Source organism: Kribbella sp. NPDC056345 (assembly GCF_042262745.1).
GTDB lineage: Bacteria > Actinomycetota > Actinomycetes > Propionibacteriales > Kribbellaceae > Kribbella.
In genome coordinates this window covers 92673-147768 of the sequence record NZ_JBHJQQ010000012.1, presented here as the reverse complement: position 1 = coordinate 147768, position 55096 = coordinate 92673, and the positions used below count along the sequence as shown (strand labels likewise).

Annotated in this window: 58 protein-coding genes and 1 riboswitch (1 of these 59 running past the window's edge); of the genes, 35 read left to right on the top strand and 23 right to left on the bottom strand. The window is 68.0% G+C overall.

All coding sequences use genetic code 11. The features are described from left to right. The 3 genes from ACFCV3_RS33710 to ACFCV3_RS33700 form a co-directional block, all read left to right on the top strand. Positions 1-119 carry the final stretch of a type IV secretion system protein gene (locus tag ACFCV3_RS33710; protein WP_376037043.1) on the top strand. 1480 nt of this gene lie to the left of the window's left edge, so only the last 119 of its 1599 coding nucleotides appear in the window; the start codon falls outside the window, past its left edge; its stop codon occupies positions 117-119. Between the two features lie 44 nt (positions 120-163). After that, positions 164-943 carry a metallophosphoesterase family protein gene (locus ACFCV3_RS33705; protein WP_376037040.1) on the top strand — a complete coding sequence of 260 codons (780 nt, stop codon included), beginning with the start codon at positions 164-166 and terminating at the stop codon, positions 941-943. Between the two features lie 76 nt (positions 944-1019). Continuing rightward, positions 1020-3236: a hypothetical protein gene (locus ACFCV3_RS33700; RefSeq protein ID WP_376037038.1), complete on the top strand. Its 2217-nt coding sequence runs from the start codon at positions 1020-1022 to the stop codon at positions 3234-3236. A 10-nt stretch (positions 3237-3246) separates the two neighbouring features. Here ACFCV3_RS33700 and ACFCV3_RS33695 read toward each other — a convergent pair whose 3' ends face one another. Further along, on the bottom strand, positions 3247-4107 hold the full coding sequence (locus ACFCV3_RS33695) for a haloalkane dehalogenase (RefSeq protein ID WP_376037036.1): 861 nt from the start codon (positions 4105-4107) through the stop codon (positions 3247-3249). 9 nt (positions 4108-4116) lie between these two features. Further along, positions 4117-5226 (bottom strand): aminoglycoside phosphotransferase family protein, encoded by a 1110-nt coding sequence (locus ACFCV3_RS33690; protein ID WP_376037034.1) that lies wholly within the window; start codon positions 5224-5226, stop codon positions 4117-4119. Here ACFCV3_RS33690 and ACFCV3_RS33685 point away from each other — a divergent pair. Then, positions 5198-7330 carry a hypothetical protein gene (locus ACFCV3_RS33685; protein WP_376037031.1) on the top strand — a complete coding sequence of 711 codons (2133 nt, stop codon included), beginning with the start codon at positions 5198-5200 and terminating at the stop codon, positions 7328-7330. The two genes, ACFCV3_RS33690 and ACFCV3_RS33685, sit on opposite strands and share 29 nt — an antisense overlap. Here ACFCV3_RS33685 and ACFCV3_RS33680 read toward each other — a convergent pair. Next, a complete protein-coding gene (locus ACFCV3_RS33680) occupies positions 7327-7968 on the bottom strand; it encodes a GNAT family N-acetyltransferase (RefSeq protein WP_376037028.1) in 642 nt (213 codons plus the stop codon). The two genes, ACFCV3_RS33685 and ACFCV3_RS33680, sit on opposite strands and share 4 nt — an antisense overlap. Positions 7969-8014: 46 nt before the next feature. On the opposite strand from ACFCV3_RS33680, the gene ACFCV3_RS33675 reads away from it, so the two are divergent. The 4 genes from ACFCV3_RS33675 (at position 8015) to ACFCV3_RS33660 (ending at position 12802) form a co-directional block, all read left to right on the top strand. After that, positions 8015-8941: a hydroxymethylglutaryl-CoA lyase gene (locus ACFCV3_RS33675; protein WP_376037026.1), complete on the top strand. Its 927-nt coding sequence runs from the start codon at positions 8015-8017 to the stop codon at positions 8939-8941. Between the two features lie 56 nt (positions 8942-8997). Beyond that, entirely contained in the window at positions 8998-9798 is an 801-nt protein-coding gene (locus ACFCV3_RS33670) for a helix-turn-helix domain-containing protein (protein ID WP_376037023.1), read from the top strand. Further along, positions 9795-12101 carry an NB-ARC domain-containing protein gene (locus tag ACFCV3_RS33665; RefSeq protein ID WP_376037175.1) on the top strand — a complete coding sequence of 769 codons (2307 nt, stop codon included), beginning with the start codon at positions 9795-9797 and terminating at the stop codon, positions 12099-12101. The genes ACFCV3_RS33670 and ACFCV3_RS33665 overlap by 4 nt, the downstream gene beginning before the upstream one ends. Before the next feature lie 101 nt (positions 12102-12202). Continuing rightward, on the top strand, positions 12203-12802 hold the full coding sequence (locus ACFCV3_RS33660; protein ID WP_376037020.1) for a hypothetical protein: 600 nt from the start codon (positions 12203-12205) through the stop codon (positions 12800-12802). 39 nt (positions 12803-12841) lie between these two features. On the opposite strand, the gene ACFCV3_RS33655 is transcribed toward ACFCV3_RS33660, so the two are convergent. Continuing rightward, on the bottom strand, positions 12842-13072 hold the full coding sequence (locus ACFCV3_RS33655; RefSeq protein ID WP_376037172.1) for a VOC family protein: 231 nt from the start codon (positions 13070-13072) through the stop codon (positions 12842-12844). On the opposite strand from ACFCV3_RS33655, the gene ACFCV3_RS33650 reads away from it, so the two are divergent. Beyond that, positions 13019-13144 carry a hypothetical protein gene (locus tag ACFCV3_RS33650; protein ID WP_376037018.1) on the top strand — a complete coding sequence of 42 codons (126 nt, stop codon included), beginning with the start codon at positions 13019-13021 and terminating at the stop codon, positions 13142-13144. The genes ACFCV3_RS33655 and ACFCV3_RS33650 overlap by 54 nt on opposite strands. Here the strand turns inward: ACFCV3_RS33650 and ACFCV3_RS33645 are convergent. After that, a complete protein-coding gene (locus ACFCV3_RS33645; RefSeq protein WP_376037015.1) occupies positions 13141-13836 on the bottom strand; it encodes an EcsC family protein in 696 nt (231 codons plus the stop codon). The two genes, ACFCV3_RS33650 and ACFCV3_RS33645, sit on opposite strands and share 4 nt — an antisense overlap. Positions 13837-13963: 127 nt before the next feature. Here ACFCV3_RS33645 and aat point away from each other — a divergent pair, with 127 nt between their 5' ends. Next, a complete protein-coding gene (gene aat, locus ACFCV3_RS33640; protein ID WP_376037012.1) occupies positions 13964-14629 on the top strand; it encodes a leucyl/phenylalanyl-tRNA--protein transferase in 666 nt (221 codons plus the stop codon). Here aat and ACFCV3_RS33635 read toward each other — a convergent pair. Next, on the bottom strand, positions 14622-15311 hold the full coding sequence (locus ACFCV3_RS33635; RefSeq protein ID WP_376037009.1) for a TetR/AcrR family transcriptional regulator: 690 nt from the start codon (positions 15309-15311) through the stop codon (positions 14622-14624). The genes aat and ACFCV3_RS33635 overlap by 8 nt on opposite strands. A gap of 118 nt (positions 15312-15429) precedes the next feature. Here ACFCV3_RS33635 and ACFCV3_RS33630 point away from each other — a divergent pair, with 118 nt between their 5' ends. Together ACFCV3_RS33630 and ACFCV3_RS33625 are read left to right on the top strand one after the other, a co-directional pair. Continuing rightward, positions 15430-15903: a nitroreductase family deazaflavin-dependent oxidoreductase gene (locus ACFCV3_RS33630; protein WP_376037006.1), complete on the top strand. Its 474-nt coding sequence runs from the start codon at positions 15430-15432 to the stop codon at positions 15901-15903. Between the two features lie 21 nt (positions 15904-15924). Next, positions 15925-17004 (top strand): adenosine deaminase, encoded by a 1080-nt coding sequence (locus ACFCV3_RS33625; RefSeq protein ID WP_376037004.1) that lies wholly within the window; start codon positions 15925-15927, stop codon positions 17002-17004. Here the strand turns inward: ACFCV3_RS33625 and ACFCV3_RS33620 are convergent. From ACFCV3_RS33620 to ACFCV3_RS33610, 3 genes are all read right to left on the bottom strand, one after another. Continuing rightward, positions 16990-17361 (bottom strand): zinc-binding dehydrogenase, encoded by a 372-nt coding sequence (locus ACFCV3_RS33620; RefSeq protein WP_376037170.1) that lies wholly within the window; start codon positions 17359-17361, stop codon positions 16990-16992. The genes ACFCV3_RS33625 and ACFCV3_RS33620 overlap by 15 nt on opposite strands. A 459-nt stretch (positions 17362-17820) precedes the next feature. Continuing rightward, positions 17821-18507 (bottom strand): SDR family NAD(P)-dependent oxidoreductase, encoded by a 687-nt coding sequence (locus ACFCV3_RS33615; protein ID WP_376037002.1) that lies wholly within the window; start codon positions 18505-18507, stop codon positions 17821-17823. A gap of 67 nt (positions 18508-18574) precedes the next feature. Beyond that, positions 18575-19198 (bottom strand): TetR/AcrR family transcriptional regulator, encoded by a 624-nt coding sequence (locus ACFCV3_RS33610; RefSeq protein ID WP_376037000.1) that lies wholly within the window; start codon positions 19196-19198, stop codon positions 18575-18577. A 74-nt stretch (positions 19199-19272) separates the two neighbouring features. Here ACFCV3_RS33610 and ACFCV3_RS33605 point away from each other — a divergent pair, with 74 nt between their 5' ends. Continuing rightward, positions 19273-19755 (top strand): SDR family NAD(P)-dependent oxidoreductase, encoded by a 483-nt coding sequence (locus ACFCV3_RS33605; RefSeq protein WP_376036998.1) that lies wholly within the window; start codon positions 19273-19275, stop codon positions 19753-19755. On the opposite strand, the gene ACFCV3_RS33600 is transcribed toward ACFCV3_RS33605, so the two are convergent. The 5 genes from ACFCV3_RS33600 to ACFCV3_RS33580 all read right to left on the bottom strand — a co-directional run bounded on the left by ACFCV3_RS33600 (position 19694) and on the right by ACFCV3_RS33580 (position 24497). Further along, positions 19694-20470 (bottom strand): ABC transporter permease, encoded by a 777-nt coding sequence (locus tag ACFCV3_RS33600; protein WP_376036996.1) that lies wholly within the window; start codon positions 20468-20470, stop codon positions 19694-19696. The two genes, ACFCV3_RS33605 and ACFCV3_RS33600, sit on opposite strands and share 62 nt — an antisense overlap. Beyond that, positions 20470-21435: an ATP-binding cassette domain-containing protein gene (locus ACFCV3_RS33595; protein WP_376036994.1), complete on the bottom strand. Its 966-nt coding sequence runs from the start codon at positions 21433-21435 to the stop codon at positions 20470-20472. Before ACFCV3_RS33595 ends, ACFCV3_RS33600 begins: the two co-directional genes overlap by 1 nt. Positions 21436-21583: 148 nt before the next feature. Then, on the bottom strand, positions 21584-22261 hold the full coding sequence (locus tag ACFCV3_RS33590; protein ID WP_376036992.1) for a PadR family transcriptional regulator: 678 nt from the start codon (positions 22259-22261) through the stop codon (positions 21584-21586). Positions 22262-22319: 58 nt separating this feature from the next. Next, complete coding sequence (locus tag ACFCV3_RS33585; protein WP_376036990.1) at positions 22320-23402, bottom strand: acyltransferase family protein; 1083 nt, start codon at positions 23400-23402, stop codon at positions 22320-22322. 141 nt (positions 23403-23543) lie between these two features. Further along, positions 23544-24497, bottom strand: coding sequence for a GlxA family transcriptional regulator (locus tag ACFCV3_RS33580; RefSeq protein ID WP_376036987.1), 954 nt, complete (start codon positions 24495-24497; stop codon positions 23544-23546). An 82-nt stretch (positions 24498-24579) separates the two neighbouring features. On the opposite strand from ACFCV3_RS33580, the gene ACFCV3_RS33575 reads away from it, so the two are divergent. The 3 genes from ACFCV3_RS33575 to ACFCV3_RS33565 all read left to right on the top strand — a co-directional run bounded on the left by ACFCV3_RS33575 (position 24580) and on the right by ACFCV3_RS33565 (position 26710). Further along, entirely contained in the window at positions 24580-24828 is a 249-nt protein-coding gene (locus ACFCV3_RS33575; protein ID WP_376036985.1) for a hypothetical protein, read from the top strand. 84 nt (positions 24829-24912) lie between these two features. Beyond that, positions 24913-25860, top strand: a complete 948-nt coding sequence (locus ACFCV3_RS33570) for a DUF6528 family protein (protein ID WP_376036982.1) — start codon at positions 24913-24915, stop codon at positions 25858-25860. 40 nt (positions 25861-25900) lie between these two features. After that, entirely contained in the window at positions 25901-26710 is an 810-nt protein-coding gene (locus ACFCV3_RS33565; RefSeq protein ID WP_376036979.1) for a class I SAM-dependent methyltransferase, read from the top strand. On the opposite strand, the gene ACFCV3_RS33560 is transcribed toward ACFCV3_RS33565, so the two are convergent. Next, complete coding sequence (locus ACFCV3_RS33560; protein ID WP_165952523.1) at positions 26711-26854, bottom strand: hypothetical protein; 144 nt, start codon at positions 26852-26854, stop codon at positions 26711-26713. Between the two features lie 103 nt (positions 26855-26957). Here ACFCV3_RS33560 and ACFCV3_RS33555 point away from each other — a divergent pair, with 103 nt between their 5' ends. Next, complete coding sequence (locus ACFCV3_RS33555) at positions 26958-27815, top strand: Fpg/Nei family DNA glycosylase (protein WP_376036976.1); 858 nt, start codon at positions 26958-26960, stop codon at positions 27813-27815. 63 nt (positions 27816-27878) lie between these two features. Here the strand turns inward: ACFCV3_RS33555 and ACFCV3_RS33550 are convergent, their stop codons facing one another. After that, a complete protein-coding gene (locus ACFCV3_RS33550) occupies positions 27879-28829 on the bottom strand; it encodes a trypsin-like serine peptidase (RefSeq protein ID WP_376036974.1) in 951 nt (316 codons plus the stop codon). 141 nt (positions 28830-28970) lie between these two features. Between ACFCV3_RS33550 and ACFCV3_RS33545 the strand changes: the two genes are divergently transcribed. The 4 genes from ACFCV3_RS33545 (at position 28971) to ACFCV3_RS33530 (ending at position 34123) form a co-directional block, all read left to right on the top strand. Then, entirely contained in the window at positions 28971-29294 is a 324-nt protein-coding gene (locus ACFCV3_RS33545; protein WP_376036971.1) for a rhodanese-like domain-containing protein, read from the top strand. An 84-nt stretch (positions 29295-29378) separates the two neighbouring features. After that, positions 29379-32681: a phosphodiester glycosidase family protein gene (locus ACFCV3_RS33540; protein WP_376036968.1), complete on the top strand. Its 3303-nt coding sequence runs from the start codon at positions 29379-29381 to the stop codon at positions 32679-32681. 33 nt (positions 32682-32714) lie between these two features. Further along, positions 32715-33200: a hypothetical protein gene (locus ACFCV3_RS33535; protein WP_376036966.1), complete on the top strand. Its 486-nt coding sequence runs from the start codon at positions 32715-32717 to the stop codon at positions 33198-33200. Next, entirely contained in the window at positions 33197-34123 is a 927-nt protein-coding gene (locus ACFCV3_RS33530; RefSeq protein WP_376036964.1) for an LD-carboxypeptidase, read from the top strand. Before ACFCV3_RS33535 ends, ACFCV3_RS33530 begins: the two co-directional genes overlap by 4 nt. On the opposite strand, the gene ACFCV3_RS33525 is transcribed toward ACFCV3_RS33530, so the two are convergent. The 3 genes from ACFCV3_RS33525 to ACFCV3_RS33515 all read right to left on the bottom strand — a co-directional run bounded on the left by ACFCV3_RS33525 (position 34086) and on the right by ACFCV3_RS33515 (position 39483). Beyond that, on the bottom strand, positions 34086-35879 hold the full coding sequence (locus ACFCV3_RS33525) for a S9 family peptidase (RefSeq protein ID WP_376036961.1): 1794 nt from the start codon (positions 35877-35879) through the stop codon (positions 34086-34088). The genes ACFCV3_RS33530 and ACFCV3_RS33525 overlap by 38 nt on opposite strands. Before the next feature lie 65 nt (positions 35880-35944). Further along, a complete protein-coding gene (locus ACFCV3_RS33520; RefSeq protein WP_376036958.1) occupies positions 35945-37723 on the bottom strand; it encodes an ABC transporter ATP-binding protein in 1779 nt (592 codons plus the stop codon). Beyond that, positions 37720-39483 carry an ABC transporter transmembrane domain-containing protein gene (locus ACFCV3_RS33515; protein WP_376036956.1) on the bottom strand — a complete coding sequence of 588 codons (1764 nt, stop codon included), beginning with the start codon at positions 39481-39483 and terminating at the stop codon, positions 37720-37722. Before ACFCV3_RS33515 ends, ACFCV3_RS33520 begins: the two co-directional genes overlap by 4 nt. A 138-nt stretch (positions 39484-39621) precedes the next feature. On the opposite strand from ACFCV3_RS33515, the gene ACFCV3_RS33510 reads away from it, so the two are divergent. Beyond that, positions 39622-41031 carry an MFS transporter gene (locus tag ACFCV3_RS33510; protein WP_376036953.1) on the top strand — a complete coding sequence of 470 codons (1410 nt, stop codon included), beginning with the start codon at positions 39622-39624 and terminating at the stop codon, positions 41029-41031. On the opposite strand, the gene ACFCV3_RS33505 is transcribed toward ACFCV3_RS33510, so the two are convergent. Next, on the bottom strand, positions 41018-42040 hold the full coding sequence (locus ACFCV3_RS33505; RefSeq protein WP_376036951.1) for a GTP pyrophosphokinase family protein: 1023 nt from the start codon (positions 42038-42040) through the stop codon (positions 41018-41020). The genes ACFCV3_RS33510 and ACFCV3_RS33505 overlap by 14 nt on opposite strands. A 52-nt stretch (positions 42041-42092) precedes the next feature. Between ACFCV3_RS33505 and ACFCV3_RS33500 the strand changes: the two genes are divergently transcribed. The 7 genes from ACFCV3_RS33500 (at position 42093) to ACFCV3_RS33470 (ending at position 48577) form a co-directional block, all read left to right on the top strand. After that, the gene (locus ACFCV3_RS33500; RefSeq protein WP_376036949.1) at positions 42093-42671 is read left to right on the top strand and encodes a class I SAM-dependent methyltransferase; all 579 of its coding nucleotides are present in this window, start codon (positions 42093-42095) and stop codon (positions 42669-42671) included. Positions 42672-42779: 108 nt separating this feature from the next. Continuing rightward, on the top strand, positions 42780-43973 hold the full coding sequence (locus tag ACFCV3_RS33495) for an ATP-binding protein (RefSeq protein WP_376036947.1): 1194 nt from the start codon (positions 42780-42782) through the stop codon (positions 43971-43973). 128 nt (positions 43974-44101) lie between these two features. Then, positions 44102-44881: a DUF3152 domain-containing protein gene (locus ACFCV3_RS33490; protein WP_376036944.1), complete on the top strand. Its 780-nt coding sequence runs from the start codon at positions 44102-44104 to the stop codon at positions 44879-44881. 42 nt (positions 44882-44923) lie between these two features. Further along, entirely contained in the window at positions 44924-45730 is an 807-nt protein-coding gene (locus ACFCV3_RS33485; RefSeq protein WP_376036943.1) for a hypothetical protein, read from the top strand. Further along, a complete protein-coding gene (locus ACFCV3_RS33480) occupies positions 45727-46389 on the top strand; it encodes an alpha/beta fold hydrolase (RefSeq protein WP_376036941.1) in 663 nt (220 codons plus the stop codon). Before ACFCV3_RS33485 ends, ACFCV3_RS33480 begins: the two co-directional genes overlap by 4 nt. A 21-nt stretch (positions 46390-46410) precedes the next feature. Beyond that, positions 46411-46533, top strand: a riboswitch (TPP riboswitch). Next, positions 46521-47855 (top strand): purine-cytosine permease family protein, encoded by a 1335-nt coding sequence (locus ACFCV3_RS33475; protein ID WP_376036939.1) that lies wholly within the window; start codon positions 46521-46523, stop codon positions 47853-47855. Its footprint overlaps the riboswitch before it by 13 nt. A gap of 50 nt (positions 47856-47905) precedes the next feature. Further along, positions 47906-48577 (top strand): class I SAM-dependent methyltransferase, encoded by a 672-nt coding sequence (locus tag ACFCV3_RS33470; RefSeq protein WP_376036937.1) that lies wholly within the window; start codon positions 47906-47908, stop codon positions 48575-48577. Between the two features lie 90 nt (positions 48578-48667). On the opposite strand, the gene ACFCV3_RS33465 is transcribed toward ACFCV3_RS33470, so the two are convergent. Next, positions 48668-49246, bottom strand: a complete 579-nt coding sequence (locus ACFCV3_RS33465) for a methylated-DNA--[protein]-cysteine S-methyltransferase (protein WP_376036935.1) — start codon at positions 49244-49246, stop codon at positions 48668-48670. After that, positions 49243-49725 carry an RNA polymerase sigma factor gene (locus ACFCV3_RS33460; RefSeq protein ID WP_376036933.1) on the bottom strand — a complete coding sequence of 161 codons (483 nt, stop codon included), beginning with the start codon at positions 49723-49725 and terminating at the stop codon, positions 49243-49245. The genes ACFCV3_RS33465 and ACFCV3_RS33460 overlap by 4 nt, the downstream gene beginning before the upstream one ends. Positions 49726-49979: 254 nt before the next feature. Here ACFCV3_RS33460 and ACFCV3_RS33455 point away from each other — a divergent pair, with 254 nt between their 5' ends. Genes ACFCV3_RS33455 through ACFCV3_RS33435 form a run of 5 tightly spaced genes read left to right on the top strand, consistent with a single transcriptional unit; the run spans position 49980 to position 54384 of the window. Continuing rightward, positions 49980-50534 (top strand): flavin reductase family protein, encoded by a 555-nt coding sequence (locus ACFCV3_RS33455; RefSeq protein ID WP_376036931.1) that lies wholly within the window; start codon positions 49980-49982, stop codon positions 50532-50534. Then, positions 50527-51570: an ABC transporter substrate-binding protein gene (locus ACFCV3_RS33450; protein WP_376036929.1), complete on the top strand. Its 1044-nt coding sequence runs from the start codon at positions 50527-50529 to the stop codon at positions 51568-51570. Before ACFCV3_RS33455 ends, ACFCV3_RS33450 begins: the two co-directional genes overlap by 8 nt. Continuing rightward, a complete protein-coding gene (locus tag ACFCV3_RS33445; RefSeq protein WP_376036927.1) occupies positions 51567-52403 on the top strand; it encodes an ABC transporter permease in 837 nt (278 codons plus the stop codon). Before ACFCV3_RS33450 ends, ACFCV3_RS33445 begins: the two co-directional genes overlap by 4 nt. Then, positions 52379-53050: an ABC transporter ATP-binding protein gene (locus ACFCV3_RS33440; protein ID WP_376036924.1), complete on the top strand. Its 672-nt coding sequence runs from the start codon at positions 52379-52381 to the stop codon at positions 53048-53050. Before ACFCV3_RS33445 ends, ACFCV3_RS33440 begins: the two co-directional genes overlap by 25 nt. Further along, positions 53047-54384, top strand: a complete 1338-nt coding sequence (locus ACFCV3_RS33435; protein ID WP_376036922.1) for an LLM class flavin-dependent oxidoreductase — start codon at positions 53047-53049, stop codon at positions 54382-54384. Before ACFCV3_RS33440 ends, ACFCV3_RS33435 begins: the two co-directional genes overlap by 4 nt. Here ACFCV3_RS33435 and ACFCV3_RS33430 read toward each other — a convergent pair. Then, the gene (locus tag ACFCV3_RS33430; RefSeq protein WP_376036920.1) at positions 54381-54626 is read right to left on the bottom strand and encodes a zinc-binding dehydrogenase; all 246 of its coding nucleotides are present in this window, start codon (positions 54624-54626) and stop codon (positions 54381-54383) included. The two genes, ACFCV3_RS33435 and ACFCV3_RS33430, sit on opposite strands and share 4 nt — an antisense overlap. Before the next feature lie 177 nt (positions 54627-54803). On the opposite strand from ACFCV3_RS33430, the gene ACFCV3_RS33425 reads away from it, so the two are divergent. Next, the coding region (locus ACFCV3_RS33425; protein WP_376036917.1) for a hypothetical protein at positions 54804-55096 on the top strand (293 nt) is incomplete at its 3' end.

The window sequence follows — 55096 nt, the reverse complement described above, 5'->3', positions numbered from 1 at the left end:
GCTCGTGGGGCGGGGGCCCGTCCGGAGCATCCGGTGGCTCGTCCGCCCGCTCCTCCCGGACCTGCGCGACCAGCGGCGCCGGTTCCTCCGAGTACGACGGTCCCTCGGGTGGCTGGTGACAAACAGGTTGCCCTGGATGAGGCGGCCTTGAACGATGGCGGACATGCAGCTCGAGCGGATCGCCCTCATCTCGGACGTCCACGGAAATCTCACCGCACTCGACGCCGTCCTCGCGGATATCGAGGCTCGCGGTATCACCCGGATCTTCAACCTCGGTGACTACGTCGGCAAAGGCCCGCGCGGCCAGGCGGTGGTCGACCGCTGCCGCGAGGTCTGCGAGGTCAACATCCTCGGTAACTGGGACGACTTCCTCCCCGACCCCGACCGCGAGTACCCGGCCGGCGGCAGCATGCTCTGGTGGCGGCAGGAGCTCCGCCCAGACCAGCACACCTGGCTGCGCAACCTCCCCTTCTGCCACGACTTCCAACTCAGCGGCCGCCAGATCCGCCTGTTCCACGCCTCCGCAACCACGGTGCATCACCGGGTCTACTTCGATCACGACGAAGCGGCGTACCGCAGCATGTTCGAGAACACCCCCGCCACCGGCGACGGTCCCCTGCCGACGGTCGTGGCCTACGGCGACACCCACGACGCCTACTACGAATGCGACCTAGGCCGCACCCTCATCAACGTCGGCTCGGTCGGCAACAGCCTCCACGACCCGACCCCCGTCTACACAATCCTCGAAGGCGTCGAGAATTCCGCCGTCCCCGCCCCGTTCTCCATCCAATTCGTCCGCGTCCCGTACGACGCCCACGCCGAACTCGCCATCGCCCACGAACTAGGCGCCCCCGAACTCGACGGCTACGAGTCCGAGATCATCCACGGCATCTACCGAGGCACCTTCTACGCCGGCGAAACCCCCACCTACCACCGAGACTGACCTGGTCGAGGCCGCTGTATCCCTTGTCTGTAAGACCGATTTGCCCCGTTATCGTTTCGTGACTATAGTCGAACACATGTTCGAGGAAGCGCTGTCCCTGCTCTCGACGGCCGACCTGCTGGAGTCGGCCGCCGAGGAGCGTGCGGCCGAGCAGCGATCGGCTGCACGCTCCCTCGTTCATGCTGTCGTGTACGCCGACCGCTTCCATCCCGATGTGTGCCCGGGGCGTCGTGCGGGTCACGGCCGAGAGCGTGCCGTGGTGCTGGGTGGCGACGGCTGTCCGCCGGTGCTGGAGTTCTGCATCTCCGAGTACGGAGCGGTGGTCGGGGTCTCGCCAGGAGTAGCCCGGGACTATCTCGCGAACTCATTAGCGTTGCGGCACCGGTTCCCATTCGTCTGGGCCCGAGTACTAGGCGAAGAAGTCACGGCATGGAAGGCACGCAACCTCGCCCGCGACTGCGAGAAACTGTCCCTGGAAGCCGCGCTGTACGTCGATCAGCGCGTCGCGCACCTGCTGGACACGATCTCGCCGACCCGGCTGGCCAAGATCATCAAGGCCGCCAAGATGCACGCCGACCCCGCCCAGGCGAAAGCCGAGGCCGACGAGAAAACCCGCGAACGCGGTGTCTGGGTCGGACGATCCGACGAGCACGGCACCAAAACCTGCGTGATCAAAGCCGCCTCAGCCGCGGTCCTGCGGCACAAGGCAAAGATCGACCAGATCGCCGACGCCCTCCTGGCCCAAGGCGACAAGCGCAGCATCCACGCCCGCCGCGCCGAAGCCGTAGGCATCATGCCCGACACCGCCTTCACCAACGAACTCCTCGCCCAAGCCCAACAACACCACCAAACCACCCCCACCCCGAACCCCACTCCCGCCCCGGATTCCACTCCCACCCCGGATTCCACTCCCACCCCGGATTCCGCTCCCGCACCGGACCCGACTCCCGCACCGGACCCGACTCCCGCACCGGACCCGACTCCCGCAGCGGGCGAGACTCCCGCACCCGGAGAGACTCCTGCGTCGGATCCCGTCCCAGTGTCTGCCGTCGGCTCAAGCCCCATGTCTGCTGCCGGGCCATCACCCGCACCCGCACCCGCGCCTGCACCCGCACCCGCGCCTGCACCCGCACCCGCGCCTGCACCTGTACCTGCGTCTGCGACCGCTCCCGCGCCTGCACCTGCGCCTGCGTCTGCGAGCGCTCCTGCGCCTGCGTCTGCGACCGCACGCGCGTCTGCGATCGCGTCCGCTCCGGCGCCTGTGACCGCCTCTGCTCCCGCGTCTGCTGCCGGGCCCGCACCCGCACCTGCGACCGCACGCGCGTCTGCGACCGCCTCTGCTCCGGCGCCTGATTCCGCCCCCGCGCGTGCCACCACATCTGACCCGGCAGTCCTACCCTGCAATGTTGCTACAGGCAACCGTCTGCCAGCTGACCGGGCACATGGTGTGAGCGTAGGTCCCGGTCTCGACGGCACCGCCGGTGTGGATGGCGAGCCCGGCCCGGACAACGAATCCCGCCCGGATGATGAGCCAGGCCCGGATGATGAGCCCGGCCCCGATGACGAGGCCGACCGCGAGGCACCCCACCCAGGCGAAAGCGATCTCCCCGACCCTCTCGACCACTACGACAGTTCGGCAGTCGAGCCGCTCGACGTATCCAACGGCAGTATGTCCGACGAGGGCGAGTCCGTGACCCCGGATGAACTGCACGCTCTCGCAGCCCGGTTGGCTGAGATCAAGCGTGATGCCCACGCTCGCCCGCCAGCTGAACGGCCCACCCCGGCACGCGCAGGCAAGACCGAGATCTACGTACATCTCACCGACCACACCCTCGCCACCGGCACCGGAGTCCTGCGCGTAGAAGACATCGGCCCGCTACTGGCTGCCCAGATCACCGAACTCGTCGGCCACGGACCCTACGTGGTCAAGCCCGTCATCGACCTCAACAAAACCGTCAGCTCCGACGCCTACGAAACCACCAACCAGATCCGCGAACACATCAAGCTCACCCACCCCACCGAGCTCTTCCCCTACGGCACCCGCGAAACCAGCCAGAGCATCGACCTCGACCACATCAAGCCCTACGACCCCCTCGGCCCACCCGGCCAAACGAACACCCAGAACCTCATACCACTCAGCCGATTCGGCCACCGGGTGAAGACCCACGCCCACGGATGGAAGGTCCGCCGGATCGACGCCAAGACCATCGAGTGGACAACGCCCCACGGCTTCGTACTCCACGTCAACCCCACCGGCACCCACCGAATCTCGAAGGACCCGCCGGACCGGTGATCAGACGCTCTCAGGAGTCAGGCCGGCCGAGCCAGTCGCTGAGCGCCGCGGCGATCTCGGCCGGGCGATCTTCGGGGAGGAAGTGCGTGCCTGGTCCGACGTCGACGATGGTCAGCGCGCGCCCGTGCTCACGGCACCAGGCGACCTCGGCGGGGCCGATCACCGCGCCAGGATCCGCATGGAGCAGGAGCTTCGGGAGGTTCGGGTCGGCCAGCACGGCCTGGTTGGCGGTGACGATCGCGGCCACGTCGGCGGGTGTGCCCTCGATCGGGATCTCTTGTGGCCATCGCCAGACCGGTAGCCGGGCGGCAGGATCACGGTACGGCGCGCGGTAGGCATCCAGCTCGTCCTGGCTCAACGTGCGGAGAATCCCGGCAGGGAGAACTTTCTCGACGAAGAAGTTCTCCTGGATGATCGCCTGCTCGCCGACACCCGGGGTTCGCAATCTCTGGAACAGCTCCCGGCCGCCTTCGTCCATGTCGCTCCACCGGGCGATGGGGCGCAGGTGTCCTTCCAGGACCGCGACCTTTCGAACCCGATCGGGGAAGCGTCGCGCGAGGTCCAAGGCGATCACGGCGCCCCAGTCGTGCCCGACCACGGTGAGGTCGGACAGCCCCAAGGCTTCGATGAAGGCCTCGACGAAACCCAGATGGTCGACGAGCCGGTAGTCGAGGTCGGGCTTGCCTGAACCGCCCATGCCGATCAGGTCGAGCGCAATGCACCGCCAGCCCGCTCGTGCCACTTCACCGATGACGTTTCGCCACAGGTACGACGAAGTGGGGTTGCCATGCAGGAACAGCACCGGATCACCGGTGCCCACCTCGACGTAGTGCAGCCAGCTTCCCTGGACCTCTACCGTGGCGGACCTCACCGTTGAACCCTATTCGCTGGAAGGCTCACGAGCCATGTAACGCAGGCGATCGATCGTGCCGGGCAGGTCGCTCAGTCGGGCGCTGATAAAAGTCTCGATCGTCGCGCGATCGCCCATCCAGCGAGCAGGCGCGGACTCCCCGAGCGAGACCCGGATCTGCTCACCCAGAACCTGGACGTGATGTCTGGCGACCCCGAGAAACAGGTCGGCTCCGGCCCATCCGAGTTCGCCGCCGGCAGCGACGTACGCGGCAAGGATTCTCCTGACCTGCAAGGTCTCTCCGCCTCCGAACAGGTAGGCCGCCCGCCCGGCCTCGAGCGCAGCACTGTCGGTCCGGACGCTGTCCCAATCCACCAGGACAGGACCGGACGTGGACCTGACGATGTTGTGGTCCTTGAAATCGCCATGAGTCCGCACAACATCCGGCGCAATCTCCGAGACCTCCGCGATGCGGTCACCGACTGCGAGGATCGCCGGCAGGCGGTCCTTGAGCAGCCCAGCCCACGCGACGTCACGCTCCCGAGCCGTCGCGAGCCAACCCTTCCAGACCTCAGCTGGCGGGACCGCCGCCCGCCACCACTCAGGCAAACCGAGCTGGCCGATCGGCTCCACCTGATGGACCCGCAGCATCGTCCGGCCAAGCCAGGGCGAGAGGTCGAGGGCAGCGTGTGACGGATCGTGCTCGATCCATCGGTACGTGCGAAACCACCGGTCAGCAAGGCGGATCGCCCAACCGAGGGCTGGTTCGACGGGCGTGATCGGGGATGGCATGTCCACGCCCGCCGCGAGTGCACGGCGTTCGAACGCCATCGCCACTGTCTGCTGCTCGCCCAAGTCCTGGAGGTAGCCCTTGACGAAGTAGCTTCCGCTCGACGTCCGGAGCCGCCAGGCATCGGAATCGCCACGCCTGACATGAACGAGCTGCCCGTCCGCCGCACCCAGGCCGAACGCGTGCGCAATCTCCTCCGGTGCCGGTATAGACAGCTTTCCTCCCAGGTCCGACTTACCACCGCTATCTATTCCGGGCAACAACTGTTCGAGTGAGGTTTCATCGGTTCTTCCTACGGAACCGGCGTGCTCGAATGCGAACATGACGGACGATTCCAGCGCAACGCCCACGCCGACGATCGACCGCCGCGGAATCCTGAAGCTCGCCGCCGCGGCCGGTCTCCTGCCTTTCCTGCCCGCCACCACAGCCCTCGCCAAGACGACGCAGACGGTTGCCGCACCGTGCTCGCAGCTGCCGATCATCTCCGGGCCGGAGTTCCCGATCGGCGCGTTCTGGCCGCCGTCGATGCAAGACAGGTTCAACACCCTGGAGCGGTTCCAGGAGGTGAAGGACGCCGGATTCAACTGGACCTTCGTCGGCCAGGGCCCTGATGACGCGGAGCTGCCGAAGACGCACACCACGCTGGGCTTCACCGACCAGGTCGGGCTGAAGGCCGTGGTCGTCTGTTGGCCCGACAAGGCCATGGCGCGGCGCAACGAATTCACCCGGCATCCGTCCTTCGCCGGCTTCCGGTTGGAGGATGAGCCGCAACCGGACAAGTTCCCGGTGCTCGCGGCCGCTTCGGCTGAGCTGCGTGCGGCGGCCCCGAACATGCTGCTGAACATCAACCTGCTCCCCGACGTCGTGCCGGGAGGCTGGCGGAACTACATTCAGGAGTTCACCAGCACCGTCAAGCCGCACGTCCTGTCGTACGACCGCTACCCGTTGAACGACGACGGCACCAACTTCCCCGGCTACTGTGCCGAGTGGCAGGAGTTCCGGGCGACCGGCCTGGGCGCCGGCGTACCGACCTGGATCTACATCCTGTCGGTCAAGCACCTGCACTACCGGACGACGTCGGCCGCGGATCTTGCGTGGCAGATCAACGTCAGCCTGGCCTACGGGTGCAAGGGCATCCAGTACTTCTGCTACTCGTCACCAACTGCCGAACACGGACCCTACGGCCCGGCGCTGATCGACCAGGAAGGCAGGCGGTCTCCGCTCTACGACTCCGCCAAGGCGTTCCACGCCAATTGGCTCGCTCCTGCCGGCGCCGAGCTGCTGCCGCTCGTGTCGGAGCGGGTGGTGCACGCGAACGGATCGCGCCCGCCCGCCACGCAGCCGTTCACCCCGGACACGTGGCTGACCAACACCTCCGGTAGTCCGGTCGTCCTCGGCACGTTCCGCAGTAAGGACCGCAAGTCGCGGACCAGGTGGGTGCTGGTGACGAACTGGTCCCACACGGCGAACTCGCAGGCTGTCATCAACGTGAACACCGCGGTTGTGTCGACCGTCTCGCGGTTCGACCCTGCGACCAAGACCTACAAGGCTCAGTCGAGCCCGGCGTCGATCTCGGTCTCACTCCCCCCGGGCGCGGCCGCGCTCTACCGGCTGGACGCGCCCGGCACTTTCCTCGACCCGAAGGTGCAGCTCGTCCTGGCTTCGGACAGCGAGGTGCACCACGGGATCCAGCAAGCTGACGACAGCTGGGTCGGTCCGGACGCGTTGAACGGCCCGGCCCGCCTGGTGGCGGCGTCCGAGTTCAACGGTGCGTTGAACGTGATGGAGATGACCGGTGACGTCATCTACCACCGGGTGCGGGGCGTGGACGGCAGCTGGAGCACCCGGAACGTCTTCGGTGAGCTCAGAGGCGTGTCGTCGATGGGCGCCGCGGTAGTGCTCGGCTGCCTGCAGGTCGCCTTCGCGGCGGGCGGGGTCGTCTACCACTTGATGCAGTTCCCGGACGGCCGTTGGGACGGTCCGAACCGGCTCGGCGACGAAGCCCGCCTGGTGGGCGTCACCGAGTTCCACGGCACTCTCCACATGATGCAGGTCGATGGTGCCGGGCGGGTCTATCACCGGGTGCGGAACGGCAACGGAAGCTGGAGCTCACGCAATCACTTCACCACCATGAACGGCATCACGGCGGTGGCCGTCACTGTGGTCGGCGCGGAGATGATGGTGGTGATCGCTGCGGAAGGCCAGCTGTACTACGCGATCCAGCACACCGACGGCAGTTGGCAAATGCCGACGCAGACCGGCGACCCGGCTGATCAGGTCGCGGCGTCCTCGGTCGGCGGCGAGCTCCAGATCTCGGCGACCTCCGGCGGTCAGGTTTACACCCGGCGCCGGCGCGCCGACGGCACGCTGACTCCCCGGGTCGCTCTGCCGACGTCGCTCACGAATGTCACGACCATCGCCTCCGCCGGCCGCTCAGTGGAGCACTGCCCCTAGAGGAGCAAGATCTCCGACCCGACAATGCGGTAGCCCGCCGCGAGGAACGCGCGGAAGGATGCCGCATTGCCCGGGGTTACCTGAGCCCAGATGTGCGCATCGGTCGGGATGAGGGCGCGAGCGGCCTGGGCGAGCCGGCGGCCGCGCCCTTGACCCCGGGCCGACTCGGGGACCTCGACCGAACACTCGGTACGGCGGGCGATCCCGCTCCCGATGGTCATCACGCTTCCGGACGAATCGCCGTACACGCGGACGTCCTCGCGGAACTCGAGTGCGCGGAGCACCCGCGGGTGGTCGTGGCCGGTGAACTCCTCGAGACCGGCCACCGCGGCGGCGCGTTCGGCGGGGTCGGTGATAGCCGGGGCGAGCAGCATCGCGTCGACACAGTGCGCCTGGCGGCCGGACAGCTCGGCGAGCGCGGTCAGGAACGGCGGTGTGGTCGGCGCGACCATGTCGCCTGGCGGGAGCTGCTCGGCGACCCACGCCTCGTCCACGTCCGCGGCGATCACGATGTGCCCGGTGAACGCCAGCACGCACCACTCGCGGGCGGACGGCGCTGAGACAACCGTCACGCCCAGATCCGAGACCGGGAAGACGCCGCCTTCGACGCCGCGCAGAATGTCGGCCAGAGTTGTCATCACGAGCCATTGTGGTGGAGAACCACCGAACGCACGGAGGCGACACATGCGGACACCGCAACTGGTGCAGGCCGAGGGACTGCCCGATCAGGTCACGATCTACGAGGTCGGACCGCGGGACGGACTGCAGAACGAGTCCGCGATCGTCGACGTCAAGGTCAAGGCCGAGTTCATCCGGCGGCTGATCGAGGCCGGTCTGCGGACCGTGGAGACGACCAGTTTCGTGTCCCCGAAGTGGGTCCCCCAGCTCGCCGACGCAACGGAGCTGCTCGACCAGCTCGACCTCCCCGACGACGTCCGCGCCCCGGTCCTGGTGCCGAACGAGCGCGGCCTGGATCGTGCCCTCGCGTCCGGTGTGCGCGAGATCGCGATCTTCGCCAGCGCCACCGAGACCTTCGCGGCGAAGAACCTGAACTCGACGGTCGACGAACAGTTCGCGATGTTCACGCCGACCGTCGAGCGGGCGCTGGCCGCGGGATTGAGCGTCCGTGGCTACGTGTCGATGTGTTACGGCGATCCGTGGGAGGGCGACGTACCGATCGACCAGGTTGTGGCGGTCGGCGCCCGGCTGGTCGACCTCGGCTGCCACGAGCTCTCCCTCGGCGACACGATCGGTGTCGCGACCCCGGGCCACGTGACCGCCCTGATCTCGGCCTTCACCCAGGCCGGCGTCGGCACCGACAAACTCGCCGTCCACTTCCACGACACCTACGGCCAAGCGCTGGCCAACACCCTGACCGCCCTCCGTGAAGGCGTCACCACCGTCGACAGCTCGGCCGGCGGCCTCGGCGGCTGCCCGTACGCCGAGTCCGCTACCGGCAACCTCGCCACCGAGGACCTGCTCTGGCAGCTCAACGGTCTCGGCATCAGCACCGGCGTCGACCTGCCCAAGCTCGTCGAGACCAGCGTCTGGATGGCCGAACAACTCGGCAAGCCTTCGCCGAGCCGCGTCGTACAGGCTCTCGCCGGCTGACCCGTCACTCCGGGTAGCATTCCGGTGCCCCTTCGGGCAACGGATTCGGGGGCGGGATGGATTCCTCGTTCGGCGAGTTGTTGCGCCGGTTCCGCGGCGCGGCCCAGCTGACGCAGGCGAGCCTGGCCGAGCGGTCCGGCGTGGGAGTTGAAACGATTCGCAGCCTCGAGTCCGGCCGGCGGAAGTCGCCGCGTGGGGACACCCTGCAGTCGCTGGCCGATGCGCTCGGTCTGACCGGAGAGGACCGCGCCGGGTTCGTTGCGGCCGCAGCGGGACCGAACCGGGAAGCCGTGCCCCACGAACTCCCGGCGGATGTCCAGGACTTCACCGGCCGCGGCGATGAGGTACGTCGGTTGGTCGGGCTCCTGGCCGCGCCCGGGACGATCGTGATCAGTGGCCCAGCCGGCTCGGGCAAGACGGCCTTAGCAGTGCACGCGGCGCGGCGGGTCACGTTTCCGGCCGGCGAGATCTTCGTGAACCGCCCTTGTACGGCGGCTTCGATCCGGGTCCCCGAGGGTGGGCTCGTCGTGCTCGACAACGTCGAATCACCAGAACAGGTGCCCAGGGCAACGAATGGGGCGGTCGTCATCACCAGTAGGAAGCCGCTTCCCGCAGCGGAGAACTGTGTCGAGCTGGGCGGTCTCCCGGCTGCGGACGCGGTGCGGCTGCTGCACCGGATCGTGGGCCCCGATCGATGGCAGCAGGACCTGACGGCGACCCTCGAGGTTGTCGAGCTGTGCGGTGGGATGCCGACCGCCCTGCGGCGAGCGGCCGCGCGGATGATCGGTCGGCCGTCCTGGTCACCCGCGGATCTCCGCGGCTGGCTCCTGGCCGGCCGAGCGGCGAGTACGACGTGAGCGGCGTACCGGAACTGTTACGCCGGTACCGAGCCGAGGCCGGACTCACGCAGGAGCAGCTCGCCGAACGCGCCGGACTCAGCGTGGAGGCGATCCGCACACTGGAGATCGGGCGGCGCCGCTACCCCCGCGCGCTCACCGTGAGCAGTCTGGCCAACGCTTTGCAGCTCGCCGACGACGACCGGGATCTGCTCGAGCAAGCTGCTCGCCGCCCTACCGAGACCCCGGACCGCCTGCCGACAGGTGTCACGGACTTCGTCGGCCGGACAGAGCCGGTGCGGACGTTGACCGAGCTCCTGCGGCGGACCGGTCAGCCTGCGCACGCGACGAGTGTCGTGATCTCCGCGGTGACCGGCATGGGTGGGGTCGGTAAGACCACGCTCGCGGTGCACGTCGGCCACCTCGTCGAGGACGAGTTCCCCGATGGCCGCATCTACCTGAACCTGCGGGGCGAGACCGAGCCGATCCCGCCGCTGCAGGCCCTCGCCGCCCTGCTCCGGACCCTCGGCGTACCGGCGCAGGAGATCCCGGACGACCTCGCTGTGGCGACAGCTCGCTACCGGACCGCGATCGCGGGTCGCCGGGTCCTCGTCGTACTCGACGACGCGGCCACTGCGGACCAGGTCGCTCCACTGATCCCCGGTACGTCGGGATCTGCCGCGGTGATCACCAGTCGTCGGCTGCTCGACGAGCTGGCCGGTGCGCTGCATCTGAGGCTCGATGTGCTGTCCGACGACGAGGCGCTGCAGCTGCTCGGCGAGGTCATCGGTGCGGCTCTCGTCGCGGCCGAACCCGAGGCGGCGCTGACTGTCGTCCATGCCTGCGGCAACCTGCCGCTGGCGCTCCGCATCGCCGGCACCCGCCTGTCAGCCGGTCGGCCGCTCCAGGAGCTCGCGGACCGGCTGGCTGATGTGAGCACCCGGCTCGGCGAGCTCGCCGACGGGGAGACCGGTGTCCGGGCGTCGATTGTGTTGTCGATCGACGACCTGCGGTCGGTGGCAGCCGATCGGGACGCGGCGGACGCGTTCGGCGTACTGGCTCTGCTCGATCCGGGCGAGTTCCCGCTGCGGGTCGCAGCCGCGGCGCTGGGACGGACGCTCGACGACACGGAGGAGCTGCTCGACCGGCTGGTCGACGTGCATCTGCTGGAGGCCCCGACGCTGCACCGCTACCGGCTGCACGACCTGGTCCGGGCTGTGGGTCGTGAAGGTGCGAGCGCACAGGATCAGCGGCTCGTCGGGGAGCGGGTGCTCCGCTGCTACCTCGCGATGCTCTGGCGGGCCGACGAGTTGGCGGGCGAGGCGCCGATGAGCGCGGCCTGGCGGGACGCTGCCTGGGCCCAGGAGGCCCGTGATCTGACCGAGCTCGAGGAGGTCCTCGATTGGTTGGACGCCGACCGGACCACGCTGGTCGAGCTGGTACGGCGGGCAGTCCGGGGTACTGCGGAGGATCGGCAGCTCGCCGTCCGGATCGCCGTCGGGATGAACGTCTTCGGGCCGGCTCGGCAGCGGTGGCTGGAGTGGCGCGATGTGAACCGGGCGGCCGCCGAGGTGGTCGAGCTGGGGACGGATCCGGTCAGCGCGGCACTCGTCCGTTTCGACCTGGGTCTGGCACTCGGCGAGCTCGACGACTTCTCTGCGGCTGCGGACCAGTTGGCACTGGCGACGGACGCCGCGCGGTTGATCGGGCAGCCGCGGTTCCTGACCAGCTCGCTGGTGAACCTCGCCCACATGCTCGAGCAGGCCGATCGCACGCCGGAGGGCTTTCGGTCTGTCCATGAGGCGCTCGAGCTGATCGCACGGGAACCCGAGGCCGCCGACCTCGGCGCGTGGGCACAGCTGACGCTCGGCATGCTGTACGGACGCAATGGGGAGCCCGAGCGACAGCTGGAGCCGTTCGAGCGGGCGATCGCGCTCGTGCAGGACGACGTGCATGTGCTGTGCAGGATGCGCATCAGCGCCGGCTCGTCGTTGCGAGAGTGCGGGCAAGCGGCTGCCGCGATCCCGGTGCTGCTGGCGGCGGTCGACGGTATCCGCGAGCACGACAGGTGGGGCGTCCTGGCCGAGGCGTTGTGTGAACTGGGCGCCGCCTATGGCGATCTCGGCCGCCACACGGACGCGTTGGCGGTCTACCTCGAGAGCTTGGACATAGCGGTGAGCCGGGAGCTATGGCACCGCGAGGCGCACGTCCGGACCGGGCTCGGGCACACGTACCTCGCTCTGGGCCGGAGCGCCGAGGGGCGGAAACAGCTGACGCTGGCCGAAGAGGTCTACGCCGCTCACGGAACGACACCGCCCGCCTGACGGCGGTGGTGTACCACTTTGTCCCTGTTCGGTCCCAGGAGCTCACGCCAGTCTGTTGCACGGCGCTCATAGTGGGTGCCGGAAATGGACAGAGGTGACTCATGAAGGTTCGTAGGGGGATCCGGATCGCGACGGTCCTGGCCTTGGCAGCACCGGCCCTGGTCGCGATCGCACCGGGTACAGCGTCGGCCTATCCGCAGGTCTGCAAGGCCGGTACGAAGTGGGCGACGGTCAGTGGGACCAAGGTCTCCAACGCGCCCACCCACATGGAAGGCATCTCGCTGGCGCCAGGCGTCGGTTTCAACCGGCAGGTCGCCCTCAGGGTCGACCGGACCTATAGCGCCGGCGTCGATATCTACACCGAGGCGTCGGCGAAGGCCGGCGTGGTCATCGCCAAGGCGAGCGTCACCGTCGGTGCGAAGCTGATGGCCGGTGGATCGCGGACCACCTCGAAGACAGTGACCGACACCTGGACGATCGCGGCGCCGAACAGGCAGCGCAGATACATCCTGTGGTCCGGCACCCGGGTCTACGGCGGCCAGTACTCGTACCACGTCTGCAAGCCCGGCGGACGCTCGTACACCACCGAGAACGGCAAGTGGCGCTCGTTCCGGACGCAGTGGCAGGGCTCCTCGCTGTGCGGCGCGGCGTACAAGCGAGGAACCATGGAGTACAACGCCGCCGTACTGGGCGGCTGCTGAGCTCATGGTGACACCGGCGGCGGCCTGGGACTGGTGAGCTCAGCGTGATTCCGGCGGGCCGCTCGGCGTCCGCCACGTGGTCAGACAGAACGGGTGTCCGGCCGGATCGAGGAACACCCGGAACGTCTCCGGTGCCGGCTGTACGGCGGTTGCTGTTGCGCCGGCCTCGATCACCCGCGCCTGCTCGGCGTCCAGATCCGCGGCCATGAAGTCGAGGTGGCATTGCTGTGGGACGCGCGGATCCGGCCAGGTCGGGGCTCGGTAGTTCAGGTCGCGCTGGAAGCCGAGGCTGAACGCGTCGAACCGCAGCTCGACGAACGCCTCGGTGACTACGGGGGCTAAGGCTCGATCGGGCGGCGGATGCGGCGGATGAGGCTCTTGTCGGCGTACTGACCGATTCGGTACGTCGACCAGCCGTCGACTCCTCCTCCGACCACGCCGCCGAGGAGTGGGACTCGGCGGGTGACGGTGATGGCCATTCGTTTGCCGCTGACCCGGGCGATCAGTTCGGCGACGACCTCGGTCGCGACCTGGCGGTCCAGCTCGGGGTCGAAGACGGGTGCGGTGGCGATCGCGAGCGGTGACGTGACCAGGCTCGACTTCTTCAGGCGGTCGGTGACACCGTCCTCGCCGAGCAGGCAGGTGATGACCGCCGTCCGGACGCGGGGGTCGTCGAGGTCGTAGCCGCGCAGGTGGGCGATCGCGGCGACCATCCGGGCCTGCACGATGGCCAGGCCGGTCATGTTCGCCGGGAGAGCGACCGGGAGCGTGACCAGACCGCCGATGCTGGTGACGAAGCCCTGTACGCCGGCCAGGCGGATGTGCTGGTCGACCACGGCATCGATGGCGAGCTGGACGTCGCCGCCGACCTTCGCGAGTTTGTTCTCCGCGACCCGCTCGGCACTCGGGAAGCGCTGGTACCCGTCGATGGCGAACTCGAGGATCTGGCGCAGTATGCCCGCCGCTGCTTGGGGCGCGAACCGCTGGGCGGCGGGCGCGAGACTACTGGCGACGAACCTGGCTACTCCGGCCACGGGTGCTCCTTTCCGCCCATGCGTCGGAGACCCGGGCGTAGTTCAACTCTACGTGGCTGGTGTCCGATCACCACTCGGGAGAAACCCTCGGTGTCCCCTGGAATGTGCCGTGGTCCAGGATGTGGGTGTGCCTGTCGAGCCTGCTGCGTCCGTGTGGGACTTCCCGCCGGTGTCGGTCGCCGGTGACAGTGACGTCGTGGCCGGTGGGGCGGATCTGCATCCGGGGACGATCCTGGCGGCGTACCGGCAGGGGTTGTTCCCGATGCCGGACCACCGCGCTTCGGTGCTGTGGTGGTCGCCGGTCGACCGCGGCGTGATCGAGGTGGCCGGGTATCGGCCGACGCGGACGGTACGGCGGGCCCGGGGCAAGTTCGAGATCCGGGTCAACACGGCGTTCGACCAGGTGATCCGGGCGTGCGCGGACCCGCGCCGGCCGGGGGCGTGGATCGATCAGGACATCATCGCGTCGTACACCGAACTGCATCGGCTCGGCTGGGTGCACTCGGTCGAGGCCTGGGACGGCGACGAACTCGCGGGCGGTCTGTACGGCGTCGCGATCGGCGGACTGTTCGCCGGGGAGTCGATGTTCCACCACAAGACCGACGGTTCGAAGGCCGCGGTGGCCGGGCTGATCGAGCTGCTGGACGACGAGTACGCAGCCGAGCGGGTGTTCGACATCCAGTGGGTGACCGACCATCTCGCGACGATGGGTGCGATCTCGATCCCGCGTGAGGACTACGTGCAGCGAGTACGGCGGGCGCTGCCGCTGCCCCTCCCGAAGGCGTTCAGCTGATCCCGACGTACTCGGCCATCTGCCGGCTGGTCTCGAGGAAGAAGTCGTCGGCCGGGTCCATCGATCCGACCAGCTGACCGAACAACTCGAAGCTGATCATCCCGAAGAGCTGGGTCCACGCGATCACCAGCCGCAGCAACATCGGCCGCGGTACGCCGGGTGCCAGCGGGGCGATCACGTCGACCTGCTCGGCCAGCCGGCCGGTGGGTTCGGGGGCATCGAGCTCCGGCAGCCAACCCTCCTCACGGGCCTGCGTGAGGATGCGCAACAGGACCACCGGCACCCGGGCCGCGGGCTGCACGGTGGTCTGCGGGGCCTGGTAGCCGGTGATCGGGGATCCGTAGATCAGCGCGTACTCATGCGGGTTGGCACGGGCCCAGTCGCGGACGGCGGCGTACACGGCGACCCAGGCCTCACGGGGGTGCGGGTACTCCTTCCGGGCTGCGGCCTCGGCGGCCTCGCCGAGGGCGTCGTACGCGTCGATGATGAGCGCGGTGAGCAGGTCGTCCCGGCTCGGGAAGTAGCGGTAGAGCGCCGACGACACCATGCCGAGCTCGCGGGAGATCGCCCGCAGGGACAGACTCTCGGCCCCGCTGGTCTCCAGTTGCCGCCGCGCGGCCGCCTTGATCTCGCCGGTCAGCTCGGCCCGGGCCCGCTCACGGGCGGTTCGTGGAGCGCTCATGGCCCCTAGTTTGCCACACAACCGAGAGCAGTGCTCTTGACAATGATCACTGCTCACGTGTTCACTGATCACAACAGAGAGCACTGCTCTCGCAAACCGCTCAGAAGGAGTGCCCGCGATGCCGGAGTACAAGCAGACCTACGACCACCAGCGCGTCTTCACCGGCGGCGCCGGCAGCATGCGCGTCTTCAACCGGATCGTCGCCCGGCTCACCAAGCTCGGTCTCAGCCTGATGGGCAGCCGCGTCCTCTCCGTCCGCGGCCGCAAGTCCGGCGAGTGGCGCAGTACCCCCGTCAACCTCCTGGTCCTCGACGGCCAGCGCTACCTGGTAGCCCCCCGCGGCCACACCCAATGGGTCCGCAACCTCCGCGCCACTCCCGAAGCCCGCCTCCAGCTGGGCCGCACCACCGAAACCTTCCACGCCGAAGAGCTCGCCGACGCCGACAAGACCGAGATCCTCCGCCTCTACCTGCAGAAGTGGTCCTGGGAAGTAGGAGCCTTCTTCGAAGGCGACGTCACCAAGGACTCCCCCGACGAGGTCCTCCAGCACGTGGCCCCCGGCGTCCCCGCCTTCCGCATCAACCCCACCTGATACCGGTGGCAAGATGGGTGGATGATCACGCCTGAGCAGTTGAGTGCGGCGCCGAAGGTGCTGCTGCATGACCATCTCGATGGTGGGTTGCGGCCGGGGACTGTGGTGGAGCTGGCGAAGGATGTCGGGCACAAGCTTCCTCGGGAGGATGCGGGGGAGCTGGGCGCGTGGTTCGTGGAGTCGGCGGACTCGGGGTCGCTGGAGCGGTACTTGGAGACGTTTGATCACACGGTCGCGGTGATGCAGACGGCTGAGGCGATCAAGCGGGTGGCCAGTGAATGTGTGCAGGATCTGGCGGCGGACGGGGTGGTGTATGCGGAGGTGCGATATGCGCCGGAGCAGCATCTGACCAAGGGGTTGTCGCTGGAGCAGGTGGTGGATGCCGTGCGGGAGGGGTTCGAGCACGGGATGGCGGTGGCGGAGCGGCCGATCGTGGCGCGGCAGTTGCTGACGGCGATGCGGCATCAGGCGCGGTCGATGGAGATCGCGGAGTTGTCGGTCGCGTACCGGGATGCGGGCGTGGTGGGGTTCGACATCGCCGGCGCGGAGGCGGGGTATCCGCCCACCCGGCACCTGGATGCGTTCGAGTACCTGCAACGGGAGAACGCGCACTTCACCATCCACGCGGGTGAGGCGTTCGGGCTGCCGTCGATCTGGCAGGCGATCCAGTGGTGTGGGGCGGACCGGTTGGGGCACGGGGTGCGGATCATCGACGACATCAGCCACGACCCGGCCGGCGAGAAGGTCGAGCTGGGGCGGCTGGCGGCGTACGTGCGGGATCGGCGGATTCCGCTGGAGATGTGCCCGAGCTCGAACCTGCAGACCGGTGCGGCCGAGTCGATGGCCGAGCACCCGATCGGGTTGCTGACCAAGCTGCGCTTCCGGGTCACGGTCAACACCGACAACCGGTTGATGTCCGGTACGTCGATGAGCCGCGAGCTGGCGTTGCTGGCGGAGGCCTTCGGCTACGGGCTGGCGGACTTCCGGTGGTTCGCGATCAATGCGATGAAGTCCGCCTTCATCCCGTTCGACGAGCGGCTCGCGATCATCGACGGGATCATCAAGCCCTGGTACGCCGAAGCCCTCTCAGCCCAAGCGTAGTAAGACCTTCCCGGCCGTCGACGCGGCTGCTGCCAGAGCGGCCGCGGCGTCGGCGAGGTCGAACTCGGCCGCGATCAGCGGTGTCACGTCCAGCCCACCGGCCAGCAGCGCGACAGCCTCGGTGATCTCGTCGACGAACCGGTACGAACCGGTCCAGGTGATCTCCCGGCTGACCAGATCGCCAAGCACAGCAGGCGTCGGCGTGATCGGCAGATTCCCAACCTGTACGACGGTTCCGCCGCGAGCCGTCGCCCGCAGCACACCACCGAGCGCCGCCGAAACCCCGGAAGCCTCGACCACCAACGGGATATCGGCCGGCAACCCAACCCGAGCATCGAACACCTCGTCCGCACCCAGCGCCGTTCACAAAGACGGTCTGGCCGTGCACACCCGGCAGCCGATCGACTGCGTGCAACGCAACAGCCAGTGGTTCGGCCAGCGCAGCAATCCGAGTGGACAGACCATCAGGCAACGCCCGCAGCTGATCCACCCGCACCACCCGGTACGTCGAGAACCCGCCGTCCTCGTGTGGGTCGAATGCCGCCGAGCCGAAATACCGAACCTCCCGATGCAGGTTCGTCCGCCCGGCGACGAGTGCGGGCAGTGGCTCCGCCGACGGCGACGCAGGGTGCACCGTGACGGCATCGCCCACGGCATGCCCCGACGTACCGGATGAGCCGTCCCGGGCGTACGAGATGTCACTCCCGCACACCCCGCCCCACTCCATCGCGACGACGACTTCATCACGTCCAGGCGACGGATCCGGCCGCGACTCGACGCGAACGTCACCTGGCCCGTGGACGACGACGGCCTGCATCAGGCGAGACCACCGCCGACCGGGATCGTCGCGCCGGTCAGGTAGCTGAACTCGTCCCCCGCCAACCCGAGTACAGCGGCCGCAGCCACAGCAGCCGGAACGGCCCCGGCCAGGATCGTGTTCACACGCACACCTTGTACGGCGTACTCGGCCGCCGCGGTCCGGACCAGATCCTGCGCGGCCGCCGAGTTGCTGATGATGTGCCCGCCTCCGCTCGCGATCAGATGCGGTAGCTCGTACTTCATCGACAGGAACTGCCCACGCGCATTGGTGGCCAGCCCGTCCTCCCAGTCCGCGACCGACCCCACCTGGACACCGGCGTTGTTGAACGCGATGTCGAGGCGCCCGTACTGGCGGACAGCAGTGTCGACGAAGTTCTGCACCGAGGCCGGTTCGCGGACGTCAGCCTCCAGGTACGTCGCTTCGCCGCGAGCAGCTCGGATGGTTCGCTCGACCTCGCGGCCCAGCGTGGTTCGCCGCCCGCTGAAGGCGACCCGGGCACCGGCGGCGGCGAAGGCCCGAGCGGCGGCCTCGCCGATGCCTGAGGTCCCGCCGGTGATCAGCACGACCTTCCCGGCGAATCTGCCCGCTGGGCGGCGGGCGGCGGTGGATGTTCCACTGGCGGCGATACCGGCGGCGGTGGCGACAGCACCGCCGAGGACGGCCCGGCGACTCGCTCTGCTCATGCGCATTCTCCTCAAAGCAACAGTCAGTTGCTTCAAGCGTGCCGGAAAGACGCGCTCCGCGCGCCGGCTAGCGCGGTGTAATTCCGGGGACCACGACGTCATGCACGGTACTGAAGGCCTGTTCGAGCGGGATCTCGACCTCGCCGAGTCCCCAGCGGTAGAGGATGCCGGTGTAGCTGTCGAAGAGCACGTTGCCGATCGCGTACGGATCCAGGTCGGCACGGATCTCACCGCGTTCCTGGCCGAGGGCGATCGCGCGGCCGAAGAGGAGGCCGGTGGCGTGCGAGCCGGAGGTGGCCATCACGCCGGACTGGAGCATCGCGCGCATCATCGCCTGGTTCATGCCCCGGTTCGCCTCGTAGGAGTGGGCGGCCGCCTGGACCACAGTCTGGATGGCGTCGAGCACGGTCCGGTCGCCGGACTCCAGGAGCTGCTCGAGCCCCTCGCGGACGCTCTTCCGCCGCTTCAGGATGAGCTCGAGCAGGAAGTCTTCCTTGCGCGGGAAGTGGTTGAACGCCGTGGCCCGGGCGACGTCGGCGCGTTCGGCGATCTCGTCGATGGTCGCGGCCCGGTAGCCCTTCTCCTCGAAGGCGGCCAGCGCGGCGTCCAGCAGTCGCTGCCGCAGCGCCGCCTTGCTCCGCTCCCGGCGGCCGAGCGGCACGGCATCGACTGTGGCCGAGTCAGAGTCCATGGGCAGACTATGGCATCAACTTGGACTAGAGTCTGACTTAGGGTGGGCTATCACGACCGAGGGGGAGCACGGGTATGGCGAAGGTCTGGCTGGTGACCGGGGCGGACGGCGCGCTGGGACGCTCGATCGTGGCTGCGGCCGCCGCGTCCGGGGCTGTCGTCGTGGCAGCGGCTCGGCAGCCGGAGTCCGTCTACGACCTGGTCGGCGCCTTCCCCCGGCAGGTCGAGGCGCTGGGGTTCTCGCCGGAGCGAGCCGAGCACGCCGTGGCGGGCATTCTCGGCTACCATCAGCGCCTCGATGTTCTCGTTAACACCACCAGCGATCGTGCGATCGAGGACGCCGTCCTGACCCACTTCAGTGCCCAGCGGTCCGGGGCGATCGTCCGCCCGGACGCCTCGGCCGAGCCCTGGGCAGCGGCCGACGCGATCGTCGCCGCCCACACCGAAGCTGGTTCTCGACCCAAGGGGTTGCAGCCCTTTGGGTCGAGGACCGTAGTTAAACCGACCGCTGGTAAGTGCGGAAGGCGCGAGTCGACAGCCACGCGACGATCAGCGTGAACGCCGCGAGGTAGCCGCCGTGACGCAGCACCGACGCCCAGTCCGGGTCGGCGGCCAGCGCCTGCCGGGCGGCGATCGCGGCCCAGTCGACCGGGTTGAAACGGGCGGCGACGGAGACCCAGTGCGGTGCCACCTGCGGGTCGATCATGATCGACGACAGGAACGTCAGCGGTAGCGATACGAACTGCGAGATCCCGATCAGCGCCTCCTGCTGCCGGGTCAGCAGCGCGACGGCATTCGAGAGTGATCCGAACGCGATCCCGACCAGCATCGACGCCACCGCCGTGACCGCGTAGCCGGCTGGACCACCGTCGTACCGGGCTCCGGCCGCCATCCCGATCACGAACACGAGCACGGTCTGGATCAGCGTATTGGTCGCGTTGCTGATCAGCTGCCCGGCCATCAGCCCGCCCCGGCTCACCGGTGAGGCGAGCAGCCGGTCCATCACACCGCGTTCCATGTCCGCGATGAACGTCGTACCGCTCCAGCCGCTCGACATCAGCGCGGTCATCATCACGATGCCCGGTGTCAGGAAGGCGATGTAGGACGTGTCGCCGAACCCGGGGATCTTCACGACACCCTGGAAGACCTGCCCGAACAGCAGCAACCAGATCGCCGGCTGGACCAAGGTGAAGATGATCAGCGCCGGTTGCCGGTACGACGCGCGCAGCCAGCGACCGGTGATGAATCGGGTGTGCGCAACTGCAGTAGTCATCACGCCGCCTCCTCAGCTGCCTGGAACGAACGACCGGTGTAATTCAGGTACACGTCGTCCAGCGACGGCCGCGAGACTGTCACCGCGGAGACCGGAATCGCCTTGTCCTCAAGGATTCCCAGTACGGCGGGGACTGCGGTCGCGCCGTGGTCGACGCGAGCACGCAACACCTTGCCCTCGACAACTATCTCGGTGATGCCGGGGAGTTGGCCCAGTAAGGTGCGGACTGTCCCGTCGGCATCGGCCTCGACGAGTTCGACGTGCACCGAGTCGCCGCGCAGCTCGGACTTGAGTCCTTCCGGGGTGCCTTCGGCAACGATCTTGCCGTGGTCGACGATCGCGAGCCGATCGGCCAGCCGGTCGGCCTCCTCGAGGTAGTGCGTGGTGAGCAGCACGGTCAGACCCTCGGAGCCGGCCAGTCGCCCGACCTCGGTCCACAGGTCCGCGCGGGCTTCCGGATCGAGACCGGTGGTCGGCTCGTCGAGGAACAACACCTGCGGCCGATGGACCAGGCCGAGCGCGACATCCAGCTTGCGCTGCATGCCGCCGGAGTACGTCTTGACCTGGCGGCCACCGAACTCGGTCAGGCCGAACCGCTCGAGCAGTTCGGTGGCCCGTCGTACGGCGTCCGTCCGGGACAGACCGTAGATCCGGCCGCCCAGCACCAGGTTCTCGATCCCGGTCGCCATCGGGTCCGAGCTGGATTTCTGCGGCACGTAGCCGATCGCGTGCCGGACCTGGTCCTGCTCGCGGATCACGTCGTACCCGGCGACCCGGGCGGTCCCGGAGTCGGCGCGGGACAGGGTGGTGAGGATCTTGACGGTGGTCGACTTGCCGGCGCCGTTCGGACCGAGCAGGCCGAGTACGACGCCTTCGCCGACGCTGAAGGTCAGCCCGTCGAGTGCGCGGTGATCACGGGGATACGTCTTGACCAGCTCGACTGCTTCCAGGGCATGCGTAGCCATGGGGTGACTCCCTTGTGTGATGGGGAGTCGGTCCAGGTCTGGCTATCCTGATGGTTGTGCCCTTGGATAACCGGTCTTCGGACCGACTCTGAGGAAACTGCGGCCCTGACCCTTGGCGTTGCCGCGCCGTGGGTCGGGGCCGTTCTTACTAGTACTTCATCCAGTCGAACTCCTGACCGAAGTACTTGATCGGGTCCTTGAGCTGCTCGGCCGGAGCGATGCCTAGCTCGACGGAGTTCTTCCAGGCCTGGCGCAGGAACGGCAGGCCGCTCACTGCATCGGCCCGGATCTCTTCGGCGAGCTGATGGACGTACGCCGACTCCGCCTGCAGCAGGGCCAGCCGGAACTCCGACTCGACCCAGAAGATGCGCGGGAAGTTTGTCGACGCCATCTGCTCGTGGGCCGCGGTGATCTGTGCGATCTCCGCGTCGACTGCCACCAGGCGTTGCTCGAGCAGCTCGACCACCCGGTCCGGATGCAGGCCTGGCAGGTAGGCCAGCCCGGCCTCCAGTGGGTGGAACTCGCGCGCCGGTGAGCCGAGCAGCTCGGTCAGCCAGTCCTTGAACTCGGCTTCCCCGGCCGCCGTCAGCCGGTAGACCGTCCGCTCCGGGCGGTTGCCGTCCCGGATGGTCTCCTGCGCCTCGATGAAACCGTGCTTCTCCAAGGCGCCGACGACGGAGTACAGCGAGCCGTAGTTGAGCTTGATGCTGGAGTCCTTGCCGCGGCTCCGGAGCGTCGTCGAGATCTCGTACGGGTGCATCGGTCGCTCGGACAGGCTGCCGAGCACGGCGAAGGCGAGCGGGTTCGCCACCTTGCGTTTCGCCATGACTCACTCCTCGATCTCGACTATCCGAGATCGAGTATTAGCTCACGGGTATCCGATGTCAAGTAGTCAGCCAGGCCACCGCGCGGACCCCGAGGCGCCGTACCGGCTTGAAGGTGGTCAACAGCCGGTACGCCGGTTGTTCGACGTACCGGGTGAGCAGCCAGGCGAGCAGGATCGCCGCAGCGACCGCGCCGGCGATCTGGCCGACCCGACCGACGCCCAGGGTCATCAGGTGCCAGGAGACCAGGTAGCCGAGCTCCTGGTTGAGCAGGTAGATGCCGAACGAGATCCTCGCCAGAAACTCGATCGGTCGCCGGACCGGCTCGAAGACAGTCCAGTCCGGGCCGCGGGCGGCTCCTGCGACGACCACCAGCAGGACGCCCATGCCGAGCGAGGACGGCAGGTCGTCGGTCTGCGCGTGGTGCGCGAACACGGTCGCGACGAGCAGTGCGCCCAGGTGCACGAAGCCGATCCGATGTTTCGACCAGAGCCAGATGGCGATACCGATGGCGAACAACTGCAGTCGGTGGATGCCCAGGCCGTTCCAGATCTGGATCACCCAGAGCGGGCTGTTCGCGATCCGGTCGTTCCACTGCAGGATCACCGGCGCCAGGATCATCACCCAGAGCAGCACGGTGATCCGGTGACCGGTCGCGGCGCCCCGCGGCCAGAGGATCGCAGCGGCGGTGAACGCCATCAGCTGCAGGGGCAGCGTCCAGTACGAACCGTCGATCATCCGCACGGTCGGATCGAACGAACTGGTCAGCGTGAGATTGCCCCACAGGTCATGGGGAGTCGGCAGCGTCCACTTGCTCGGGCCGAACAGCACCAGTGCGGTGTAGGTGATGACGACGGCGGCCAGGTACGGCGGTACCACCCGCGCGTAGCGCCGCCACAGCCAGCGGAGGGTGGATCCGTCCTTCCGGACCGTGACGCAGACGAAGTACGCGCTGATCACCAGCAGGATGCTGGCGCCGACCTGGAAGGGATGCGGGGTGAGGGGTGTGCCGAGCTCCGGATGGAGAAAGGGACCCATGTAGGTGGTGTGGGTGAAGATGACGGCCAGGACGGCGAGGACGCGGACAACATCCCAGCTCAGACGGCGCGCCGACGGGACCCGGGGCGGGTGGGGCGTGGACACAGAAGCTCCAGCTTGGCTCGACTCGCCGAATCAGTTTCGGCCGTGTCCCCCCGAGTACCCGTTATCCCCCCGTGATACTTCCATGATCCTAGTGGGACCCGCGGGGGTGGTTGCAAATCGTGTGCTCTGGATCACTTTCGGTTACGCAGTGGTGCGGAACGTGCGCCGATAGTCCTGGGGCGGGACGCCGACGACGCGGCGGAAGTGGTGCCGGAGCAGCGCGGCCGTGCCGAATCCGGACTCGGCGGCGATCTGCTCGATACCCATCCGGGTCTGCTCGAGCAGAGTCCGGGCGCGCAGGACCCGCTGGGTGGTGACCCATTTCAGCGGAGTGGTCCCGGTCTCGGCGACGAAGCGGCGGGCGAAGGTGCGCTCCGACATCTGAGCCTGGCGGGCCAAGGCCGGGACGGTGTGATCCTCGGTCAGGTTGTCGACCATCCAGTCCAGCACCGGCTGCAGGCTCTCGCCGGACGACTCGGGGACGGGGACCTCGACGTACTGGCGCTGGCCGCCATCGCGCTGCGGCGGGACGACCATCCGGCGGGCGATCCGAGTCGCCACTGCGCTGCCGAGCTCGCGCCGTACCAGATGTAGGCAGGCGTCGATCCCGGCCGCGGTACCGGCGCTGGTGATGATGTTGCCGTCGTCGACGAAGAGCACGTCTGCATCCAGCTTGGCCAGCGGGAACTGGTCTTCGAACTTCTTCACATAGCGCCAGTGCGTGGTGCACCGCCGGTCGTCGAGCAGCCCGGCCGCGCCGAGCACAAAGGCGCCCGAGCAGACCGTCAGCAGGATCGCTCCGCGGGCCTCGGCCCGCCGCAGCGCGTCGAGGATGCGCTCGTCGTACGCGTGCCGCCAGGTCGTCGCCGGCAGTGCGATCAGGTCGGCGTCCTCCAGCCCCTCCAGCCCGTACGGCGCGACGACCGCCGAGTGGCTGCTGGTGGACATCGGCACCCCCGGCCGCGCCGAGCAGACCTTGAAGTCGAACGGCGGCACTCCGTCGTCGGTGCGGTCGATCCCGAACACCTCGGAGACCACGCCGAACTCGAACAGGGCCACGTCTTCCATCAGGACGACGGCGATCTTTCGCAGCATCCAGCCAGTATGGCAGGAATTTGATGAACACTGTCAATAGTGCCAATTGTGGCGGGATCTCGCTGGTAGCATGATTACTGCCATGAACGGAATCGTGGTGATCGCAGTACTCGTACTGGCCCTGATCGCGGCACTCGAGGTGAGCCACCGGCGGCACTCCGCCGACCTGGCCGGCTCGGCCGACGACCGTGACCTGGCCCGGACCAAGCTCGACCTGCTCGCCCTCGGCGGGTCGGCCAAGCCCTTCACCCACAAGCCCGCCGCCACCCCGGCCGCCGTACGCCGGATTCATGTGGCTCGTCTCACCCACCCCGGACGTCACGCAGCGTGAAATTGGTCTACCCGTGAACCAATCGTCGGGTTGGCTGATCTAAGCACCTCAAGATCACGCTCTCGACGATTAGGAGACACGTTGATGCAGCGCAGGACGTTCCTGCAAGGGCTGGCGGCGGCAGCAGTAGCCGCGCCGGCGGCGACACTGCTCGGGCAGCAGGAGGCGGTGGCGGCGCCGAACTACTACGTCGCCACCACCGAGCAGACCAAGAACAAGGTGCTCGTCTTTCCCAAGAACAAAGCGTTCACCGATGCGAACGTGCACTGGAGTTTCAGCCCGGGCGGCGGCGCCTGGGCGAACCTGAGCGACGTGAAGATCCGCGCCACCGAGGCGCAGGGCTGGATCGCCTTGGTGGCCGCGTCCGGCGGCAAGGCGGGCATCGTCGACATCGGCAGCGAGAAGCACACCGAAGGCAACGACCTGAAGTGGAGCGCGACGCCGGGTGGCAACCCACATGCGATCGAGCGGGTACCGGGGAACGGCTCGGTCATCGTGGCGAGCTCCGATGGCAAACTCACGCTGTACGCACCGACCAGCGTCGGCAACCTGGGCAGTCTGAAGCAGGTACAGACAGTCAACTACGCCGGTGCGCACGGAGTGCTCTGGGACCCGACGTTCAAGCTGCTCTGGGTGGTCGGTAAGAACCGGTTCAGCCACTATGCGGTGATGGGCAGCGGCCGGAACACGCGGCTCAAGTACGGCGCCCACTTCAGCCTCGGCAGCGGGAACCTCGGGCACGACCTCCAGCCTGACTTCACCAACAAGCACAAGATGCTGATGACGGCGACCAAGGGCGTCTACGAGCTCCTCACCGACGGCGGGACCTTCCGCAGCAGCAAGATCTCCTCGGAGACCAAGGTGAAGTCGTACGTGAAGCACTCCTCGGGCGAAGTCGTGTCGATCCGCGGCGACGGCACCCAGCCACGCGACTGGGCCAACAAGACGGTCCGCTTCTCCCAGTCGGCGGATCGCTCGCGGTCGGGTGCACAGTTCTACAAGGCCCGCATCTGGACCACTGCGTTCGAATAAACCGATCGAACCCACCGCCCGGCTGTGTCACAGTCGGGCGGTGACCGATTACCGCGAGATCAACCGAGCCAGCTGGGACGAGCGAGTCCCGGCCCACGCAGCAGCCACTAGCTATCACGTGGCCGACTTCGCGGCGGACCCGTCGTACCTGAGCGAAGTCGTCCGCTTCGACCTGCCGCGGCTGGGGGACATCTCCGGCCTGCGTGGTGTCCATCTGCAGTGCCACATCGGTACGGACACCGTGTCGCTCGCGCGGCTCGGGGCTCGGATGAGCGGCCTGGACTTCTCGCCGCCGGCTGTCGCGCAGGCGCAGTCCTTCGCGGAGAGCCTGGGGCTCGAGACCGACTTCCACGTCGGGGACGTGTACGACGCGGTGGAGATTCTCGGCGCGGCGGCGTACGACTTGGTCTACACCGGGATCGGCGCGCTCTGCTGGCTGCCGGACATCAATCGGTGGGCGCAGACCGTGGCCGGCCTGCTCAAGCCGGGCGGGCGGCTGTTCGTTCGTGAGGGGCACCCGATGTTGTGGGCGCTCGACGACAAGGCGGCGCTGAAGTACACCTACTTCGAACGCGAAGAACCCCTGGTCTTCGACGAGGGCGGCACGTACGCCGACACCGACGCCGTGTTCAGCGCGAACCTCACCCACGAATGGAACCACGGGCTCGGCGAGATCATCACCGCCGTACAGAGCGCGGGGCTGGTGTTCGGCTCATTGACAGAGCACGACAGTGCGCCCTGGGACCCGATGCCCGGGCTGATGACTCAAGATGGTGCCGGTGAGTGGCGACTCACCGACAACCCCGAGCGTCTGGCTGCGACCTACACCCTGCAGGCCAACAAGCCGTGATCAGTGCGAACGGCGCTGCTGGATCTTCTGGAACGCCTGCTTGATCTTCTGCTGGTTCTGCGGCTTGCTCAGCTCACGCTGCGCAACCTGAACCACCTTGGCGACCACAGCGCCCTTCAGCAAGTTCTTCACCAAGCCTCCCATGGGGGCCTCCTTCGTTGAATTGCTTCCGACAGTAGTCGCCTGCACAACCCGTTCCCATCGGTGATAACCCGAAACTGTCCCTGGTATCGGGCACACTGGGAGGGTGCCTGAGTTGCCGGAGGTCGAGTCGCTGGCGGTGTTCCTGCGGGAGCGCGCCGTCGGGCGGGCGTTCGTGCGCGCGGACATCACCGCGATCAGCGCCCTGAAGACGTACGATCCGCCGGTCTCGGCGCTGGTCGGGCTGCTGATCGACGACGTCCAGCGGCACGGGAAGTTCCTCGACTTCTCGGCGCAGGGTGTGCACCTGATCATCCACCTGGCCCGCGCGGGCTGGCTGCGCTGGCGTGACGAGCAGTCCACCACGCTGGTCCGCCCCGGCAAGGGGCCGATCGCGCTGCGGACGGCGTTCGACGACGGGTCAGGGTTCGACCTGACCGAGGCCGGGACGCAGAAGAAGCTCGCGGTGTACGTCGTGCGTGATCCGGCCGAGGTGCCCGGGATCGCGCGGCTCGGGCCGGAGCCGTTCTCGCTGTCCATCGAGGAGTTCGGCGCGATCCTGAAGAAGGCCGGCCGCGTGCAGCTCAAGGGCGTCCTCCGCAACCAGTCGGTGATCGCCGGCATCGGCAACGCCTACTCCGACGAGATCCTGCACGTCGCGAAGATGAGCCCGTTCAAACCGGCTTCGAATCTGACCGACGACGAGCTCCAGACCTTGTACGACGCCATGCGCTCAACCCTCCAGGACGCGGTCGACCGTTCCGCCGGCCTCGCCGTACAGGACCTGAAGTCGGAGAAGAAGTCCGGCCTGAGGGTGCATGGGCGGACCGGCCAGAAGTGCCCGGTCTGCGGTGATGTCGTCCGCGAGGTGAGCTTCGCCGATTCGTCCTTGCAGTACTGCGCAACCTGCCAGACCGGCGGCAAGCCGCTGGCCGATCGCCGGCTGTCCAAACTCCTCAAGTAACCCGTTCATCAGGGGACACGAAGGCCCCGCCCGGGCGTTGGTTCGGGCGGGGCCTTCGGGGGGTCAGGTGGTCATCAGGTCGAACATGGTCTTGACGTCACCGGAGTTCGGGGTGGCCAGCAGGAGGGGGGTTCCGCTGGTGGTTCTGCGGGAGGTTTCGGCGAAGACGTAGCCCAGGTTGGCGTTGATGCGGTCCTTGAGCCAGGGGCCGCCGCTGGCGCCGCCGTTCATCGAGCAGGGGAGGGCGGCGTCGGTCGAGCCCCAGGCGTAGGTGTTGCCGTCGCAGTAGTACGGGACCTGACCGTTGTACGGCGGCTCGGCCGGCCAGCCCCAGATCCGGGTGTTGGCCTGGGCGCGACCGTTGCCCCAGACGAGGCCGTTGCCGCCGACCGCGTCGACGACGTTGACGTTGTTGCGCTTCTGGAGCGTGATGAACGCCTGGTCGTGGCTGAAGTCGCTGTTGTTGATCCACGAGTTGAAGGTCCGGACGTTGCTCCAGTTGTAGGCGCCGTAACCGGAGTTGCCGTTGTAGTAGGCCGGGGCGAACACGAAGTTGCCGTGCCAGCCGCCACCACGTCCGCTGTGCACGCAGTGTCCGGCGGTGATGATCAGGTTCTTGTAGTTGTTGTTGATCGTCGCCGCCGAGCAGACGTAGTTGGCGCTGCCGATGGTGAAGAACAGCTTGCCCGCAGTGCTCGGGACCGGGTCGGCCATGGTGCTGTTGCCCTTCGGGGCGACCGGGTGCGAAGCAACACCGCTGGTGTTGTTCACGGCCTTCCCCTGGATGCCCTTGGCGTTCGCCGGAAGGTCGTACGGAATGGCGTTGGCCATCTTCTCGGCGGTCCAGTAGCTGGTCGCCTTGCTGAGGGGCGGAGCCTGGATCGAAGTGGTCCCGGCCGCGGGGGCGGCGGCCGGGACAGCCGGTGGCGCGGCGACCGCGGTGGCCACCGCTCCACCGCTGATCAGAACACCCGCAACGAACAACCGCACGAATCTGGGCATGGGGTTACGCATGAAGTGACTCCTCTATTCGGGGCGGAAAGAGTCCGATCGGTCACCGTTCTCACCGGACCGATCACGCCAAGTAGAGGGGAAGCGCTCTCATTATTCAACGGCTCGAACGTCAACCATTGTGAGATCTGACATCATCGGGGCATGTTCCAGAATCAGCAGATCCCGTCGGTCGTGGTGGCCGAGCTCGATGACGCGCTGCTCGCGGAGGCGTTCGTCCTGGACGTGCGCGAGCCGGACGAATGGGCGCGTGGTCATATCGAGGGCGCCAAGCACATCCCGCTCGGTGACCTGCAGGAGCGGGTCGGTGAGGTACCGAACGATCAGAAGGTCCTCTGCGTCTGCGCGGTCGGCGGCCGGTCCGGGATGGCCACCCAGTTCCTGAACTCGGTCGGCCGCGAGGCGATCAACCTGGACGGCGGGATGCACGCCTGGCAGACGCTGGGCAAGCCGGTCAGCACCGACTGATCACCTACTGTTCGGGAAGAAAAGCTTCCACTTGATTGCCGGTGACGTTACTTTGTCACCGGCTCTTAATCAGTGGAGGCTCCCGTGCCGCTCGTCCGTCCTGCCTGTACTGCGCTCGCTGCCGCCGGCCTGCTCGCCGGTTTCGCACTAACCCCTGCCTACGCCGCTGATCCAGGGCTGGCCGGAGACGGCGTCGTGGCGAGTCGCCACGACAGCCCGGTTGCGCCCGGTGTCACCTACACCTCGTTCGAGCGGCTTGATCCGCGCGGCTGGTTGCGCGGTGACCTGCTCACCACCGACCTGGACAAGCACGGGGTGACGGTCGACTACGTCAACACCGGCAAGGTCTCCGGCGGTTCGCCGCTGAGTCAGCAGCTCGCGCGCAAGGGTGCGATCGCCGGGGTCAACGGCGACTTCTTCGATATCAACGACACGACCGCGCCGCTCGGCGTCGGCGTCGAGCAGGGCGGCCGGCTGATCAACGCGCCCGCGGCCGGGCACAACGACAGTGCGGTGATCGGCAAGGACGGGCTCGGCCGGATCGCTCAGCTGTTCCTGCAGGGGACGGCGACCGACGACGACGCGGTGAAGCTGGCGGTGACGAACCTGAACTCGCCGTCCGTCGACTCCGCCGGCATCGGCCTCTACACCCCGGAGTGGGGTGACGTGGCGCGGACCCGAACGGTCGACGGGCTGCCGACCGTGCGCGAGGTGATCCTGCGCGACGGTGTGGTCGTCTCATCGACAGCGGCTCCGGGGACTACCGCGCTGGCAGCCAACGAGCAGGCACTGATCGGACGTGAAGCCGGAGCGAACGCGCTCACCGCCTTCGAGGTCGGCGACAAGGTCGACGTGGAGTACGGGCTGCGACCGGATGCGTCGAAGGTCGCGGTCGCGGTCAGCGGGAACGTGCAGCTGGCGAAGGACGGTTCGGTGCCGGCCGACGTACCGGACGCGGACCTCGCGCCGCGGACGGCGATCGGCTTCGACGCTGACGGGAGCCGGATGATCCTGCTCACCGTCGACGGCCGGGCGACCGGCTCGCGGGGGCTGTCGCTGAAGGAGATGGGGCAGCTGATGATCGGCCTCGGGGCCGACGATGCGCTGAACCTCGACGGTGGCGGGTCGTCGACGATGCTCGCCCGGACACCCGGCAAGGCCGCGCCGTCGGTGGTGAACGATCCGTCCGACGGTGGTGAGCGGGTGGTTCCGAACGGTCTCGGGCTGGTCCCGGTGAAGGGTTCGGGCCGGCTCAAGGGCTTCCGGATCGAGGCGGCCGGTACGGCGGCCGCGGACGTGGATGCCGATCTGTCCCGCAGCTCCCGCGTGCTCAGCGGACTGAGCCGCGTGCTCACCGCGACCGGCCATGACGAAACCTACGCGCCTGCGCCAGGTACGCCGTACTGGTTCGGTGGGAGCGCGGTGCGCGTCGATCAGCGTGGTGTGGTGACTGGACGGCGGGCCGGAGACGCTGTGGTCAGTGCGGTGCGGGGGACGGCGAACGGGAGGTTCCCGATGACAGTGCTGGGTGCGCCGGTCCGGTTGGCGCCGTCGAGTCGGCAGGTGTCGCTGGCGGACTCCGCGGCGAAGGGCTTCTTCGAGATCGACGGGTACGACGCGGACGGGTTCTCCACGTGGATCGAGCCGCGGGACGTGAAGCTGAGCTACGATCCGGCGGTCCTTCATGTAGTTGCTAAGGGCAATGGGTTCGAAGTGAATGCCCTGAGCAACGAAGCGGTCTCGGCCGTGGTGACCGCGACGGTTGGGAAGCTGAGCACGCAGCTGAGTGTCACGGCTGGGCTGGCCAGCACGGTCGTGGACGAGCTCGACGACGTGAGCAAGTGGGCGGCCAACGCCGTACCGGCTGGTGCTGCAACGGCATCGCGGTCTGCGGCGGAAGGTCACGACGGCGGGCAGGCGATCGCGCTCGACTACTCGCTCACGGGCAGTACGGCGACCCGCGCGGCGTACCTGGCGCAGACCCCGCAGCAGACGTTGCCCGGACAGCCGCAGAAGCTCGGGGCTTGGGTGTACGGCGACGGCAAGGGCGCGTGGTTGCGCGCCAACGCGTACACCGGGGCCGGTGGTTCCGCGCAGACGCTGAACCTCGCGGCGTCGGTGGACTGGGTCGGCTGGAAGTACGTCGAGGCGACGATCCCGGCCGGGTTGACGATGCCGCTGCGGTTCTGGCGGATCTACGTGGTGGAGACGGTGCCGACACGGCAGTACGCCGGGCGGATCGTGATCGACGACCTGACCGTGCGCAGCGCACCGCCGGTGAATCTGGCGCCGACGGCCAAGGTGATCGACCCGATGGTCGTCACCGACGGAACTGTCACCAGCGGACGGTGGCGGTTCGCGGTGATGTCGGACGCGCAGTTCACGGCCGACAACCCGAACTCCGACATCGTGCAGCAGGCTCGCCGGACGATCCGCGAGGCACTCGCGCAGCACCCGGACTTCCTGGTGATCAACGGCGACTTCGTCGACCGGGCGTTCGGCCCGGACATCGCGCTGGCCAAGAGGATCCTCGACGAGGAGGTCGGCGGGAAGGTACCGGTGCACTACGTACCGGGTAACCACGAGAGCTACGGGCCCGGCGACCTGTCCGAGTGGACGAAGGTCTTCGGGGCGCCGACCAGCACGTTCGACCACAAGGGCACCCGCTTCGTACTGCGCGATTCGTCGCTCGGATCATTGCGGGCCGGTGGGTTCGCGCAGATCCTGGATCTACGGGCGCAACTGGACGATGCGGCGCGGAACAAGGCGATCCGGAACGTCGTCGTGATGGCACACCACCCGATCAACGACCCCTCGCCGACGCAGAACTCCCAGCTCGGCGACCGCAAAGAGGCCGCGCTGATCGTCAAGTGGCTGGCCGACTTCCGGGCTGCCACCGGCAAGGGCGCCGCCTACATGGCCGCCCACGCCGGCACCTTCGCAGCCACCCGCACCGACGGCGTCCTGCTCCCCCTCACCGGCAACTCCGGTAAGGGCCCCGCCTCCGCACCCGACGACGGCGGTTTCACCGGCTGGGCCATGGTCGGCGTCAGCGACAAGCGGGACTGGCTCAAACTCGAATTCCGCCCCCACGTGGACACCCTCGAGCTGTCGGCCCCCGCCACCCTCCGCCGCGGAGCCACAGCCCCCGCTGCCGCGACCGTCGTACAGGACGGCAGGCGGGTCCCAGTCAGCTTCCCGGTCTCGGCCGACTGGCAGGGCTCGACCCACCTCCACATCGGCTCCGCCGCAACCGCCCCCTTCTGGGCAGTCGCGTCGTACGACCCCTCCACCGGTCAGCTGACCGCTCTCCGCCCTGGCCAGGCCCAACTGACGGTCACTGTCAATGGCGTCAGCACCTCAGCAACAGTGAAGGTCACCTGGTAGCCGCGCGTGCCTCTGCTCCCGAGGCTTGTTGGTATGACGGAGACTCGATGGACGCCGCGGTTGCAGGTGCTCGTGGGAGTGTGCTCGATCGTGTTCACGATCGGTACCGCGCTGCAGAACTTCTGGATCGTGAACCAGGAGACGCTGGTCCGGATGATGGTGCTGGCCGGTCGTAGTGAGGCCGATGCGGAGGCGGCGGCACCCGGCTTCCTCATCGGGTTCCGGATCGTTGGCTGCCTCTACATCCTTGGTAACGCGGCCGGGATCCTTGCCCTGCGCAAGCAGAAGCAGAGCTGGTTGTTCTGGCTGGTGGTCGCGGTCAACCTCACCCAGGCGGTCGGTGTCCGCGCGGTACCGCCGGAGATGTTCGAGGCCTCGGTCGATCGGCTCGGTCCGGTCGGCGCGATGCCGTCGCTGGTGACCGACGGCGGTGCGGCGATCCTCGTGCTGGTCCTGGTGGGCTTCCTGATCCGCACCAGGAGGCCCTGGGCCCAGCGTCGAGTAGCGTCTGCCGGGTGACTCATGTGACTGTTCCGCGGCCCCTGCAGGTTGGTGACCGGATCGCGGTGGTGGCGCCATCCGGGGCGATGCGGGCGGAGCGGCTCGAGATCGGTACCGCGTACCTCAAGGAATGGGGGCTCGAGGTCGAGGTGATGCCGTCGGTGCTGGCGGGGCATGAGCGGTTCGCGTATCTGGCGGCGGAGGACAAGGCCCGGGCTGCGGACTTCCGGGAGGCCTGGCTCGACGACCGGTTCGCCGCGGTCTTCTGCGGACGCGGCGGGTACGGCGTGCAGCGGATGCTCGAGGCGGTCGACTTCGACGAACTGGCCGCCGTACCGAAGTGGTTCGTCGGCTTCAGCGACATCACCGCACTGCACGAACCGCTGAACGCCCGCGGCCTCGTCACCATCCACGGCCCGATGGCTGCCGCTGTCGAGCAGCTGGGCGTGGCAGAAGGCCGGTCCCGGCTGCACGACCTGCTCTTCGATCCCGACAGCGTCACCGACCTGCTCGCACCACGTGGCGCGCGCACGCTCGTCGGTGGTGTCGCGGAAGGCGTGCTGCGCGGGGGCAACCTTGCACTGCTCGCGACCAGCATCGGTACGCCGACCTACGCGGCACCGTCCGGTGTCGTCGTGCTGGAAGACGTGAGTGAGCAGGGTTATCGCATCGACCGGATGCTCACCCAGCTCCTGCGGTCCGGCTGGTTCGATCAGGTGACCGGGATCGTGGTCGGCGATTTCAGTGAGTCCGACGACCAGGGGCTCGCGGCGGACGTCGTACGGGAGCGCCTTGAGCCACTCGGCCTCCCCATGGTGGAAGGGGCCGCGGTCGGCCACGAGGACCTGAACCTCGCCGTACCGCTCGGGCTGCCGGTCCGGCTGGACGCGACAGCCGCGACACTCACTCCACTGTGGCCAGGTGCTGCCGGAGGAAGCTGAAGGCCCGCGGGTACGCGTCCAGCCGGTTCTTCAGCTTGGCCAGCCCATGCCCCTCGTCCGGGTACACGGCCAGCTCGCACGCCACCCCACGCTGCTCCAGCGCCGCAGTGATCTGCTCGGCCTCGGACAGCGGCACCCGCGGGTCGTTGGCCCCGTGGATGACGAACAGCGGCGCCCGGATGTCGTCGACCCGGCTGAGCGGGCTGGCGCTCTCCAGGAACTCCCGGTCGGTCGCGAGATAGCCGTACTCCCGCTCGCGCGTCGCACGGCGGTAGTCGGAGGTGTTCTCCAGGAAGGTCACCAGCGAGGCGATCCCGACGATATCCACGCCGGCCGCCCACAACTCCGGCTGGAACGCCAGACCGGCCAGGACCATGTAGCCGCCGTACGAACCGCCCCACAGGACCGCGCGGCTCTGGTCGGCGCCGATCGTGGGCAGCCAGGCGTGGATCGCGGCCAGGTCCTTCACCGAGTCCAGCCGCAGCTGGCGGTCGTCCAGCGAGTACCAGCGCTTGCCGTACGACGCTGAGCCGCGCACGTTCGGCACGATCACGGTGTGGCCCTCGGCGGCCAGCGAGGCGATCACCGGGTGCCAGACGCGCATCGATGCGCCCTCGGGACCACCGTGGATGTGCAGCACGGTCGACCGCAGATCCGGTCCGGTCGGCCGGAAGACGAAGACCGGCACCTGCTCACCGTCGAACGACGGAACCCGCATGCTCTCCGGCATGGTTAGCTTCGGCACCTCGGGCATGTCCGGCGCCGGTACGGCGATCACTTCGCCACTGGCCGGGACGTACCGGTAGACCGTCGGCGGTGTGATCGGAGAGCTGTAAGTGAACGCGGCAAACGACCCATCCGGCGACCAGACCGGGTCCGGCGTCCCGAAGGCCAGTGCTGCGCAGCCACCGGCCGGCAGGTCCAGGCGGGCGAGCTCAGAGCCGTCGGACAGCCGGTGCGTCGCGAGCGTCACCTCACCGTCGTCGACCACGGCGACCAGCAACTGCTCACCGTCCGGTGACAGCCACGAGGCCAGGTCGCGCGCGTCGTCGACCAGTACGTCGCTCCAGACCGCAGTGCTCAAGTCGTAGCGGCGCAGGGCCTTCCGGTCGCGGTCGGCATCACTGGAGACCACGATGGCCGATGAATCCGGCAACCACGACACCTGGCCCTGGTCGTTCAGTGCGTCGGCCGGAGTGAGCTCGGTGACCGTCTGAGTGGTGGTCTCGACGAGCAGGAGCTGCATGGAGTTCGCTGGGGCGCTGGCAATGCACAGCACAACCCAGTGGTCGTCGGGCGAGGCGCTGACAGCCATGACCCAGCCGCCGCCGTCGTACAGCACGGTGTCCGCGCCGGTGGCCAGGTCCCGGGCGATCAGGTCGAAGTCGACCCCGTTCCGCCGGTTGGTGGTGTAGAGCACGCGGCCGGGCTTCGCGGCGATCAGGTGGTGCAGGTAGTCGAGGTCGTGCACGAGCGGGGTCATCGTCGGCAGCCCAGGCTCGTCGAGGTCGAGGATCGAGAGCTGACCGCGCTCGTTGCCGCCGCTGTCGTGCTCGACGATCACCGACCGGCTGCCCGGCACGAACTGTGCGTTCCGGCAGGTGTCACCGAGGTCGGTGAGCGCGCGCCAGCTGCCGTCCGGGGCGATCTCGCTGACCTGGCGGACACCGGTCCCGTCGTACAGGACGAGCATCCCGCCCTCGTCGTTCACATCGAGAGCCATCGAAGACGGGAGCGAGAACAGCGTAGTCAGCACATTTTCATCCTCACATGTGAGGTGCAGCAAGTGGCAGACGTTGGGCCTGCCACTTGCTGCAATGGTCAGCGGTCGCCGTGCCAGGAGTGCCAGAGCGCGGCATAGGGGCCCTGGGCATCGACCAGTTCGTCGTGTCCGCCCAGCTCCACAATCTTGCCGTCCTCCACCACCGCAATCACATCCGCGTCGTGTGCGGTGTGCAAGCGGTGCGCGATCGCCACCACGGTCCTGCCCTCGAGGACACCAGCCAGTGACCGCTCCAGGTGCCGAGCGGCCCGCGGGTCCATCAACGAGGTCGCCTCGTCGAGGACCAGCGTGTGCGGGTCGGCCAGCACCAGCCGGGCCAGTGCGACCTGCTGAGCCTGTGCCGGCGTCAGTGTGACGCCGCCGGAGCCCACCTCGGTGTCCAGACCGTCGTCGAACCCAGCCACCCAGCCGTCGGCATCCACCGACCGCAGCGCTGCCCACAGGTCGGCGTCGGTCGCATCCGTCCGAGCCAGCCGCAGGTTGTCGCGGACACTGCCGACGAACACATGGTGCTCCTGGTTCACCAGGGCGACATGACTACGGACCTGCTCGGCCGACATCCTGTCGAGGGCAGCACCACCCAGGGTGATGTCGCCGACCCGCGGCGAGTAGATGCCGGCCAGCAGCCTGCCCAGTGTCGACTTGCCGGCACCGGACGGGCCCACCAGCGCAACCCGTGCTCCGGGCTGCACCGTCAGGGTGACGCCGTGCAGCACGTCGCGGCCTTCCAGGTAGCCGAACCGGACCTCGTCGGCCAACACAGTCCGGCCCTCCGGCTCGCGCTCCTCACCGAACTGCTCGGTCTCGACCTCGCGCACGCCGACCAGCCGGGCGAGCGACACCTGCGCCACCTGGAGCTCGTCGTACCAGCGGATCATCATGTTGACCGGCTCCACCAGCATCTGGATGTACAGCGCGCTCGTGGTGAGCGCACCGACGGTCATCCAGCCCTGCAGCGCGAATCCGCCACCGATCACCAGCACCGCGGCCAGTGCGACCGTGTGCGTCATGTTGATCACCGGGAACAGGATCATCCGCAGATAGAGCGTGTACTTCTCCCAGGCGACCCACTGACCGATCCGGCTGTCACCCAGCTCGATCCGGCGGGTGCCGAGCCGGTGCGACTCGACCGTCCGGCCGGCGTCCACGGTCTCGGCCAGCGCCGACGCGACCGCGGCGTACCCGGCCGCCTCCGAGCGGTAGGCCTGCGGCGCCCGGCGGAAGTACCACCGGCCGCCGATGATCAGGATCGGTGCCGCGATCACCACGGCCACCGCCAGCGGCGGTGCAGTGACGATCAGTGCGCCGATCAGCAGGCTTGCCCACAGCACGGCGATGGTCAGCTGCGGTACGGCGTCGCGCATGGCATGCGAGAGCCGATCGATGTCGGTGGTGATCCGGGACAGCAGGTCACCGGTCCCGGCGCGCTCCAGCACTCCAGGCGGCAGGCCGACCGCGCGGACCAGGAAGTCCTCGCGCAGATCCGCGAGCATCTCCTCACCGAGCACCGCACCACGCAGTCTGGTCATCCGGACGAACACCGTCTGCACCAGCAGAGCGATAGTGAAGCCCAGCACCACATAGGGAAGGTCAACGTCCTTCTGTCCCTGGGACAGCTTCTCCACCACGGTGCCGAGCAGCCAGGGCCCGACCATGCCGCTCAGCGCCGCCACTGCGTTCACCAGGGTCAACCACCCGAACGCTCGGCGGTGCCTGCGGAACAGTGTCTTCACATAGGCGCGCACAGTTGCGCTACTTGCCACCGGCAGCCGGACCACTTCCTGTGGGGCTGCCGGGTCGTACAGAGGGGGTCTCACACCGACTCCTCGAGAGTTGGTTCTTCTTCACGGGTGACGACCGCGCGGTACCGCGGATTGGTGTGCACCAGCTCGTGGTGCGTGCCGACGGCGTCGACGCGCCCGTCCGGCACGAACACCACCCGCTCCGCGCGGTCCAGCATCAGCGGGCTGGACGTGAACACCACAGTGGTCCGCCCTGCGCGCAGCAGTCGCAGGCCGTCGGCGATCCGGGCCTCGGTGTGCGCGTCGACCGCACTGGTCGGCTCGTCGAGCACCAGCACCTGCGGATCGACGTACAGCGAGCGGGCGAGTGCGACGCGCTGTCGCTGCCCACCGGACAGCGAACGACCGCGCTCGGTCAGCACCGCCTGCATCGCGTCCGTCTCACCAGCAGGCAGAGACTGGCGCAGTACGTCGAGGATGTCCGCACACTGTGCAGCCTCCAGCGCTGTCTCCGGGGAGACCGCACCGCTGGCCGGTACGTCGAACAGCTCGCGCACCGTGCCTGACAACAGCACCGGGTCCTTGTCCTGCACCAGTGCGACCGTGCGCGCCGAATCCAGCGGCAGGTCGTCCAGGCCGACACCACCCAGCTGCACCGAAGCATCGTCCGGCTCGGCTGTCGGGCTGTGCCCACCGAGCCGGTCGGCCAGCAGACCGCCCGCATCAGGGTCACCCGACACCACTGCGGTGAACGAGCCGGCTGGCACCAGCAGCCCGGAGACCGGGTCGTACAGGTCGCCGTCGGGCAGCTGCGCGGCCGCCGTACCCATGGTGTCGTCGGTGCGCTGCAGCGACAGCACCCGGGCAGCGCGCTTGGCCGACACCTTCGAGAAGATGAACGCGCTCGCGGTCTCCTCGAACGTGTGCAGCGGCACCAGCAGGAACGTGATGAACCCGTACGTCGTGACGAGCTCACCGACCGTGATCCGGCCGGACGCCACCATGCGCACGCCCATCCAGACGATCAGCACCAGGAACAGGCCGAACAGCAGCACCTGCAGTGCAGCGATCAGTGACCACATCCGTGCGCTGCGGACTGCGCTGGCGCGATACTCCTGCGAGGCCGCGCGGTAGCGGTCCAGGAACAGCTGCTCACCGCCGATACCGCGCAGCACACGCAGACCGGCCACGGTGTCCGCAGCCAGCTCGGTGGCACGGCCACCCTTGGCACGCTGCGCATCGGCACGCCGCTCTGCCGGGCCCATCAGCGGCACGATCGAGAACGCCAGCACCGGAACGGCGACGGCCACGACGAGACCGAGCTGCGGCTCGTAGAGCAACAGACCGATGACCACCGCGAACGATGTCAGCAGCGCAGCCGTGAACCGGCCGAGCACCTCGACGAACCAGCCGATCTTCTCGACGTCGCCGCTGCTCACCGCCACCACCTCGCCCGCAGCGATCCGTCGGGTGAGCAACGAGCCCAGCTCCGACGCCTTGCGCATCAGCAGTTGCTGCAGGCGCGACGCCGTACAGATCCAGTTGGAGACCACGGCGCGGTGGAAGAACGAGTCCGCTCCGGCTTTGGCCGCGCCGAAGGCGAGCAACAGCACGCCGGAGAGGATCAGCTTCGGCCAGGAACGGTCGATCACGGCCTGCACGGCCAGGCCGACCGCGATCGGGGCGGCCGCGATACCGCCGAAGAAGATCAAACCCCAGAAGACGGCGATCGCTTGACCGCGGAGCTGCTGGTGCTCGAGCCAGAGAATGAGTCGGAGACCGGACCGGGTGTCTGGCACACCTGGGTCGGCAAACGGGATGAGGCGCAAAGACATGACGTCCCACAGACGAAGGCATAGAGGGGTAAAGGGGCACCTGACCAGGCGAATACAGCAAGCGTAGGCGGGCCCTCCGACAGTCCGTCAAACCGTTTTCCCACCCCTTGTCGGCGACCCGGAGTAGATTCGGGAGCAATGGATGAAGGGCTGAGTCGCAGGCGGCGGCTACTGGTATTGGCGATCTGCTGTTCCAGTCTGTTCGTCGTCGGTCTCGACTCGACGATCGTGAATCTGGCGCTGCCCGCGATCCGGGCCGAGCTGGGTGCGTCGGTGACCGAGCTGCAGTGGACGATCGACGCCTACACGCTGGTGCTGGCGAGTCTGCTGATGGTGGCTGGGTCGACGGCGGACCGGGTTGGCCGGCGGCGGACGTTCCAGGCCGGGCTGGTGGTGTTCGGTGTCGGGTCGTTGCTGTGTGGCTTCGCGCCGACGGTCGAGCTGCTGATCGTGTTCCGGATGCTGCAGGCGATCGGTGGCTCGATGCTGAACCCGGTGGCGATGTCGATCATCACCAACACCTTCACCGATCCGCGCGAGCGGGCGCAGGCGATCGGTGTCTGGGGCGGTGTCGTCGGACTCAGCATGGCGGTCGGGCCGGTGGTGGGTGGTGCACTGGTCGACAGCGTCGGGTGGCGGTTCATCTTCTGGATCAACGTGCCGGTGACGCTACTGGCCGTCGTACTGGCTGCACTGTTCGTGCCGGAGTCGCGGTCGCTGGTACCGCGGCGGATCGATCCGGTGGGACAGGTGCTGGTCGTGCTGCTGCTGGGCGGGTTGGTCTACGGGATCATCGAGGGCCGTGAGGCCGGGTGGACCTCACCGCTGATCCTGGGGTGTTTCGGGCTGACGGTGGTCGCTCTGGTGACGCTGGTGCTCTATGAGCAGCGCAGAGAGCAACCGCTGCTGGAGCCACGGTTCTTCCGCAGTGCGCCGTTCTCCGGAGCCACACTGATCGCAGTGGCCGGTTTTGCCGCGCTCTCCGGGTTTCTGTTCCTCAACTCGCTATATCTGCAGTCGGTGCGTGGGTACTCCGCTCTGCATGCCGGGTTGCTGACGCTGCCGATGGCTGCGATGACTGTGGTCTTCGCACCGATCTCTGGCTGGCTGGTCGGGCACCGCGGGCCGCGGCTGCCGCTGGTGGTGGCGGGGACGATGCTGGGCGCATCCGGTCTGATCCTGTCCCGGCTAACTGGTTCTACGACAGTGGTGGTGCTGGCGGTCGGCTATCTGGTCTTCGGGATCGGTTTCGGCATGCTGAACGCACCCATCACGAACGCGGCCGTGTCTGGCATGCCACGTGCACAGGCTGGGGTTGCGGCCGCTGTTGCGTCTACCAGTCGTCAGGTCGGTGCGTCGCTCGGCGTGGCGATCGCAGGCACAGTTCTGTCGGCGCGACTCGTCGGACCGCTGGAGAGCGGGTTCGTCTCGGCCGCTCGCCTGTACTGGTACCTGATCGTCGGCTGCGGCCTGCTGGTGCTCACACTCGGACTGATCACCACAGGTGCCTGGGCCCGCCGTACTGCCGAGGCACTCAGGCTTCCGTGATCCCAGCCCGGCGGAGCGCCTTCAGCCGACCCCGCAGGATGTTCTGCCGCCGCTCCTCGTTCGGGAACAGATCTAGGTACGCCGACCCGCGGGCGGCGAGCAGGTCGTCGTCCAAGCGCCGTACGGTGCCGGCCGGGGCGCGGTGGTTCATCGCGACCTGTACGGCGAGGCTGTCGATGCCGGCGAGTAGATCGGTGAGCTCCTCCTCGGTGGTGACGCCGAGGCGGGCCAGGACGCTCAGGATCCACGCGTAGTGGTTGGTCTTGGCATGCGGCGCGTCCGGGTAGCGACGGGTCAGGTACGTCGTCAGGCTCGACGTGGTGAGGTCCCGCGGCGTCTTCTCGGGCGCAGCGGCCGCCAGCTCACGGTAGAGCCGGTCGATCTCGGTGAACTCGTTGTCGGCCAGCTCCATCAACGCAGCCGCCAGCAGGAACCGCCGGTCGAACTCCGGCTTGCGCTCCGGCGGGATGTCCAGCTTGTACCGGATGTCGTGCTCGAACTCGGCCCACGCGTGCTGAACCGCGGTCCGGACCTGGATCTCCATCGTCAGGTTCTTCAGTACGGCGTACTCCGGCTGCTCGCGCCGATGCGCGTTCAGCCGGACCAGAAAGTGCTTGCTGGCATAGCCGAACACCCCCTGCGCGCGGGTGTGCGCCCCCATGTCGGTGTGCTCGACGACTTCGAACTCCTCCTCGATCACCTCACACACCCGATCCACCGCCTCCACCAGGAACGTGATCACCCGAGCCGCGACCAGGTCGGTGATCTGCCCCAACGGATCGTCGTACTTCGGCCGGTTCGGATCATCCGGATGCGCCTTGGCCGCCTTCACCAGAAACGACTCCGGATCCTTGGCCCGAGCAGTAGCGGTCAGGTAGTTGATGCCCTCTTCCTCACCGATCAGCTCATTGATCAGCGACTCCAGCTTCCGCGCACCCCCGACGTACTGCTGGTGCACCCGCTCATACAACGCCGCGGCCTGCTCAGCCCACTCCACCCGCCCAACCATGCCCGCACCATAGTGGTCCCAGCGCACCACCGGCACCTGCGAAACTCTCCCAATGCCCGACTTCAGCGACTGGATGCCCTACGTCGCCTTCACCACCGGGGCGCCGCCGAGCCCCTTCTACCTGCGGACTGTCGAGCTGGCGGCAGGTCCGGGGACCGCAGTGGACCTCGGATGCGGAGCGGGCAACGAGGTGCTCGACCTACTGCAGCGCGGCTGGCAAGTGCATGCCGTGGACTCCAGCGAGGCAGCCCTGACGGAGGTAGCTCGCCGCACCGACGGACTGTCCGGGCTGACGCTGGAACAGAGTGAGCTCTGGGAGGCTCGACCGCCCGCGGCTGACTATGTACATGCCGGCTTCAGTCTGTTCTTTGCGCCTCCTGAGCGGTTCACCGAGGTGTGGGCCGTCGTGACGCGGGCGGTGCGGCCGGGTGGGATCTTCGCCGGGCAGTTGCTCGGGGAGCGGGACTCCTGGGCGGGGCAGCCGGAGCTGACTGTTCATACCGAGGCTGAGGTGCGGGAGCTGCTGGCTGGGTGGAGCGTGCTTGAGCTGGAGTCGGTGGAGCTGGACGGAAAGGCGATGAGCGGGCCGAAGCACTGGCATCGGTTCGACATCGTGGCTAGGTGCTTCTAGGGGAATCTAGTGTTGAGGGTAGAAAGCTGTAGAGAGTGGTCGCGACACGCTCTGCTTGTTGATTGGTCAATCTACGGAAAACGCTAGACGGCCGCATACAGTGACAGCATGGATCCGATCCGGAATCCCTATGCGCCCGGCGCCGGTCAGCGGCCGCCTGAGCTGGCCGGACGCGACACCGAGGTGCGGCAGTTCGAGGTGGTGCTCGAGCGGGTCGCGGCAGGCAGGCCGGAGCGGAGTCTGGTGCTGAGCGGACTTCGTGGGGTCGGTAAGACGGTGCTGCTCAACACGTTGCGCAGTCAGGCCATCAAGCGGGCCTGGGGTACGGGGAAGATCGAGGCTCGGCCGGATCAGAGCATCCGGCTGCCTGTGGCGCAGGCGCTGCACACGGCGATGCGGGAGCTGGGGCACCGGCACCGGGACGACGAGCGGGTCGACCAGTTCAGCGCCGTACTGAAGGCTTTCGCGCTGCGGACCGACGTGCACGACCGCAAGGGCATCCGCTGGCACCCGCCGGTGGATGTGGCGGCGGCGAAGGGCCGGGCGGACTCCGGTGACCTGGAGATGGACCTGATCGAGCTGTTCACCGATGCGGCCGATCTGGCCGGCGACCTGTCTGTCGGGGTCGGGCTGTTCATCGACGAGATGCAGGACATCAGTGCCGACGACCTGTCCGCGCTGTGCGCCGCCTGCCACGAGATCTCCCAGCAGAGCGCACCCATGGTCGTGGTCGGCGCCGGCCTGCCGCACCTGCCCGCCGTACTGTCCGCCAGCAAGTCCTACTCCGAGCGACTCTTCCGCTACGTCCGCGTCGACCGTCTCGCCCGCGAAGCCTGCGACCGTGCCCTGATGATCCCCGCCGAGAGCGAAGGCGTGGAGTACGACGCCGAGGCCCTGGACGAGCTCTACGCCCAGACCGACGGCTACCCGTACTTCGTCCAGGCCTTCGCCCACGCCACCTGGGACCACGCCCCCACCTCACCCATCACCATCAAAGACGTAGCCGTCGCCGCCCCCGAAGCCTCCGCCGAACTCACCGTCGGCTTCTTCGGCTCCCGCTACGAACGCGCCACCCCCGCCGAACGCGAGTACATGCGCGCCATGGCAGAGCTGGGCATAGCCGCCGACGACGGCTCGGTCCCCACCGCCGAAGTAGCCACCACCCTCAACCGCAAACCCCAGTCCCTCTCCCCAGCCCGGGACGGCCTCATCAAAAAAGGCCTCGTCTTCTCCGCCGAACGAGGCACCGTAGCCTTCACCGTCCCCCACTTCGGCAAGTTCCTCCGCACCCGCACCGCCTGACTCTCCAGGCTGCCCTTTTGTGCAGAGGGTGGGAGTCTGTAGGGTGAATCGGCATGACCACCCGGCGGACTGGCCAGCGTGCTGGGATGTCTGCGCGTGGGCGGCACAGCCGGCGGAAGTCTCATCGGATGCAGTGGTTCTCGGTGACGGCGTTGGCGGTGCTGGGGACTGTGATGGTGGTGCATCCGGATGTGACCGGGCGGCGGAGTCTGGCTGCTGAGGTTGTTGCCGGGGCAGAGACTCCGGTTGCGCAGGAGCCGGTGGTGGTTGTGCCGACTCCGGTGGTGGTGACCACTCCTACTCCGTCGGTGCATCTGACGACGCCGTTGCGGCCGGCACCTACGTTGACTCGGCAGCCGAAGGGCGCCAAGCCGAATGTGACGGTGTCGAGTGGGAAGCTGAGTGTCGTGCCGGGGTCGGACAAGGCCAGCGGGGTGCGGGACAAGCTGACGTACCGGGTGGAGATCGAGCAGGGGTTGTCGGTGAACCCGGTTGCGGTGGCGGCGAGTATTCACAAGACGCTGACAGATCCGCGCGGGTGGCAGGCGGTGCATCCGGTGAGCTTCGAGCGGACCGACGCCGCCGACGTGGATCTGCGGATCATCGTGGCGACGCCGACGCTGACCGACAAGCTGTGTCTGCCGCTCGACACCGGTGGTGAGGTGTCGTGCCGGGTCGAGGACCGGGTCGTGCTGAACGCCAAACGGTGGATGTACGCAGTTCCGGCGTACGGCGGGGATGTCGCGCTCTACCGCAACTACCTGGTCAACCACGAGGTCGGGCACGCGCTCGGGCACGGGCACTCGACCTGTGCGCAGCCGAAGTCACCGGCGCCGGTGATGATGCAGCAGACCAAGGGACTCGGTGGCTGCCGGCCGAACGCGTGGCCGACGATCAAGGCCACCTGACCACGTCCCGTGAGAAGCTGAGTCCCCAGGGAGGGAGCAGCGATGTCGTCACAGGACTTCCCGACGTACGGACGTGAGCCGGAGAGCGAGCAGCCGGCCGAGGAGCAGCACTTCGCTCCGCCCACCCCGTACGGCGGTGGCACGTACGCCGGCGGTGGTCAGCCACTGCCGCCCGTTCCCTATGCGCCTGCGCAGCCCTACGGTTCCCAACCGGGTCAGTACGGCGGTCCGCCCACCGACCCCACGCAGCCCCCGAGCTACCGACCAGGGCACCCGTACGGCGCTCCGGTGGATCCGCATCCCGAGGCGTTCCCGACGTACGGGCGTAAGGAGCCGTTCGAGGGCCGTGATCCGCGGGCGGCCAAGGTGCTGCTGCTGGCCACGCTGATCGCGGCGATCTACGGGCTGATGGTGGTGTCGGTCCAGCGGGTCTCGATCCGGGAGATCACCCAGGCACCGGGGTCACCGCTGAACCACCCGCTGCGGACCGACGTGATTGACGCGCTCGGCCAGCTCCTGATCCTTCTGGTCGGCGCTGCGGCGATCGTGCTGTGGGCGAGAGACGTGCTGGCTCGCCGCAAGGCCGCCCGCCAGCCGGAGGCTATCGAGATCGTCGGCGGTGTGCTGGTCGTCGCCTCGCTGGTCCCCCTGTTCATTTGGGTGGGGATGGTGCTGTCGACCGGCCTCGGAGCTGTCGACGCCACGCTGGAGCGGCTGCCGACGGCGTACGCGTGGGGTGGGTTCGGTCTGCTCATCCTCGCGGCCGGGCTGTTCCTCGGCTACCGCGAGCTCAAGCCGGACCTCGACACCGTGGTTCGGGCCGCACCCGGCCGACCGCCCTGGGAGTGAGCGCACCCGTAGTCCTGGTCCCGGGCCTCGGCCTCGGGCCGGAGTCGTACGCACCGACAGTCGAGCACCTCTCGATGCCGTACCGAGTCGTCACACTTCCCGGATACGGCGAACCTGCTGACCACCGCGATGACCTGCACCCGGAGGCCCTCGCCGCACGCCTGGAGCAGAAGGTCCGGGAGCGCTCGGTCCTCGTCGGGCACTCGGCCGGCGCTCAGATCGTGGTGGAGCTGGCGGCCGCCCACCCAGAGCTGGTGCACGCGCTGGTCCTGATCGCGCCGAGCGGTGACGTGAAGTCCGCGAGCTGGCTCGACCTGGGGATGCGATGGCTGGAATCGGCAGCACCGGAGTCCCCGCGGCTGATCCCGGTCCTGGCACCGCAATACGCCCGTACGACGTTCTCTACGATCGCCCGAGCGGCTGCCGCCTGCCGCCGGCACGACCTGGCCGGTGTGATCACCAGAGTCCAGGCGCCGGTCGTGATCATCCGCTGCCGCCATGACCATCTGTCATCAGCCGACTGGGCCGACCGCCTCGCCGGGCTGAGCCACGGTGAGTCACGGACGCTGTCCACCGGGTCACACATGCCGGTGCTGACCAACGGCCCGGAGGTGGCCGCGCTCATCCATCGAGCAGCCGCCGAGCGGCCCACCGATTGAAGCGTTATCGTTGACGCGGTAGCAAACCTCTGCGGGAGCTCGCACCGACATGCGGGCTGAGAGGGCGACTAGACCATCCGGGTCGCCGACCGCCTGAACCTGACCGGGTAATGCCGGCGTAGGGATAAGCGATGACAGACACTGCAATTCGTCCTGCCAACAACGAAGCTCCGCTCGTCCTCACCACGGATGCGCCCAGGACGCTCGGGTTCTTCGACCAGTTCACGCTGTGGGGCAACCTCGGCATCTCGTTGTTCGGCCCGGTGACCGGTGCGCTGGTCGCGGCGTACACGGGGTCGTTGTGGCAAGGCCTGCTCGCGGTGGTCGTCGGCTGCGGGATCGGCGCGCTCGTCCTCGGTGGCGCGGCCGTCTTCGGCTCGCATACCGGTGCGCCGGCCATGGCCTGTCTGCGCGGCATCTTCGGCCGCCGCGGGTCGATGGCGCCGACCGTGCTGAACATCGCGCAGAACATCGGTTGGGCGACGATGGAGATCATCGTGATCTCGCAGGCCGCGGTCGCGGTGACGAGTGAGCGCTGGCGCTGGTTGTTCGTCGTACTGGCCGGCATCATCGCCACCACGATGGCCGTCCGGCCGCTGGGCAGCGTGAAGGTCCTGCGGAAGTTCATGGTCTGGCTGGTATTGATTGCCTCGGTCTACCTTTTCGTCCAGGTGCTCAGCAAGCCGGTGCAGGCGCTGCCGCAGGACGGCGTGTTCGGCTTCTGGCCCGGTGTCGATCTGGCTGCCGCGGGTGTCGTCTCCTTCGCGCCGCTGGCCGCGGACTACACCCGGCACTCACGCAGCAACAAGGCCGCCTTCGCCGGTTCGTCGCTCGGCTACGGCCTGGCCGCGATCCTGTACTACGCCTTGGGCGTGTTCGCGGTCGCGACTCTGCAGACCGACAGCGAAGGCGTGATCACCGCGCTCGTCACCCTGCCGGCCGGTGCGATCGCGTTGTTCGTGCTGCTGGTGGACGAGGTCGACGAGGCCTACGCGAACGTCTACTCGACCACGATGGCTGCCCACAACCTGATCGGTCACGTCGATCGGCGCTGGATCTCGATCGGGATCGGCGTCCTCGCGACCGGCCTCGCGCTGATGGTTGACCTGGGCAACTACACCCAGTTCCTCTACCTGATCGGCTCCGTCTTCATCCCGCTGTTCGCGGTCGCGATCGCCGACTTCTTCCTGGTGAGCAAGATGAACTGGGACGTGTCCAGTACGGCGAAGTTCCGCTGGCAGCCCGCGGTCGCGTGGCTGATCGGCTTCGTCGCCTACCAGCTCGTCAACCCGGGCACGGTCGCCGGCTGGTCGGATTTCTGGGTCGATGTCCAGGGCAAGCTCTTCGGCGGAAACGCGGTACCGGGGTGGCTCGGCGCGACGTACACCAGCATCATCGTCTCGATGGTCGCCGCCGTGGTTCTCGGCCGCATCGGGCGTAAGGAAACGGTCGCGGCCGGATCGTGACCCGCGGACCGGTGGACAACTGACCGGCGGCACGCGGGATACTTGCGCCCATGCTCAACTCCGCACTGCGTAGCCGGGCCGAATACGCCGAACTCGGCGTCGACGGTCTGGCCGCGCGGACTTCGCCCGAGCGGGACGCAGACATCGTCAAGGCCGTCGAGGAACTACTGGACGGCCGGGACTCGGTTCTCGATCTGTGCTGTGGCTACGGCCGGATCTCGCTCCCGCTGCGGCGGGCCGGGAAGACCGTGCGCGCCCTCGACATCTCACCGAACCTGGTCGAGGCCGGCCGCGCCCGGGCCGCGGAGGAGGAGCTGGCGATCGACTGGGCGATCGGTTCGATGACCGATCTGCCGTACGCATGGGATTCCTTCGACGCGGTGATCTGCCTGTGGACCGCGTTCCACGAACTGTTCGCCGAGGACGAGCAGATCTCCACGATCTGCGAGATCTCCCGGGTGCTGAAGCCGGGCGGGATCGCGATCATCGAGGGTCCGTCCTGGGGACCGGCCACGGCCGGCGAGATCGCGCTGGGGATGCGGCAGGGACCGGAACACCGGATCGTCACCACCGAGCACGCCGACGGGCTGAGCAGCGTGCACTACATCCACGACGAAATCAGCTACGGCCGCCTCTGCACCGCCGCGGGGATCGACAACTACAAGGTCTACAAGCGTGAGTGGGGCGGCCGCCGCCGGTTGATCCTCGAGATCCACGCCTGAAACGCCGGACCCCGAAAGAATAGGAGCAGATCCCCACTCCACATTGGGGACCTGCTCCTGATTGGTTCAACTGTAAAGACATTCCCGTGGCTACGGGGAAATGATTCTTTTCTTTTCAAGGTTCAACAGATAGCGCTTGGCCTCGAGGCCGCCCGCGTACCCGGTGAGCGCGCCGCTCGCCCCGATCACCCGGTGGCACGGCAGCAGGACACACACGGGATTCGCGCCGAGCGCCGTACCGACGGCTCGCGCTGCCTTGGGCCGGTCGATCTCCCCGGCGAGCTGTCCGTAAGTCTTGGTGTGCCCGTAGCTGGTGTGGTCGCGAAGGTCGGCGAGAACCAATTGCTGGAACGGCGTCGCCAGCGCGAGATCGACCTCGACGGTGAATTCCTGGCGTTTCCCGGTGAGGTATTCGTCCAGTTCCCGCCGTACGTCGTCCAGTGCCCGCGGCTGGCGGAGTACTCGGGGTGACACGGCGCGGGCGAGCCGCTCGGTCATCGTCTGCTCGTCGCCGAACGAGCTCGCGACCACCCGGCCGTGCGCGACCGCCAGCAGCAGCGTGCCGATCGGGGTGTCGTGCAGGGTGTAGGCGACGTCGGCGTCCGGCAGGACAGGTGGCTTGAGGTCGGATGTGCTGAACCGGGTGAGCCGGTCCTCCAGTGAGTTCATGAGTCAACTCCGAGGGTACGGCGCAGGCTCGCGAGAGCGTCGCTGACGAGTCGGCGCGAGGCTGCGGGGGTGGTGTCCAGGGCGGCGGCCACACCGTGGTGGTCCAGGTCGCCGACGTACTTGAGCGTGATCGCGTACCGCTGCCGCTCGGGCAGCTCGTTGACCGCCTGCCACAGGTCGGGATCCGGCCAGTCGGCGGCGTCCGGGCCGTCGACCGCGATCGGCGGTGCGTCGTCGAGCGGCCGTTGCGGCCGGCGCGCCCGGTGGACGTCGGTCGCGCACCGGGCCGTGATGGTGAGCAGCCAGCTGCGCAGGTTCTTCGCCGAGGTCAGCCCCGGATAGGCGGCGAACGCCTTCTCCCACGCGCGTTGCGCCACGTCGTCGCCGTCCACGGGCCCGGCCAGCGCGCGGGCCAGGCGGGCCACGTCCCGCCAGTGCGCGTCGACGAGCGCCTGGAACGGCGGGAGTCCGACAGTCACCATGCCCATTAAACGCAGCAGCGTCCCGGAGTGTGAGGGCGACCCGATTTCGGACGGCCGTCCCGGATGGCGAGATTGTCGAGTTCTTCAGTAGACATTGATGCGAAGATTGCTGACATGACGACGACCTTGCTCACCCGCCGTCGCGTCATCGACCTGCTGCGGACGGCGAGCGCCACCTGTCGGTGACCCCCGGTTCTGCCTGCGCCATCACCCCGATCTCTTCTGCGTGCCCCCTTGTTCGAGGGAGACCCATGTCTGTCCCTGCTGTGCACCGCCCTGCCCTCTCGCTGGTTCCGGACCGTTCCGAGGAGCGAGTCGTCGACGCCGACGTCTACCGGAACGTCTTCCGTCGCCACGCCGCCGGCGTCGTGGTGATCACCGCCGACGCCGGGCACGGCCCGGTCGGTTTCACCGCCACCTCACTGGTCTCGGTGAGCCTGCTGCCGCCGCTGGTCTCGTTCGCGATCGACACCAAGGCGTCCAGCTGGCCGACCGTCAGTCGCGCCGAGTCCCTCGCGATCAACTTCCTGTCCGACGACCAGCAGGCCATCGCCGGCCGCTTCGCCACCAGCGGTATCGACCGCTTCGCGGCGCCGACCCGCTGGTCCCGCCTGCACACCGGGGAGCCCGTGCTCGACGAAGCGCCGAGCGTCCTGCGTGCGCACGTCGAACACCGCTTCGCCGTCGGCGACCACTACCTGGTCGTCGCCCGCCTGATCACCCATACCGAACGCCGTGAGCACGAGCCGCTGCTCTACCACGACGGCCGTTACGCCACCGCCACCCCGAGGGTTCACCATGTCTAAGTCTCTGAAGTACTTCGCTCTGGCCGCGCTGCTCGTGGTGAGTGGCTGCGGCGGCGCGGCGCAGGCGGGCGGTGGCGCGAAACTCGCGCTGGACGCACCGCTGCCGACGACCGTCCCGGACGGCGCGAAGATCGTCGTCGGCGATCCGGCCACCCAGGTCGCGTTCAAACTGTCGGGTCAGCTCGACAAGGTGTCCAAGTACGTCGAGTTCGCCAACCTGAGCGGCGGTCCGCAGACCACCGAGGCGTTCCGGGCGCACGCCCTCGACCTCGGATCGGTGGCGGAGATCCCGGCGATCCACGCGACCTGGACCGGGCTGAAGGTGAAGATCGTCGCCTCGAAGTTCCGCCAGGACGCGATCAACCACCCGATCTACGAGCTCGGCATCGCACCAGGGGTGAACGTGAAGACGCTCGCCGACCTGCGCGGCAAGTCGATCGCGTTCAGTCCGGGGCAGGCGCAGGGCGCGCTGATCCTCAAGGTGCTGAAGAAAGCAGGCCTCACCAAGGACGACGTGAAGCTGATCGAGTTGCCGAGCACGGGTGACGTCTATGTGAATGCCCTTGCAGGTAAGCAAGTTGACGTTGCGCCGATCGGCGGCGTACAGATCAAGCGGTATCAGACCAAGTACGGCAAGGACGGCGCGACGACTCTCCAGCACGGGATCCGGGACGATGCCGGGCATCTCTACGGGCCGACCGAGTCACTGGAAGATCCCGCCAAGGCGGCCGCGATTCGCGCGTACGTCGCCGCGTGGGGTGTTGCGCAGGACTGGATCGACAAGCATCCGAAGGAATGGATCGCCGGGTACTACGTGAAGGACCAGGGGCTCACCGAGGCCGACGGTCAGTGGCTGGTCGACAACGCCGGGCGCCCGGAGATCACGGCCGACTGGAGCGAGGCGATCACCCGGAACCAGGAGACGATCGAGCTGCTGGCCGCGGAGACCAAGAACCCGGTGATCCAGGCCAAGGACCTCTACGACCTGCGGTTCCAGGCCGTCGCGGCCGATGCGATCAAGGCGGTGGGCAAATGACCGTCACGACACTGCCCGGGCTGCGGACCGTCACCCGGACCGCTCCCGTCGTACGGCGGCGCCGGCTCGGACCGGGGAAGCCGATCAGGTTCGGGGCCGCGATCGGACCGGTTCTGCTGCTCGCCGTGTGGAGCGTCGGCTCGGCCACCGGCTGGATCGACCAGCGCGTGCTGTCGGCGCCGTGGACGGTCGTCACGACCGCCGGTGAACTGATCGCCGACGGCCGCCTGCAGTCGAACCTGTGGACGTCGTCGCAGCGCGCCCTGGTCGGACTCGGTCTCGGGATCGTGCTCGGCGTCGTCCTCGCGCTGATCTCCGGACTGTCCCGGCTCGGCGAGGCGATTCTCGACGGACCGATCCAGATCAAGCGCGCGATCCCGTCACTCGCCCTGCTCCCGCTACTGATTCTGTGGCTGGGGATCGGGGAGTCGATGAAGGTCGTGACGATCCTGCTCGGCGTCTTCGTACCGATCTACATCCACACCCACAACGGCCTCCGCACCATCGACAGCCGGTACGTCGAACTCGCGCAGACCGTCGGGTTGTCACAGCGCGAGTTCATCCGCCGCGTCGTCCTGCCGGGTGCGTTGCCAGGGTTCCTACTCGGTCTGCGGTTCGCCGTGACCGGCGCGTGGCTGTCACTGGTGGTGGTCGAGCAGATCAACGCCACCAGCGGTATCGGCTACATGATGGAGCTGGCCCGCACCTACGGGCAGACCGACATCATCATCGTCGGCCTGGTCCTGTACGGCGTACTCGGGCTGCTCTCCGACGGCGTTGTCCGCTTGATTCAGAGGAGGGCACTGACATGGCGCCGTACGCTGGCATCGTAACTCGCGATCTGGTTCGCCGGTACGACGGCCGAGCCGTACTGGATGGTGTCGATCTCGAGATCGCGGCCGGTGAGTTCGTTGCCCTGCTGGGCCGAAGCGGCTCCGGCAAGAGCACTCTGTTGCGCGCACTCGCCGGATTGGACCCGGAGGTCGCCGGGTCGGGAGAGCTGGTGGTGCCCGAGAACGTGTCGGTCGTTTTCCAGGATTCGCGATTGTTGCCCTGGGCCACGGTATTGGAGAACGTCGTCCTCGGACTGCGCGGCGCCGAGGAGCGGGGCCGGCAGAGTCTGGCCGAAGTGGGTCTGGCCGGTCGGGAGAAGGCGTGGCCGAACGAGTTGTCGGGTGGGGAGCAGCAGCGGGTTGCGCTCGCACGGTCGCTGGTGCGGGAGCCCGAACTGTTGCTGGCCGATGAACCGTTCGGTGCGCTCGATGCGCTGACGCGGTTGAAGATGCACGCCCTGCTGCGCACCTTGTGCGAGGTGCACCGGCCCGCCGTCCTGCTCGTGACCCATGACGTCGACGAGGCGGTCGCTCTGGCCGATCGGATTCTCGTGCTCGAGGACGGGCGGCTGATTGCCGAAGAAGTGGTGGATGAGCCGGCCGCCGTACGGGCTCGGCTTCTTGATGCGTTGGGGGTTTCGTTGTGAGTCAGCAGTTGCATCTGAACGCGTTCCTGATGAGTACCGGGCATCATGAGGCGTCGTGGCGGTTGCCGGAGAGCAATCCGTTCGCGAACACGACGATCGAGCACTACCTGGAGCTGGCGCGGATCGCCGAGCGTGGATTGTTCGACTCGGTGTTCTTCGCGGATTCGCCGGCGTTGTTCGGCGAGGTCGGCCGGCGTCCGGCGGGTTCGCTGGAACCGACCGTGCTGCTGACGGCGATCGCCGCGGTCACGTCGCGGATCGGGCTGATCGCTACCGCGTCGACGACGTACAACGATCCGTTCAACCTGGCGCGGCGGTTCGCCAGTGTCGATCACGTCAGCCATGGGCGGGCCGGCTGGAACGTCGTGACCACGGCGGGTCCGGACGCGGCGAAGAACTTCAACCTGGCCGATCAGCCTGCCCATGCGGAGCGGTACGACCGGGCGGCGGAGTTCCTCGAGGTCGCGTACAAGCTGTGGGACTCGTGGCAGGACGACGCCGCGATCGCCGACAAGGAGGCCGGCGTCTGGGCGGTCAACGACCGCGTCGTACCGATCGATCATGTCGGCCGGCACTTCCAGGTCCGCGGCCCGTTGAACCTGCCGCGGTCACCGCAGGGACACCCGCTGATCGTGCAGGCCGGGTCGTCGGAGGACGGCAAGGGACTGGCAGCGCGGTACGCCGAGGCCGTGTTCACCGCCCAGCAGACGTTGGCGGACGCGCAGGACTTCTACCGCGATCTGAAGGCCCGTACGGCGGCTTTGGGGCGGGATCCGGAGACGATCAAGATCCTGCCCGGGATCGTCCCGGTGATCGGGTCGACCGTGGAGGAGGCGTCCCGATTGGAGCGGCAGCTCGATGAGCTGATCCAGCCTGAGTACGCGCGGGCACAGCTGGCCAAGACGCTGCGGATCGCTCCGGAAGCCCTGCCGCTCGACCAGCAGTTGCCGGACGAGCTGCCGGACGAGGACGAGATCGAGGGCGCGAAGAGCCGCTACACACTGATCGTCACGCTGGCCCGCCGCGAGAAACTGACCGTCCGCGAGTTGATCGGCCGCCTGGGCGGCGGTCGCGGCCACCGCACCTTCACCGGTACGCCGGACCAGGTGGCGGACGCGATCGAGCAGTGGTTCGCGGCAGGAGCGGCCGACGGCTTCAACATCATGCCGCCGGTGCTCCCCTCCGGACTGAAGGTCTTCGTGGACGAGGTCATCCCGATCCTGCAGAGCCGCGGCCTCTTCCGCACCGAATACACCGGCACGACCCTCCGCGACCACTACGGCCTCGCCCGTCCCGCCGGCCGCTCCACGCAGTTGCAGGAGGCAACCGGCTAAACCGTCACCACCAACTTCCCGACCGCCCCGCCGTCGGCCATGATCCGGTGCGCCTCGCCAATCTCGTCCATCGTGAAGACCCGGTCGATCCGGATCGGCAGTTTGCCGGCGGCCACCAGATCGACGTACCGCTGGAACGCCTCCGCGGGGAGGTCGTTGCTCGTTCGGAAGGTAGTCCATCGGGTAGAAGTCCGGGATCGTCCAGTTGTCGCTGAGCATTCCGGTGAAACACGCGGTGCCATGCACGGCGACAGCTTTCAGCGTGTCCGGAAGAACATTTGTGCCAACCAGTTCGAGAGCCGCATGGACGCCGTCCGGCTGGATTTCCCGCACCTTTGCCGCGACGTTGCCATCGTCAACGATCGGATGGTCGACCCCATGTTGTTTCAGCACGCCAACGCGGTCCGGATTTGCGAGTCGTGGAGAACACCGTCACCCCGTGTTCCTTCGCAACCGCAGCCGCGGCCACCCCCACCAGTCACTCGCCACCGCCGACGCCAACCACCCACCGCGGCCACCACCCACCGCGGCAACCACTCATCGCGGTCACCACCCACCGCGGCAACTACCCGCCGCAGCAACCACCGGCTGCGGCCACCACGCACCGGGGCAACCATCCACCGCAGCAACCACCCACCGCGGCAGCCACCGGCTGCGGCAACTACCCGCCGCAGCAACCACCGGCTGCGGCCACCACGCACCGGGGCAACCA

What these genes read in the sequence shown, in the direction of transcription:
- ACFCV3_RS33510 (WP_376036953.1), top strand. Translation starts at nt 39,622, where the DNA reads ATGGATGAAGGGCTGAGTCGCAGGCGGCGGCTACTGGTATTGGCGATC.
- ACFCV3_RS33465 (WP_376036935.1), bottom strand. Translation starts at nt 49,246, where the DNA reads ATGAACTCACTGGAGGACCGGCTCACCCGGTTCAGCACATCCGACCTC.
- ACFCV3_RS33630 (WP_376037006.1), top strand. Translation starts at nt 15,430, where the DNA reads ATGCCGGAGTACAAGCAGACCTACGACCACCAGCGCGTCTTCACCGGC.
- ACFCV3_RS33590 (WP_376036992.1), bottom strand. Translation starts at nt 22,261, where the DNA reads ATGGCGAAACGCAAGGTGGCGAACCCGCTCGCCTTCGCCGTGCTCGGC.
- ACFCV3_RS33685 (WP_376037031.1), top strand. Translation starts at nt 5,198, where the DNA reads ATGACGGACGATTCCAGCGCAACGCCCACGCCGACGATCGACCGCCGC.
- ACFCV3_RS33545 (WP_376036971.1), top strand. Translation starts at nt 28,971, where the DNA reads ATGTTCCAGAATCAGCAGATCCCGTCGGTCGTGGTGGCCGAGCTCGAT.
- ACFCV3_RS33495 (WP_376036947.1), top strand. Translation starts at nt 42,780, where the DNA reads ATGGATCCGATCCGGAATCCCTATGCGCCCGGCGCCGGTCAGCGGCCG.
- ACFCV3_RS33575 (WP_376036985.1), top strand. Translation starts at nt 24,580, where the DNA reads ATGAACGGAATCGTGGTGATCGCAGTACTCGTACTGGCCCTGATCGCG.
- ACFCV3_RS33445 (WP_376036927.1), top strand. Translation starts at nt 51,567, where the DNA reads ATGACCGTCACGACACTGCCCGGGCTGCGGACCGTCACCCGGACCGCT.
- ACFCV3_RS33605 (WP_376036998.1), top strand. Translation starts at nt 19,273, where the DNA reads ATGGCGAAGGTCTGGCTGGTGACCGGGGCGGACGGCGCGCTGGGACGC.
- ACFCV3_RS33490 (WP_376036944.1), top strand. Translation starts at nt 44,102, where the DNA reads ATGCAGTGGTTCTCGGTGACGGCGTTGGCGGTGCTGGGGACTGTGATG.
- ACFCV3_RS33610 (WP_376037000.1), bottom strand. Translation starts at nt 19,198, where the DNA reads ATGGACTCTGACTCGGCCACAGTCGATGCCGTGCCGCTCGGCCGCCGG.
- ACFCV3_RS33550 (WP_376036974.1), bottom strand. Translation starts at nt 28,829, where the DNA reads ATGCGTAACCCCATGCCCAGATTCGTGCGGTTGTTCGTTGCGGGTGTT.
- ACFCV3_RS33670 (WP_376037023.1), top strand. Translation starts at nt 8,998, where the DNA reads ATGGATTCCTCGTTCGGCGAGTTGTTGCGCCGGTTCCGCGGCGCGGCC.
- ACFCV3_RS33505 (WP_376036951.1), bottom strand. Translation starts at nt 42,040, where the DNA reads ATGGTTGGGCGGGTGGAGTGGGCTGAGCAGGCCGCGGCGTTGTATGAG.
- ACFCV3_RS33450 (WP_376036929.1), top strand. Translation starts at nt 50,527, where the DNA reads ATGTCTAAGTCTCTGAAGTACTTCGCTCTGGCCGCGCTGCTCGTGGTG.
- ACFCV3_RS33560 (WP_165952523.1), bottom strand. Translation starts at nt 26,854, where the DNA reads ATGGGAGGCTTGGTGAAGAACTTGCTGAAGGGCGCTGTGGTCGCCAAG.
- ACFCV3_RS33600 (WP_376036996.1), bottom strand. Translation starts at nt 20,470, where the DNA reads ATGACTACTGCAGTTGCGCACACCCGATTCATCACCGGTCGCTGGCTG.
- ACFCV3_RS33595 (WP_376036994.1), bottom strand. Translation starts at nt 21,435, where the DNA reads ATGGCTACGCATGCCCTGGAAGCAGTCGAGCTGGTCAAGACGTATCCC.
- ACFCV3_RS33675 (WP_376037026.1), top strand. Translation starts at nt 8,015, where the DNA reads ATGCGGACACCGCAACTGGTGCAGGCCGAGGGACTGCCCGATCAGGTC.
- ACFCV3_RS33455 (WP_376036931.1), top strand. Translation starts at nt 49,980, where the DNA reads ATGTCTGTCCCTGCTGTGCACCGCCCTGCCCTCTCGCTGGTTCCGGAC.
- ACFCV3_RS33580 (WP_376036987.1), bottom strand. Translation starts at nt 24,497, where the DNA reads ATGCTGCGAAAGATCGCCGTCGTCCTGATGGAAGACGTGGCCCTGTTC.
- ACFCV3_RS33680 (WP_376037028.1), bottom strand. Translation starts at nt 7,968, where the DNA reads ATGACAACTCTGGCCGACATTCTGCGCGGCGTCGAAGGCGGCGTCTTC.
- ACFCV3_RS33515 (WP_376036956.1), bottom strand. Translation starts at nt 39,483, where the DNA reads ATGTCTTTGCGCCTCATCCCGTTTGCCGACCCAGGTGTGCCAGACACC.
- ACFCV3_RS33660 (WP_376037020.1), top strand. Translation starts at nt 12,203, where the DNA reads ATGAAGGTTCGTAGGGGGATCCGGATCGCGACGGTCCTGGCCTTGGCA.
- ACFCV3_RS33635 (WP_376037009.1), bottom strand. Translation starts at nt 15,311, where the DNA reads ATGAGCGCTCCACGAACCGCCCGTGAGCGGGCCCGGGCCGAGCTGACC.
- ACFCV3_RS33475 (WP_376036939.1), top strand. Translation starts at nt 46,521, where the DNA reads ATGACAGACACTGCAATTCGTCCTGCCAACAACGAAGCTCCGCTCGTC.
- ACFCV3_RS33625 (WP_376037004.1), top strand. Translation starts at nt 15,925, where the DNA reads ATGATCACGCCTGAGCAGTTGAGTGCGGCGCCGAAGGTGCTGCTGCAT.
- ACFCV3_RS33470 (WP_376036937.1), top strand. Translation starts at nt 47,906, where the DNA reads ATGCTCAACTCCGCACTGCGTAGCCGGGCCGAATACGCCGAACTCGGC.
- ACFCV3_RS33570 (WP_376036982.1), top strand. Translation starts at nt 24,913, where the DNA reads ATGCAGCGCAGGACGTTCCTGCAAGGGCTGGCGGCGGCAGCAGTAGCC.
- ACFCV3_RS33430 (WP_376036920.1), bottom strand. Translation starts at nt 54,626, where the DNA reads ATGGCACCGCGTGTTTCACCGGAATGCTCAGCGACAACTGGACGATCC.
- ACFCV3_RS33615 (WP_376037002.1), bottom strand. Translation starts at nt 18,507, where the DNA reads ATGAGCAGAGCGAGTCGCCGGGCCGTCCTCGGCGGTGCTGTCGCCACC.
- ACFCV3_RS33440 (WP_376036924.1), top strand. Translation starts at nt 52,379, where the DNA reads ATGGCGCCGTACGCTGGCATCGTAACTCGCGATCTGGTTCGCCGGTAC.
- ACFCV3_RS33700 (WP_376037038.1), top strand. Translation starts at nt 1,020, where the DNA reads ATGTTCGAGGAAGCGCTGTCCCTGCTCTCGACGGCCGACCTGCTGGAG.
- ACFCV3_RS33500 (WP_376036949.1), top strand. Translation starts at nt 42,093, where the DNA reads ATGCCCGACTTCAGCGACTGGATGCCCTACGTCGCCTTCACCACCGGG.
- ACFCV3_RS33535 (WP_376036966.1), top strand. Translation starts at nt 32,715, where the DNA reads ATGACGGAGACTCGATGGACGCCGCGGTTGCAGGTGCTCGTGGGAGTG.
- ACFCV3_RS33705 (WP_376037040.1), top strand. Translation starts at nt 164, where the DNA reads ATGCAGCTCGAGCGGATCGCCCTCATCTCGGACGTCCACGGAAATCTC.
- ACFCV3_RS33485 (WP_376036943.1), top strand. Translation starts at nt 44,924, where the DNA reads ATGTCGTCACAGGACTTCCCGACGTACGGACGTGAGCCGGAGAGCGAG.